A 57,671-nucleotide genomic window follows, 5' to 3' on the forward strand; every position below is an offset into this window, starting at 1 on the left:
GCAAAGAGGTCACACCCGTTCCCATACCGAACACGGAAGTTAAGCTCTTTAGCGCCGATGGTAGTTGGGGGCTTCCCCCTGTGAGAGTAGGACGTCGCTAGGCAAAATGTAAAAGTCGAGGATTTATTCCTCGACTTTTTTTGTTTTATAAATTATAAAAATTATATTTTACTTGAAATAGACGCTACAATATGTCGAATCATTATAAAGTTCTCTTACTGCTTTTACCATTCTAATCATAAAAATCTAAAGTATGAATAAATCTCATTTTATTGAGAGTGAATCAATGGTAACATGTCCATTTTGTGAGATTCTTTCAAAGGTAGAGAAAGCTTTTATTATTTATGCACATGATATTGTTGCTTTTTAGATATGTACCCGATAAATAAAGGACATGTATTAGTTGTTTTGAAAAAACACTAGCATGAATTCAGTGCGGTTGACTCTGATTAATATTATACGCCTGCTATAATTTTTTTTAAAAACTGAGCGCTTCTGTATCAATAGAAATCTTCATGTTTTCACCTTCTCCATAAATTTATTGCGTAATTAATAATTGTTACAAAATCGTGTATTCTTGAAATATCATATCAGGGTATAATGAATGTCAAGAAAGGAAGAATATTAAAAGACAAGAAATTGGAAGGAAGAGTACTTTGGGGAAAAAGCAAATTTGGTATGAAGTAGAAGAAAATGAGACGATTGACGAATGCTTGACGAGAATGCGTCACGACGGTTATCTAGCGGTAGGGCGGAAAGAGGAACCGATTTTTCATATAGTAGATGGAGAACCAACGTATTTACGTCAAAAAATACAATTTAAAGCGATGTTGTGTCAAGAATTTGAATAAATTTGACTTAAAACCGAACAATGCTAATTGTCGAAAATAAATCGTTCGCATTTTTGCATTGACGATAGTGTTTTCAATTGTTAAAATGTGATAAGGAAAAACAATTAAATCCCTCATATATGCTAGAGGATTGGCTCTAGTGTCTCTACCCAGCACCGTAAATGCTGGACTATGCGGGAAAGCAACTTTTGGCATGTTACGGGAAGGTGTGTGTACAGATGTGTAAATCTGCATATTCTTTTCATAATAAGTCCTCAAGTAAGCTGCTTTCACGTGTATTGTAGAGAGTAGTTTATTTGGGGATTTTCTATGTAGATAAAAGTAAAGAAATGCAGTGGCTATTGAATAATAGAGGCTAGCACAATAATCGATCATTTTTCTATCGTTTAAAAGGAGCGACAATTCATGAATCCGAAAATCGGTGTCATTATGGGTAGTTCAAGTGACTGGGAAACAATGAAGCATGCATGTGATATTTTAGATGAATTACAAGTACCGTACGAGAAAAAGGTAGTATCCGCACATCGTACCCCTGATTTAATGTTTGAATACGCAGAAGTAGCACGTGAGCGAGGTATTCAAGTAATTATTGCAGGTGCTGGCGGTGCGGCACATTTACCTGGAATGGTGGCAGCAAAAACGACGTTACCAGTTATTGGTGTACCTATACAGTCTCGTGCACTTAATGGGCTTGATTCGCTTTTATCTATTGTCCAAATGCCAGGTGGTGTTCCTGTAGCAACTGTTGCGATTGGTAAAGCTGGAGCGACGAACGCAGGCTTGCTGGCAGCGCAAATTTTGTCGACAACTGATGCAGAGCTTGCTAACAAACTAGATGCTAGACGCGAGGCGACAAAGCAACAGGTATTGGAAAGCACAGGTGACTTAGTGTGACAAAGATTATTTATCCCGGACAAACGATAGGTATAATCGGTGGGGGACAACTTGGTCGTATGATGGCACTTGCTGCAAAGGAAGCGGGCTATAAAATTGCCGTTTTAGAACCTTCAATGGATTCCCCTTGTGGACAGGTGGCAGATATTCGTATTGTGGCACCATACGATGATGAGTCAGCATTAGAGGAACTTGCAGAAGTAAGTGATGTAATAACGTATGAGTTCGAAAATATTGATTATGACGGCTTAAAGCGTTTAACTCAAATGGCTTACGTACCACAAGGAGCAGAATTAGTTCGCATTACACAAAACCGTGTAACCGAAAAGGCAGCGATAGTGAACGCAGGTTGTCCAGTAGCGCCCTATGTAGTGGCTGGAACATATGAAGAGCTAGTAGACAACATTGATACCATTGGATATCCGTGTATTGTGAAAACAGCACGAGGTGGTTACGACGGCAAAGGACAGCAACTTCTAAAGTCAGCAGTAGACCTCCCATTAGCGGAAGGGCTTTTCGCTCACTCACAATGCATAGCTGAGGGATTTGTCCCGTTCGTGAAAGAGGTATCTGTTATTGTACAACGGAATGGTGATGGGCAATCATATTGTCAGCCAGTTGGTGAAAATATTCATGTGCATCATATTTTACATGAAACAATTGTACCGGCACGTATCAAAGATGAAACAGCGTTAGCAGCTGAAAGTGAAGCTTTGAAAATTGCAGATTATCTAAATTTAGTAGGCACACTGGCGGTAGAAATGTTCGTTTTAGCAGATGGTGGCATTATTATTAATGAATTAGCACCAAGACCTCATAATTCAGGTCACTTTTCAATAGAAGCATGTAATGTATCACAATTCCATCAGCATATTCGTGCTGTTTGTGGTTGGCCACTGCGCAAACCACAACTATGGGCATCAACAATTATGGTGAATGTTTTAGGGCAACATGTAATGCCACTAAGTAACTCAATTGCAAAATATCCTGATTGGTCATTGCATCTTTATGGGAAAGCTGAAGCTAAGGTGAACCGAAAGATGGGCCACGTAACGATTATGACAAAAGATTTGGACCATACTTTAAAAGAAATCGAGCATTCTGGCATTTGGTCAGAATAGAAGGAGATACGCAATGATTGAACGTTACACAAGACCCGAGATGGGTGCAATTTGGACAGAACAAAATAAATACCAGGCTTGGTTAGAGGTTGAAATTCTAGCATGTGAGGCTTGGGCAGAAATTGGCGATATTCCTAAGGAAGATGTAGCAAAAATTCGTGACAATGCTTCCTTTGATGTAAATCGTATTTTAGACATTGAGAAAGAAACACGCCATGATGTTGTAGCCTTTACGCGTGCAGTTTCCGAAACGCTAGGTGAGGAACGTAAATGGGTGCACTATGGCTTAACTTCGACAGACGTAGTTGACACAGCACTTTCTTATATTATTAAACAAGCGAATGATATTTTACGACAAGATATTGTGAAATTTATCGATATTATTGCCGTAAAAGCAAAAGAGCATAAGCATACGGTTATGATGGGACGCACACATGGTGTTCATGCAGAACCAACAACTTTTGGCTTAAAGCTAGGCTTATGGTATGAAGAAATGAAACGTAACCTAGAACGTTTTGACGCAGCAACGCAAGTGATTGAAACTGGCAAAATGTCTGGAGCAGTTGGCACATATGCCAATATCGATCCACGTGTTGAACAATATGTATGTGACAAATTAGGCTTGGCTGCATCACCGATTTCAACACAAACACTACAGCGTGATCGTCATGCACAATATTTAGGTGCATTAGCATTAGTTGCAACATCAATTGAAAAATTCGCAACTGAGATTCGCGGCTTACAAAAATCCGAAACACGAGAAGTAGAAGAAGCTTTTGCAAAAGGACAAAAGGGCTCATCAGCAATGCCGCATAAACGCAATCCAATCGGTTCTGAAAACATGGTTGGTATGTCACGTTTAATGCGTGGTTATATGGTAACAGCTTATGAGAATGTAGCGTTATGGCATGAACGTGATATTTCACATTCATCGGCAGAGCGTGTGATTTTACCGGATGCAACAATTACATTGAACTATATGTTAAATCGCTTTGGTAACATCGTAAAAAATTTAACAGTATTCCCTGAAAACATGAAACGTAATATGGGCCGCACATATGGGCTGATTTACTCTCAACGCATTTTATTAGCACTAATCGATAAAGGCTTAGTGCGCGAGGAAGCCTATGATACAGTACAGCCATTAGCAATGCAGGCGTGGGACGAGCAAGTTCAATTCCGTACGTTAGTCGATGCAAGTGAAAAAGTTACATCGTATTTAACAAAGGAAGAATTGGATGAGTGCTTTGACTATAACTATCATTTACAGCATGTAGACATGATTTTTGAGCGTCTTGGACTAAACTAACTTTTATTCAATCATTCGACTAAATAAAGTTAGTGCCGTTGACAGATGTTACGGATTTTGAATTGCTTAAGTACAATTCAAAATCCGAACATCAATGCGTCTAAGCGTATTTCATAATAATCTGGGGGAATGACGAAATGAATAAAGATCAACTTTTGTATGAAGGTAAAGCAAAAAAATTGTATGCAACTGAGGAGTCTAATGTACTCCTAGTAGAATACAAGAATAGTGCAACAGCATTTAATGGTGAGAAAAAAGAAGAAATCGCAGGAAAAGGTGTATTAAACAATCGCATTACTTCATTAATTTTCAAAAAATTACAAGCAAACGGAATTGCGTCACATTTCGTAAAACAATTGTCTGATACAGAACAACTTGTGAAAAGGGTCGAAATTATTCCAATCGAAGTCGTAGTACGAAACATTGCGGCTGGCAGCTTAGCTAAACGCCTTGGCTTTGAGGAAGGCACACCATTAAAACGCCCAATCGTTGAATTTTATTATAAAGACGATGATCTAGGCGATCCGTTAATATCAACGGAGCATATTGATGTACTAGAACTTGCAACACCAAAAGAAGTGACAGCAATGTATGATGGCGCATTAGCTGTTAACAAAGTACTGCAACCAATATTCGCAGATGTGAACGTTACTTTAATTGATTTTAAATTAGAATTTGGACGTGATACAAATGGCGATGTGCTACTGGCAGATGAAATTTCACCAGATACGTGCAGATTGTGGGATGCAGAAACTAAACAAAAGTTGGACAAAGACGTCTTTCGTCGAGACCTTGGTGATTTAACTGAAGTATATACTATTATTCTTTCTAGACTCGGAGGCAAATAACAATGAAAAAAGTTAAAATTTTCGTAACATTACGTGAGAGTATTCTAGATCCACAAGGCTCAGCAGTACAAGGTTCTTTAGCAAAAATGGGTTACGGCGAAGTAGAGGAATTACGTATTGGTAAATATCTAGAGCTTACAATCAGTGATTCAGCGCGCGATATCGACACTCTAGTAAAAGAAATGTGTGAAAAAGTTTTAACGAATGTAGTAATTGAAGATTACCGTTACGAAGTCGAGGAGGCTAACTAATCATGAAATTCGCAGTACTCGTATTCCCTGGGTCAAACTGTGACATCGATATGTATCATGCGATTAAAGATGAACTAGGTGAAGAAGTAGAATATGTATGGCATACAGAAACGGATTTAAGTAGCTTTGACGGCATTTTAGTACCAGGAGGCTTCTCTTATGGTGACTATTTACGTTGTGGTGCAATGGCAAACCAATCTAACATTATGGCAGAGGTTAAAAAGGCAGCAGATGCTGGTAAACCTGTGTTAGGTGTATGTAATGGATTCCAGATTCTAACAGAGGCTGGCTTATTGCCTGGTGCATTACTACGTAACAAAAACTTAAAATTCATGTGCCGTACGATACAGCTTAAAGTTGAAAACAACAATACATTATTCACAAATCAATATGAGCAAGGTCAAGTAATCAATATTCCAATCGCTCACGGTGAAGGTAACTATTACTGTGACGAGGAAACATTACAAAAACTACAAGATAACAATCAAATCGTGTTCACATACTCAGGAGAAAATCCAAACGGTTCTTTAGCAGATATCGCAGGGATTATTAACGAGCGCGGCAATGTATTAGGTATGATGCCTCACCCAGAACGAGCTGTTGCTGCACTTGTGGGCGGAGCAGACGGTCTAGCAGTATTTAAATCAATTGTGAAGCAGTGGAGGGAAAATCATGTCAACAACTAAGTTTGAGCCAACAGCACAGCAAATTAAAGATGAAAAGCTATACGCTGGTATGGGGATGTCAGACGAAGAATTTGCAATGGTAGAAGGTATTTTAGGTCGTCTGCCTAACTGGACAGAGACAGGTCTTTTCTCAGTAATGTGGTCTGAGCACTGCTCATACAAAAATTCAAAACCAGTATTACGTAAATTCCCTACGAAAGGTCCTCAAGTATTACAAGGGCCTGGTGAAGGTGCGGGAATCGTAGACATTGGTGATGAACAAGCAGTTGTATTTAAAATGGAATCCCATAACCATCCATCTGCAATCGAGCCTTATCAAGGTGCAGCAACTGGTGTTGGTGGTATTATCCGTGACGTATTCTCAATGGGGGCTCGCCCGATTGCGATGTTGAACTCTTTACGTTTTGGTGAGTTGAAGTCAGCACGTGGTAAATATTTATTTGAAGAAGTCGTAGCTGGTATCGCTGGATACGGTAACTGTATCGGCATTCCAACTGTAGGTGGCGAAATTCAATTTGATCCTTGCTATGAAGGAAATCCACTTGTTAACGCGATGTGTGTTGGTTTAATCGACCATAAAGATATTCAGCGTGGTATTGCTGCTGGGGTCGGTAATACAGTCATGTACGTTGGTGCGAAAACGGGTCGTGATGGTATCCATGGAGCGACATTTGCATCCGAGGAATTGACGGAAGACTCAGAAGATAAACGCCCAGCAGTTCAAGTAGGGGATCCATTTATGGAGAAGCTTTTACTTGAAGCATGTTTAGAAGTTGTGAAATCTGATGCACTAGTGGGTATTCAAGATATGGGTGCGGCTGGTCTTACTTCATCATCGGCTGAAATGGCTTCGAAGGCTGGCTCAGGTGTAGAAATGAATTTAGACTTAGTGCCTCAACGCGAAACAGGCATGACAGCTTACGAAATGATGTTATCCGAGTCTCAAGAACGTATGTTATTAGTTGTGAAAAAAGGTCGCGAAGATGAAATTAAAGCGATTTTCGATAAATATGATTTAGATGCAGTAGCTATTGGTGTCGTTACAGATGACAAAATGCTTCGTCTACTTCACAACGGTGAAATAGTAGCGAATGTGCCGGCTGATGCCCTTGCAGAAGATGCACCAGTTTACCATAAACCATCTGCTGAGCCTGCTTACTATGCAGCGTTCCAAGCAATTGACAACGCTGAACCAGTGGTAAGTGATTACAAAGAAACGTTAAACGCATTGTTAAAAGCACCCACTGTTGCTTCTAAAGAATGGGTTTACGAGCAATATGATTATCAAGTACGTACGTCAACAGTTGTGGCACCAGGTTCAGATGCTGCAGTTATACGTGTACGAGGAACAAACAAAGGTCTTGCAATGACAACTGATTGTAATTCTCGTTACATTTACCTTGACCCAGAAGTGGGTGGTGCAATTGCAGTAGCAGAAGCGGCTCGTAATATCGTAGCAACTGGTGGAACACCACTTGCCATTACAGATTGCTTAAACTTCGGCAATCCAGAGAAACCAGAAATCTTCTGGCAAATTGAAAAATCAGCTGATGGTATCTCAGCAGCATGTACAGCACTGAATGCTCCAGTAATTGGTGGTAACGTATCTCTTTATAACGAGCGTTCTGGTGTAGCTGTTTATCCAACACCTACAATCGGTATGGTTGGTCTAATTGAAGACTTAGCACATGTGACTACACAAGAAGTGAAAGCTGCTGGCGATATTGTATTTGTGATCGGTGATACAAAAACGGAATTCGGTGGATCAGAGCTTCAAAAATTATTAAATAACGGTGTTATTTCAGGTAAAGCACCAACTATCGACTTAGCGGTTGAAGCAGCCCGTCAACAAGCATTACTAAAAGCAATTAAAACTGGGCTTGTACAATCTGCACATGATGTAGCAGAAGGCGGTCTTGCAGTAGCAATTGCTGAAACAACATTTGCCGCTAATGGTTTAGGTGTTGATGTGACACTAACTGGTTCTGCAACAACGGTATTATTCAGTGAAACACAATCTCGTTTTGTAGTAACTGTTAAAGAAGAAAATGCTGCTGTATTTGTTGAGACTGTAAAAGATGCACAAAAAATCGGTGTCGTAACAAACGATGCGCTTGTTAAAATCAACGGTGACAACGGTGTGCTTGTAGAAGGTACAGTGGAGGAATTCCGTTCTAATTGGAAAGGAGCAATCCCATGCTTGCTGAACTCAGAGGCTTAAACGAAGAATGTGGGGTGTTTGGTATTTGGGGGAACCCAAATCCAGCACACCTTAGTTATTACGGGCTACACGCTCTTCAACACCGTGGACAAGAAGGAGCTGGTATCGTCGTGTCTGATGGTCAGCACCTTCGCGCGGTGAAAGGCGAAGGACTAGTTAATGATGTATTCAATGAAGATAAATTAAAGGCAGTCAACGGGAAAGCGGCAATTGCCCATGTCCGTTACACAACTGCCGGTGGTGGCGGTATCGAAAATGTTCAGCCATTACTATTCCATTCATCAACTGGTAGCCTTTCAATTGCTCATAACGGAAATTTAGTCAATGCGACTCACTTAAAACAATATTTAGAGCGTCAAGGCAGTATTTTTCATTCCAGCTCTGATACAGAAGTGCTGGCGCATCTTATTAAGAAAAGCTCGCATTCGCCATTCCGTGCAAAGGTGAAAAATGCCCTGTCATTATTAAAGGGCGCGTACTCATTCCTAATAATGACTAAAGATGAAATGCTTGTTGCACGTGATCCACATGGTTTACGTCCTCTTTCTCTAGGAAAGCTTGGAGATGGATGGGTTGTTGCTTCTGAAACTTGCGCATTCGATTTAATCGGCGCAGAGTTTGTTCGTTCTATTGAACCTGGTGAATTGTTGATTATTAACGATGAGGGCGTGAAGTCTGATCGTTTCGCTGATATGGAAAACCGTGCAATGTGTGCAATGGAATATGTGTACTTAGCACGTCCTGATTCGGATATCGATGGCATTAATGTGCATATGGCACGTAAACGTATGGGAAAACAGCTCGCACGTGAATGTGCACATATCGAGGCTGATGTAGTGACAGGTGTGCCGGATTCTAGTATTTCTGCGGCAATTGGTTTTGCTGAAGAAAGTGGAATTCCATATGAGTTAGGTTTAATTAAAAACCGCTATGTAGGTCGTACATTTATTCAGCCAACTCAGGAATTACGTGAACGTGGTGTGAAAATGAAACTTTCACCTGTTGTGCAAGTCGTGAAAGGCAAACGAGTAGTAATGGTTGATGATTCTATCGTTCGAGGCACAACGTCGCGTCGTATTGTAAAAATGTTAAAGGATGCAGGTGCTGCTGAGGTGCATGTTGTGATTTCTTCGCCACCAATGACGGATCCTTGTTACTACGGTATTGACACTTCGACACATGAGGAATTAATCGCTTCCAGTCATAATGTCGATGAAATTCGTGAAGCGATTGGTGCAGATTCTCTTACATTCCTTTCTGTTGAAGGTATGGTGGAGAATATCGCACGACCATACGATGATGAAAACCGAGGCCTTTGCTTAGCATGCTTTACAAGCAAATATCCAACTGAAATTTTCCCTGATACAATCTTACCACATGAAAAAGAACTACTACATTAAGGTTATGTGTACAGGCAATCTTAACGAGCCTTTGGCAGATGTCACAGTTGACTTTTGCAGGAAAGTGATGCAACTAGGTACGATTGCTGAGCAAAGGCGTAATTGATTAAAAGGAGGATCTCTGCATGTCAAAAGCGTATGAACAAGCAGGTGTAAATATTGAAGCGGGCTATGAAGCTGTTAAACGAATGAAGTCTCACGTTGAGCGTACAAACCGTCTAGGTGTGATGGGTACGTTCGGTGGTTTTGGTGGAATGTTTGACTTGTCAGAACTAAAGCTAAAAGAACCTGTTCTTATTTCAGGTACTGATGGTGTAGGAACAAAATTAAAATTAGCATTTATGGTAGACAAGCACGATACAATTGGTGTGGACTGTGTCGCAATGTGCGTAAACGATATTGTAGCGCAAGGTGCTGAACCACTGTATTTTTTAGATTATGTGGCACTTGGTAAGGCAGAGCCAGCGAAAATCGAACAAATTGTTAAAGGCGTAGCAGATGGCTGTGTGCAATCTGGTGCTGCATTAATCGGTGGTGAGACTGCTGAGATGCCAGGCCTATACGAGGCGGACGAGTATGATTTAGCAGGATTTGCAGTAGGCGCTTGCGAAAAATCAGGCATTATCACAGGTGAAAAAATTGTAGAAGGTGACGTACTTGTAGGTCTTGCATCAAGTGGTGTGCATTCAAATGGTTATTCATTAGTTCGTAAAATTGTCTTTGCTGACAAAGGTTTTGCAGTTAATGAAGTTGTAGAAGGCTACGAAGACCTTGGCCCAATCGGTGAGGCGCTACTATTGCCAACAAAATTATATGCAAAACCAGTACTTGCTGCTCTAAAGGCAGCCGATGTACATGGTTGTGCGCATGTAACAGGTGGTGGCTTCTATGAAAATTTACCACGTATGATGCCAGAAGGTTTAGCAACTGAAATTGACCTAGGCTCTTGGCCAGTTCTTCGTATTTTTGAATTCTTAAAAGAAAAAGGCCAGCTAGAAGACAAAGATCTATATAATGTCTTCAACATGGGCATTGGTTTCGTTTTAGCAGTACCAGCAGAAGAGGCAGAGAAAGTAATGGCTACAGCACAAGCAAATGGTGAAAAAGCATACAAAATTGGTCGCGTTGTGAAAGGCGAGGGTGTTGTATTTAACGGCACGCATGATGGGAGTTTAGTGTAATGGCTGCACCTACTAAAATTGCCGTGTTTGCTTCAGGTAGCGGTAGTAATTTTCAAGCCATTCAAGAAGCTATTGAACATGGTGCACTAAATGCCAAGGTCGAGCTTGTTGTCACAGACAAGCCCACCGCATTTGTTGTAACACGTGCTAAAAACTTTGGTATTCCGGTTCTAGCATTAAATCCGAAAGAGTTTGCATCGAAGGCAGATTACGAGACTGCGATTATTGAAGCTTTACACGAATGCGGTGTCGATTGGATTGTGCTGGCAGGCTATATGCGTTTAATCAGTGAAGTGCTTCTGACGGCATACTCGCAGCGTATCGTCAATATTCACCCATCATTATTGCCTTCTTTCCCTGGAAAGGATGCAATTGGGCAAGCCATCGCGCATGGTGTCAAAATAACTGGTGTTACTGTGCATTTCGTAGATGAAGGCATGGATACAGGGCCTATAATTGCACAAGCGGCTGTGTCAGTGGTCGATGGTGACCGTCAGGCAACAGAAACCGCAATTCATAAAGAAGAGCACTTGTTATATACAAAGGCATTACAACAATTATTTACGTCATAAAACCGATTGATATAATTCGCGCAGGTAGATGCGGAGAAATGCTCGATTCTCCGCAAGCTTTACTGAAAATGGAGAGATTCCACCTGAAATGGTGTTGTTCAATATAGATTTAGTGCTCAATCAAGATAAGCGAGACATTTTCGTGGCTAACACGAGATAAAACTAGGAGGATTTCGTTGTGACAAAACGTGCATTAATCAGTGTTTCCAATAAAGATGGTATTTTAGAATTTGCTAAAGAATTAGTGGCATTAGGTTATGAAATTTTATCAACTGGTGGTACGAAAAAAATGTTACAAGACAATAATGTTGCTGTAACAGCAGTAGATGAAGTAACAAAATTCCCAGAAATATTAGATGGTCGTGTGAAAACTTTAAACCCAATGATTCACGGAGGTTTATTAGGGAAATTTGACGATGCTTCTCACCAAGCACAAATGAATGAGCATGGCATAGAACCTATTGACATTGTATGTGTCAATCTTTACCCGTTCGTTGAAACAATTTCAAAGCCTAATGTAACATGGGATGATGCCATCGAAAATATTGATATCGGTGGTCCAACAATGCTTCGTTCTGCAGCGAAAAACCATCAATATGTTACAGTAATTGTGGACAGCAATGACTATGCAACCGTATTAGAGGAACTACAAGCAAATAGCGCAACAACTATTGAAACACGTCGTAAGCTAGCTGCAAAAGTATTCCGACACACTGCTGCTTATGATTCATATATCTCGAATCATCTAACAGAAGAAGAATTCCCAGAAAGCTTAACGATGACATATGAGTTAAAACAAAATTTACGCTATGGTGAAAATCCTCATCAAAAAGCAGCATTCTATCAAAAGCGTCTTGGTTCTGACTTTTCTTTAGCTTATGCCACACAATTACATGGTAAGGAATTATCATACAATAATATTCAGGATGGCAATGCAGCGCTTCAAATTGTCAAAGAATTCAAAATGCCTGCGGCAGTAGCAGTCAAGCATATGAATCCTTGTGGTGTAGGAACTGGTGTAACTTTAGAAGAAGCTTTTGATAAAGCATACGAAGCAGATTCAACATCTATTTTCGGTGGCATTATTGCTTTAAACAGGGAAGTAGATGCACCGACTGCTGAAAAATTGAGTCATATTTTCTTAGAGATTATTATTGCACCATCATTTTCGCAAGAAGCGCTTGCTATTTTAACGCAAAAGAAAAATATCCGATTATTAACGATTCCATTCGAGCAAAGGAAGCAAGATAAATTGAATGTTGTATCTGTTGAAGGTGGCCTACTTGTACAAGAGCCAGATCGTTATGGCTTTGCCAACGCAAATATCAAAGTTGTCACAGATCGTGAACCAACTAATCAGGAATGGGAAGCTTTACAACTGGGTTGGGCGGTCGTGAAACATGTAAAATCCAATGCAATCGTTGTCACGGATGCACAAATGACATTAGGTGTCGGAGCAGGGCAAATGAATCGCGTTGGCGCAGCAAAAATTGCTTTTGAGCAAGCAGGTGAAAAAGCGCAAGGTGCAGCATTAGCATCCGATGCGTTCTTCCCAATGAGCGATACAGTAGAAGCAGCGGCAGCGGCAGGTATTACAGCGATTATTCAACCAGGTGGCTCCATTAAAGATCAGGATTCCATTGATAAAGCGAATGAGTTTGGCATAACAATGGTATTTACGGGAGTACGTCATTTCAAGCATTAATTAACAAGAAATGTCGAAGGCCTTAAATGCCTTAGAAAAGAATATACAGACATTAAGACCGAGATGTTGGTTCATCTCGGTCTTACTCACAAAAAGGAGGATTCTCTAATAATGAATGTATTAGTAATCGGAAGCGGTGGTCGTGAACATGCGATTGCCAAGCAGTTTAGTATTTCTCCATCTGTAAATAAAGTTTTTGTAGCTCCAGGTAATGACGGGATGCGTGGTGATGCCGAAGTCGTTGCAATTGACACAATGGATTTCGCGGGTCTTGCACAATTTGCAAAAGAAAATGCAGTAGATTTAACATTTGTAGGTCCTGAGCAGCCACTCGCTGTAGGGATCGTAGATTTCTTTACTGAGCGTGGCTTACGGGTATTTGGCCCGACAAAGGCTGCAGCACAAATTGAAAGTAGTAAATCATACGCGAAGGATATAATGAATAAATATAATATCCCAACGGCTGCACATGAAACATTTACAGCAGCAGAAAAGGCTATTGCATACATTAAAGAGCAAGGTGCACCAATCGTTATTAAGGCGGACGGTTTAGCTGCTGGTAAAGGTGTCGTTGTAGCCATGACTGAAGAAGAGGCAATTGAAGCAGTTCAGGACATGATTGGCAATCAGCGCTTTGGTGAGTCATCATCTCGCGTTGTTATCGAAGAATTCCTTGATGGGGAAGAATTTTCCTTTATGTCATTTGTCCATAAGGGACAAATATATCCAATGGTTATTGCTCAGGATCATAAACGTGCTTATGATGGTGATAAAGGGCCGAACACAGGTGGGATGGGTGCCTATTCACCAGTACCACAAATCTCACAAGAAGTAGTGGACGTAGCGTACAAAACAGTTGTTGAACCAACTGTTAAAGGAATGGATGCAGATGGCGTATCGTTCACAGGGATTTTATATGCGGGTCTTATTTTAACGCAAAACGGGCCAAAAGTGATCGAATTTAATGCGCGCTTTGGTGACCCAGAAACACAGGTCGTGCTACCACGAATGACTTCCGATTTTGGTGCGTTCATGACTGCGTTAATGGATGAAAGACCTTTTGATTTACAATGGTCAAATGATGCCATGTTAGGCGTTGTAATTGCAGCTGAGGGCTATCCTGGTGATGTAGAAAAAGGAAATGCGTTACCGGACTTAGAGTCATTAGCTGACTCGCACGCGATATACCACGCTGGCACGAAGCTAGTTGATGGAAAATTTGTTGGTAATGGCGGACGTGTATTACTTGTTAGTGCAAAGGCTCCTACTTTAAAAGAAGCACAAGAAAAAGTATATGCAGGAATCACAACAGAGGAATGGCATAATTTTATTTACCGTAAAGATATCGGTTGGCGTACTTTGAAATAAGTGTATTAATGGCGTTCACTAATCCCTATTGTATAGTGGAAACATGCCATACCAACCTTGAAAATTAAAACTGTGGCTAAGCTTGGTCGCTCGATAGGAAAAACCGTCTCAACAGTTAGTTGAGACGGTTTTTTTGACTAAGAAGGATTTTGAGCTTTATTTGTGGCGCTAGCACTGCCTGAGGAATTTGATTTTTGAGAAGCACTGTTGTCAGTGGACTTAGCAGCCGAATTTGTATCTGACGCATTACCAGAAATAGCCGAAGAGAAATCCTTCATAAGCTTATTGATTTGGTCAGAGGACATAGAACCTTGTCCATTGAGCATACTTTGCATAGAGGTGCTCATGGCACTTTGCATATTGGAGCTTAGCAAAGCTTTAGTCGGACAATATTTAAAGATCCCCTCAGCCATTTTCATGGCACCTAATGCAATCATCAATCGACCTTTTGTACAGTCAGGATTTCTAGACACTTTGGCAATGCCAAACGCCGTCATACTTGTACCAAGAACAAAGCGTGAAAAGGCATTTTTATCACTCAAATTAGCTTGCTGCATCATGTAAATTTCCTCCTTTAGTCATAGTGGAAAAAAAACGGGGTGCTACAAATTGAAACAAGATGATACACAAAGCATGCTTGTATGCGTTTATGCAATAGTAGTATGTGTACGAGATGAATAACTAAACCTGAATATAAATGCTCCGTATGGCAATAAAATCCTGTTCAAAACAGCAAGGTAATATGGCTTCGTTTTAACAGTCAGTGTTCGGAGTTTGCAAGAGCTACAATAGAAATTTGGTATAATCCATGTCCAATCTGTGAAGCATAGCTTGTTTAGTACGCGGTGTGCTATAGAAAAATATTGATAAATACAAACTCTTAGTTAAAAGGGGTGTATTATCTTGTTAAAATATAGTAAATTATTAAATAGAAAAAACTTGCTTTGGCAAAGTGAAATGTTACGATATAGATACAAAACTCTATAGGAGAGGAGTATAGAAAAATGGATTACCATTGGAAAATAAAAGACGTGAGAAATCATATTAATATTATTAATGGCGAAAATAATCCAGATATTGTTTTTCAAAATGCTCGCTATTTACATAGTATGCTTAAACAGTGGGTTAAAGGTAATATTTGGGTAAGTGGAGATAGAATTGTTTATACAGGGCAAGAGATGCCAAAAAATGTGGTTGGGACAGAAATAATTGATGTAGAGAATAAAGTAATAGTCCCGGGATATATCGAACCCCATGTGCATCCAACACAACTATATAATCCGCAATCTTTTGCTGACTATGCAGCCCAAGGAGGCACCACTACTTTTATTTCAGATAATTTAACACTTTTATTAATGTTAAAAGAAAAGAAAGCGTTTTCACTAATTGAGAAACTAAATACACTACCGTTCATATTTTATTGGTGGGCTCGCTTTGATGCACAAACAGAAATTTATAATGAAGAAGAAATTTTCACAACATCTTCTGTTCAGCAATGGCTGGATAGATCTGACGTATTATTAGGTGGGGAACTAACGGGATGGCCCCGTTTGCTACAAGGTGATAATCAAATGCTCCATTGGATTTTACAAGCAAAGCACATAAATAAAAAGATAGAAGGCCATTTCCCAGGTGCGTCTTCTAATACATTGGCGAAGATGAAGCTGATTGGTGCAGACGGTGATCACGAGGCGATGACTTTTGAAGATGTGGAAAAACGAATCTTACATGGATATGCAGTCACGTTGCGTCATTCTTCTATTAGGCAGGATTTAGAGAGCATATTAAAAGATGTAATAGATAAACAGCTTGCTATTTTTGATCACTTAATGATGACCACTGATGGCTCAACGCCGAGTTTTTATCGTAAGGGCGTTATGGACCAATGTATTCAGCTTGCTTTGGATGCAGGGGTATCACCAATCGATGCATACCAAATGGCTTCCTATAACATTGCTCGTTACTATGATTTAACTCATTACCAAGGAATCATTGCGACAGGCCGAGTGGCGACGTTCAATATTTTGAAAGATGAATTTACGCCAACGCCAGAAAGTGTGTTATCTAAAGGAGTTTGGCTGAAGCGTGATGGGATAAAGAGTTATACCTTCGATGCAGTCGATTGGCAGGAAGAGAAGAACTTTGAAGTGAGCTTTGATGTGGAAGAAAAAGATTTTCAATTCTCTACACCATTAGGCATAAAACTTGAGAATGATGTAATTACGAAGCCTTATAATGTGACTGCCCAAGTAGTGGACGGGCAAATTATTGGAGATTTAGATGAATGTTTTTTAATGCTTGTGGACCGCAACGGTAAATGGCGAGTCAATACTTTTATTAAGGGATTTGCGACAAATATTGACGGATTAATTTCTTCCTATTCTAATACAGGGGATTTTATTTTTATTGGTAAAAATTTACATTCTATGAAAAAAGCTTTTGTTGAATTCAAAAAGATGAAAGGTGGAATTGTCTTAGTTGACAAGGATGAGGTTATTGCTTCAATTCCGTTGGCCATCAACGGTTTATTGTCAGAAAGTAACTTTGAGGAATTAATGGACCAGGAGCTTGTTTTAAAACAAGCACTTATGGATCGAGGCTATCACCTAGGTGATGCTATTTATTCTCTATTATTTTTACAATCCACCCACTTACCTTATATTCGCATTACGCCAAAAGGTATTTTTGATGTGATGAAGAATAAATTATTATTACCAGCAGTGATGCGTTAATCGCGGAAGGGGAATGATTGTGTTTAAATCGAAGAAATTATTTATGGCATTAGCATTTAGCGCTTTGTTCATCGGAGGATGTTCAAAAGATGCATCAGAAGTGGAAGAAGATGTTGCGACAACTGAAAAGGAATCAGTTATTGAAGAGCCTGTTGAAGAAGTTGAAGTTGCGCCATTAACAGGAGAAGCTGTCGCTGAAGAAGTAACACAACGTCCAATTATTGTGACGATTAATAATCATCCTGCTGCTCGCCCGCAATCTGGTATCGCAGCAGCCGATATGATTTATGAAATGTTAGCAGAAGGTAATGTTACTCGTTTATTAGCAATCTATCAAAGTGAGTTACCACAAAATGTTGGACCAGTTCGTAGTGCACGTTCTTACTTTGTCGATATGGCGAAGGCCTTTGGTGCATTTTATGTAGCACATGGCTATAGTCCAGAGGCAAAATCAATGCTTAGTAATAATGTAGTAGACAATATTAATGGTATGAATTATGATGGAACACTTTTCAAACGTTCAAATGAGCGTGTGGCGCCACATAACTCATATATTACTTCAGAAAACATTTTAAAGGGTGCCGAAAAAGTAGGCGCTTCAATGAATTACAGTGAAAAAGTACGTCAGGCTTTTTATGAACCCGATGAACGTGGTAAAATAGGCGTTGAAACAAGTCAAGTTGACATTTACTATGGAAATAATGAGTATTTCCACAATTCGTATGTGTATGATCATCAAAACAATCGTTATGGACGACAATCGGCTGGCGTTGACACAAAGGATATGTTGACAGGCGAAGCACTAACAGTTGCGAATGTTTTATTCTTTGAGATGAAGCATCAAACAATTGATAATGTAGGTCGCCAAGATATTGATTTAACATCTGGTGGAAATGCGTATGTATTTCAAAATGGCTATATGAGAGAAGTCAAATGGGCTAATAGGGATGGACTACCAATGGCTGTTGAAGAGTCTGGCGAGTTAGTGAAGTTAGTACCAGGAAAGTCTTGGGTTCATTTCGTACCATCTTCACCAGGGTTACAAGCAATGGTGAAAACGCAGCCTTAAAAGGAGGAAATTGCATGCAAATCGAAAAAATTCGAGGGCATCAAACAGATCAGTTATTTAAAGCAGTGTTAGAGCTAAACGACATCGAAGAATGCTATAAATTTTTTGACGACTTATGTACGATTAGTGAAATTCAATCGCTAGCACAACGTTTTGAGGTTGCACATTTATTACGTTTAAAGAAAACCTACGAATCCATTAAAAAGGAAACGGGTGCAAGTACAGCAACCATTTCACGTGTACGTCGTTGCTTTGATTATGGGAATGATACATATGATGAAATGTTAGGTCGTTTGTATCCAGACGAAAAGCCATTCCAAGCACCAAAAGAATAATAAGTAAGAGGCTGAGTAGTGTTTCTGCTCAGTCTTTTTCATTTTTTTGTCGAGAATCATAAGCTATACTTGTAAACGAATAGATAGAAAATGATAGGTGGTAAAATAAATGGATTATTTAGAGTGGAGACATGTGTTCAAGCTAGATCCGGCTAAAGAAATATCGGATGAGGCACTCGAAAAAATTTGCGAATCAGGAACAGACGTAATTTTAGTTGGCGGCACAGATGGCGTAACTTTAGATGGTGTATTAGACTTGCTTGTACGTGTTCGTCGCTTTGAAGTACCTATAGCACTTGAAATTTCAACGATAGAATCGGTGACACCGGGTTATGACTATTATTTCATTCCGACGGTGTTAAATAGTGATGATCCAAAATGGATTAAAAATATACATCATGAGGCCATTAAAGAATACGGCGATATTATGGTTTGGGATGAACTCGTCGCTGAAGGATATTGTATTTTAAATCCAGATTGTAAAGTAGCTGAAGTAACAGGGGCGAAAACAGATTTATCAATAGATGATGTTGTTGCTTATGCACGAATGGCCGAAAACTTCTTTAAACTACCTGTATTTTATATAGAATATAGCGGGATGTATGGTGATATTGAACTTGTACGTGCTGTAAAAAGTGAATTGCAAAATACAAAGCTATTTTACGGCGGTGGCATTACTTCTACGAAGCAGGCGGCGGACATGGCAAAATATGCGGATACGGTTGTTGTTGGCAATATAATCTACGAAGATTTAAAAGCCGCACTTGCGACTGTTAAGGCTGTTAAAAATACGATATAATTAAGAACAAACGTTTGAGTAATTTTATTCAGTGGACATTGAAACACTATCTTAATGAAATTACAATCTCCGGCGAGTGCCTTAGATTTACTCGTGAAAATTTATAGAGTCATGTACATTTTGTAAAAGCTTACCCTACAAACTTCGTTTTAACGATAAGGCTAACAACACTGCATTGTTAAAGACGCTACGTTGTAAGGCTTTGTTGTACGACTTTGCATTATACAAGATTTTGCGAAAAGCTCGCCATGGGGAATTTGATTGGAGGTGCAATATGGAGCAGTTAACGAAAAACTTATTAGCAGGAATGAATCCTGAGCAAGAAAAAGCAGTGAAAACAACAGAAGGCCCACTGCTGATTATGGCAGGTGCAGGCTCTGGGAAAACAAGAGTATTGACGCATCGTATTGCGTATTTGGTAATCGAAAAGGAAGTATATCCATCAAAAATTTTAGCAATCACTTTCACAAATAAAGCTGCACGTGAAATGCGAGAACGTATTGATGGTATCCTCGGGAATGGCACTGGCGACAGCATGTGGGTATCGACGTTCCACTCAATGTGTGTACGCATTTTGCGTCGTAACATCGATCAGCTTGGTATGTCACGTAACTTCTCAATTTTAGATTCTACGGATCAGTTATCGGTCGTGAAAAATGTCATGAAGGATGAGAACATTGATCCTAAACGATTTGAGCCGCGTGCTATTTTAAATGCGATCAGCTCGGCCAAAAATGAGTGTATCACAGCCGATGAATATACAACCAATATGAATGAAAATAACCCGTATGAAAAAACGGTTGCGCAAGTATACAAAGGCTATGAAAAACGTCTACGTCGCAACCAATCACTCGATTTTGATGATTTAATCATGAAAACCATTACATTGTTTAAGCGTGTACCAGAAGTGCTTGAATACTATCAAAATAAATTTCAATATATTCATGTCGATGAATATCAAGATACAAATAAATCACAATATCTACTCGTACAGCTACTCGCAAAGAAATTTCAAAATATCTGTGTCGTAGGGGATTCTGACCAATCGATTTATCGTTGGCGTGGTGCAGATATCGGAAATATCCTTTCATTTGAAAAAGATTATCCAAATGCTAAGGCAATTATGCTAGAGCAAAATTATCGCTCCACGCAACGCATCCTGAGAGCGGCTAATGACGTCATTCAAAATAATACGACGCGTTATCCAAAAGAACTACGCACAGAAAACGTAGAGGGTGAAAAAATCGCTCTGTACAAAGCCTATAACGAACAAGAAGAAGCACAGTTCGTCATCCAAACGATCCAAGAGCTTATGAAAAAAGAAAATCGCTCATTTGATGATTTCGCCATTTTATATCGAACAAATGCACAATCTCGTGTAATGGAGGAAGTGCTTGTTAAATCTAATATGACCTATCAAATCGTAGGTGGCACAAAATTCTATGATCGAAAAGAGATTAAGGATTTACTGGCGTATTTACGGCTAATTGCCAACAATGATGACGATTTATCGCTCGCACGAATTATTAATGAACCAAAGCGTAGTATTGGCGCTACTTCATTTGAAAAGATGGCACGCTATGCGATAGATCAAGATCGTTCGATTTTTGATGCAATGAATGATCTTATATTTATGGGGTTAACGGGTAAAGCTGCAGCTTCAGCAGAGCACTTTTATGCACTAATTAAAGGCTTTACAGATATGCAAGAATTTTTATCTGTAACGGAGATTGTCGAGCAGGTCATAGAGAAATCTGGTTATCGTGCAATGCTACAAAACGAAAAGACCATTGAAGCAGAAAGCCGTTTAGAAAATATTGAAGAATTTTTATCTGTAACTAAAGCGTTTGAGGAACGTAGTGATGATAAGAGCTTAATCGCCTTCCTAACAGATTTAGCACTAATTGCGGACATTGATGCACTCGATAAAGAAGATACATCGAAGGGCAGCATTATTTTAATGACGATGCATGCTGCAAAAGGTTTAGAATTCCCTGTCGTCTTCATTATTGGGATGGAGGAAAATATTTTCCCGCACTCTCGTTCACTTGACGATCAGGATGAAATGGAAGAGGAACGACGTCTTGCTTACGTAGGTATTACACGTGCGGAGGAACGTTTGTATTTAACTTGTGCGCAATCTCGTACGATTTTTGGACGTTCGAGTTTCAATAATGCTTCTCGTTTCTTACGTGAAATTTCAGAGAATATTACGGAATCCATATCTAAAGCTGGTACCAAACCTGAGGTACCTTTTGCAACTGGTAATCGCTCTTCTGGCGGCTATCAAAAACGTACACTAGGCAGCGTACAGCAAACACAACCAGCTACTGCCCGTTTACAATCAACTGGCGGCGACCAGTTTGGATGGAAAGCTGGAGATAAGGCTGTTCACAAAAAATGGGGAACAGGTATGGTTGTAAGTGTAAAAGGCGAGGGTGATAGTACAGAGCTTGATATCGCATTCCCACAACCAATTGGTATTAAGCGATTACTTGCACAATTTGCACCTATTGAAAAAGCGTAAGCGGAGGAACTTAAATGAACGAAATTGAACAGCGCATCGCGGAGTTAAACAAGTTATTGCATGAATATGGGTATGCGTATTACGTACTGGATAATCCTATCATTGCAGATAGCGTATATGATCAACTATTACACGAACTCATTGCATTAGAAGAAGAGAATCCATCACTTATCTATCCCGATTCGCCGACACAGCGAGTTGGTGGTGTTGTCGTAGAGGGGTTTAAAAAAGTAACACACGATTATCCGATGTTAAGCCTATCAAACGCTTTTAATGAAGCAGACATACGTGAGTTTGACCGTAAAATCAGTCAAGCAATTGGTGACAAATTTTCATATGTATGCGAGCTGAAAATTGATGGTCTTGCCATTTCCTTAAAATATGACAATGGTGTTTTTGTTCAGGGAGCGACACGTGGTGACGGTATTATTGGTGAGGATATAACAGCAAATCTAAGAACGATTCGTGCGGTGCCACTTCGATTAAAAGAGCCACTTACCATTGAAGTACGTGGTGAGGCGTATATGCCGAAAAAATCATTCGAAAAGCTCAATTCCCAAAGAGCTGAGAATGGAGAAGAATTATTTGCAAACCCGCGTAATGCCGCTGCTGGCTCTTTACGTCAACTGGACCCTAAAATAGCAGCGAGCCGTCAATTATCCACCTTTATCTACTCAATTGGTGGAGACGGTGAAGCGTATGGTATTGATGGACACGGAGAGATGCTTGATTATTTAGAGGGGCTTGGTTTGCCATCAAATAAAGAGCGTCAACACTGTACATCAATCGATCAAGTATTAGCCTTTATCGAAAAATGGACTGAGAACCGTCCGAATTTAGCTTACGAAATTGACGGTATCGTCATTAAGGTGGATCGGTATGCACAGCAGGATGAACTTGGCTATACCGCTAAAAGTCCACGTTGGGCGATTGCCTATAAATTCCCTGCGGAAGAAGTCATCACAACTTTACTAGATATCGATTTAACTGTAGGGCGAACAGGCGTTGTCACACCCACTGCTATTTTAACGCCTGTACAGGTGGCTGGTACGACAGTGCAACGCGCTTCTTTACACAATGAAGATTTAATTCGTGACAAGGATATTCGCATTGGGGATACAGTCGTAATCCGAAAAGCTGGTGATATTATTCCACAAGTTGTCGGTGTATTAATGGAGCAACGACCAGAGAGTTCTGTCCCTTATGAAATGCCTGCAAATTGTCCTGTGTGCGATAGTGAACTGATTCGAATAGAGGGCGAAGTAGCACTGCGCTGTGTGAACCCAGCCTGTTTTGCACAAATTGCCGAGAGCATTAAATATTTTGTCTCACGTAACGCCATGAATATTGACGGTCTTGGTGAGAAGGTTGTTGAGCAATTACTGCGCGCAGATTTAATCCATGACGTATCCGATTTATATCACTTAACAATAGAGCAACTTGTTGAGCTGGAACGTATGGGTGAAAAATCAGCAACGAATTTAGTAAATGCCATTCAAACATCTAAGGATAATTCAATGGAGCGCCTACTAATCGGTTTAGGTATACGACACGTTGGTGAAAAAGCGGCAAAAATTGTCTCAGAGGAATTCGAAACGATGGAAGCGGTTATGGCAGCTACAGAGGAACAACTCGTGGCAATTCATGAAATTGGCGATAAAATGGCGTCATCACTCGTAGAGTATTTTGCCAACGAAGATGCACGTGCAGTCATTGCTCGCCTAGCTGAAGTTGGTGTAAATATGACATATAAAGGTAAAAAGGTAGAAGTCGCAATAGGGGACAATCCATTTGCGGGAAAAACGATTGTCTTAACTGGTAAACTTGAGCAATTGACACGGAATGAAGCAAAGGCGAAAATAGAAGAGTTAGGTGGTATTGTCACAGGAAGTGTCAGCAAAAAAACTGACCTTGTCATTGCTGGGACAGATGCAGGTTCTAAACTGACAAAAGCCGAACAATTAGGCATTGACGTTTGGAATGAAGACCGCCTAGTAGAACAACTTAGCTTTATTCAGTAATAAAAAAATTTCTATTTCCCCAAACAATTAGGAACTGAACAAAAAATCTGCCAATTAGTAAAGGAGTACTAAAATAATGAAGTCATTTCGACTCATTCCAGCAATAGTAGCTGCTGCAATGCTAGTCGGCTGTGTGCCTTCTAATAAGAAGGAGACAGAGCTTACACAGGAGACGCAACAGGAAAAAGCGGAAACAACGATTATTCCAAGCTTACAAATTGATGAATCTTTTTATAAAACACTAATTCCCTATAAAGAAAGTGCAAGTCGCGGGTTAGTCATTTCAAATATTTATACGAAATATGATATGAAGGAAGTAGAGACAGGATTAATGCGTCTTTCTCAAAATGAGTTTGATACTGAAAATTACTACTTCCAAGAAGGTCAATATTTAGCAGAAAGCACAGTAAAAGATTGGCTTGCGCGTAGTTCACAAAAAGAAGACGGTTTAAATCCGCCAACAACCGATACAATGACAGCTGAGGAACGTGCAACGAAGGCACCTGTTTATTTAGCCCATATTGTTGAGCAAAATTATTTAACTAAAACCGATGATAATAAAGTTAAGCTAGGCGGTATTTCCATAGGCCTTGCACTGAATTCTATTTATTATTACCAAAAAGAAAAATATGGTGAATATTATGAAGAACCAATTCCAGAAGCAGCACTTATTGAGCAAGGGAAAAAGATGGCTGCAGAAATTGTTTCTCGTATGCGTTCACGTGATGAGCTAAAGGATGTGCCAATTGTTGTTGGGTTGTTTAAACAACAGGCCCGCAATGAAATTATTCCAGGAGCCTATTTCACTTACGGTGTAGCAAAAGAAGGCCAAAGTGATTTAGGTGATTGGCAAGCCATTGATGAAGAATATGTAATGTTCCCAACAGATGAATCACTCGATGTTTATCGGGATGTTAGCAATAACTTCAAAAATTTTAAGCAAGACGTTGATAAATATTTCGCCAATTACACAAGTGTTATTGGAACAGGCTTCTATCAAAATAAGAAAATACAAAAACTAAAAATAGAAATTCCTATCCAATTTTTTGGCACAGCTGAAATTAGAGGATTTACACAATATTTGACGGGCGTACTGATCAATCAATTCGGTAATATAAACGTAGAAGTGAGTATTACATCGATAAATGGCCCAGAGGCGTTAATTATGAAAGAAGCTAATGAAAAAGACCCATTTGTCCATATTTATGACTAAAATATAGTCAGCCTTGTGCTGGCTATATTTTTATGAGCAAGCATGTTTTCGGGTCCAGACAAGCAAAGCTCGGGTTCAGGAGAGTATCGCTCAGGTAAAGTTGGCAATGCTCGGGTAGAGGGAAGTAACGCTCAGGTAAAGTTGGGCAACGCTCAGGTAGAGTTCAGTAACGCTCGGGTAGAGTTCAGCAACGCTCAGGTAGAGTCCAGCAACGCTCAGGTAGAGTCAAGCAACGCTCGGCTCCAGACAACCAAAGCTCAGCTTCACAACAGAATCGACCAAACTACATCTGGTAATGTTCAAATCTAGTTAATCGTTGCCTGAGGGGGCTAAAGTTTTGTTTTCACAGGGACTTTTTTCTTCAGTTCCAACAGACTGTGACATCTATAGACGACACTTTGTCACGGTAGTGAAAGTTTCTATATTTTTGGTGAAAGTTGTGATTTTTAATACGAAAAATGTTATGATAATTTGCATGGTTAACTTTATTCAGCCCTATTGTTATCAATAAAAACAATGAATCTGATTACTATTCGGAGGTGTGAAAAATGGCGAAATTAACAAAAGAAGAGGTTAAGCACGTTGCAAATTTAGCACGTCTTGCAATAACTGAAGAAGAGGCAGAAAAATTTGCTGAGCAACTTGGTAAAATCACAGACTTCGCAGAGCAATTAAACGAGCTAGACACAACAAATGTTGAACCAACAACACATGTATTACCACTAGTTAATGTAATGCGTGAAGACGTGGCAACAAAAGGTTTAGACCGTGAAGTGATGATGTTAAACGTAAAAGAACAAGAAGATGGTCAAGTCAAAGTACCAGCTATCATGTAATACTAAAACATAGGAGGATTCCTCATGACGTTATTTGAACGTTCAGCAAAGGAGCTACAAGCTGACATAAAAGCGGGTAACTTAACAATCGCTGACTTAACAAAAGAAGCATATGAACGTGTTGCAAAGCTGGATGGCGATGTACAAGCATTCCTAGCTTCAAACGAAGAAAAAGCAACTGCACAAGCAGCTGAAATGGACAAGGTTCCATTTGAAGAGCGTGGACCACTTTTTGGTCTTCCGATTGGTGTTAAAGATAACATCGTAACAGAAGGTTTAGAAACTACATGTGCTTCTAAAATTCTTGAAGGTTTCATGCCAATTTATGATGCAACAGTCGTTAAAAAATTGCGTGAAGCCGGTATGATTACAATCGGTAAATTAAACATGGACGAATTCGCTATGGGTTCTTCAAACGAAAACTCAGCTTATAAAACAACAAAAAATCCATGGAACTTAAATCATGTACCAGGTGGTTCTTCAGGTGCATCTGCCGCAGCAGTAGCAGCAGGCGAAGTGCCATTCTCCCTTGGTTCAGACACAGGTGGTTCAATCCGTCAACCAGCTGCTTATTGTGGCGTTGTAGGAATGAAACCTACATATGGCCGAGTATCTCGTTTTGGTCTTGTGGCATTTGCATCTTCTTTAGACCAAATTGGGCCAATTACTCGTAACGTTGAAGACAATGCACTTTTACTTGAAGCAATCTCAGGTTTAGATGCAAACGATTCAACTTCAGCAAACGTCGAAGTACCAAACTTTGCAGCAGCGCTTACAGGCGATGTAAAAGGCTTACGTATCGCTGTGCCGAAGGAATTCCTTGGTGAAGGTGTTGGTGAGGCAGCACGTCAATCTGTTCTGGATGCATTAGAAGTACTAAAAGGCTTAGGTGCAACAGTAGAAGAAGTTTCTCTTCCTCACTCAAAATATGCACTTGCTGCTTACTATATCTTATCTTCTTCTGAAGCGTCTTCTAACCTTTCACGTTTTGACGGTATCCGTTACGGCTTCCGTGCTGAAAATGTTGAAAACTTAATGGACCTTTACAAAGAAACTCGTGCACAAGGCTTTGGTGATGAAGTAAAACGTCGTATTATGCTTGGTACTTACTCTCTAAGTGCAGGTACTTACGATGCTTATTACAAAAAAGCACAGCAAGCACGTACACTGATCAAAGCAGACTACGACAAAGTTTTCGAAGATTTTGACGTAATTATTGGACCAACTTCACCTACACCAGCATTTAAAATTGGTGAAAATGTAGATGATCCAATGACAATGTACGCGAACGATATTTTAACAATTCCTATTAACTTAGCAGGTGTACCAGCGATTTCAATCCCTTGTGGCTCTGAAAATGGTCTACCTCTAGGCTTACAAATTATCGGTAAACACTTCGATGAAGCAACTATTTACCGTACAGCTCATGCTTTTGAACAAGCAACGGAGTTCCATAAACAAGTTCCTCAAATTTGGGAGGGAAAATAACATGAACTTTGAAACAGTAATAGGTTTAGAAATTCACGTTGAGTTGAAAACTGAATCGAAAATTTTCTCTGCTTCGCCAAACCATTTTGGTGCTGAGCCAAATACAAACACATCTGTAATCGACCTTGGTTACCCTGGGGTATTACCGGTGTTAAATAAAAATGTTGTTGACTATGCAATGCGCGCTGCACTAGCGTTAAACATGGAAATCGAACAAGAAACGAAGTTCGACCGTAAAAACTACTTCTATCCAGATAATCCGAAAGCTTACCAAATTTCACAGTTTGATAAGCCAATCGGTAAAAATGGTTGGGTTGATATTGAAGTAGACGGTTACACAAAACGTATCGGTATTACACGACTTCATATGGAAGAAGATGCTGGTAAGCTTTCTCACGCAGGTGATCATTCATTAGTTGACTTCAACCGTCAAGGTACACCACTTGTAGAAATCGTTTCTGAACCAGACATTCGTACACCAAATGAAGCCTATGCGTATCTTGAAAAAGTAAAATCAATCATTCAATATACAGGCGTTTCTGACGTACGTATGGAGGAAGGATCACTTCGTTGTGATGCCAACATTTCAATTCGTCCATACGGCCAAGAAGCGTTCGGTACAAAAACAGAGCTTAAAAACCTGAATTCCTTTAACTTTGTTCGTCGTGGTTTAGAGCACGAAGAATTACGCCAAGCAGACGTACTTCTTTCAGGTGGAGTTATTGAGCAAGAAACTCGCCGCTTTGATGAGAAAACAGGTAAAACAATTCTTATGCGTGTTAAAGAAGGAACAGATGATTACCGTTACTTCCCAGAACCAGACTTAGTACGTCTGTCAATCGACGATGAATGGTTAGAGCGCGTAAAATCAGAAATTCCTGAGCTTCCTGATGCTCGTAAAGCACGCTATGAATCAGAACTTGGCTTAACCGCTTATGATGCTGGTGTTCTTGTTATTTCAAAAGAAATCTCAGACTTCTTTGAAGCAATGATAGTGGATGGAGCAGATGCCAAGCTTTCTGCAAACTGGTTAATGGGTGATGTTTCTGCTTATTTAAACGCAGAACAAAAGGAGCTGAAAGATACAGCTCTAACACCAGAAAACCTTGCAGGTATGGTGAAATTAATCTCAGATGGCACGATTTCTTCTAAAATCGGTAAAAAAGTCTTTGCTGAATTAGTAGAAAACGGTGGCTCTGCACAAGAAATAGTTAAAGCAAAAGGTTTAGTGCAAATTTCTGATGAAGGTGCATTACTAGCTATCGTGTCAGAAGTGTTAGATAACAATGCACAATCAATCGAAGACTTTAAAAATGGTAAAGATCGTGCGATTGGTTTCTTAGTTGGTCAAATAATGAAAGCAACTAAAGGTCAAGCGAACCCACCAATGGTAAATAAATTATTACAACAAGAAATCGCAAAACGTTAATTGCGTATTGTTAAAATGAGCCAAGAGAGTGTCATAGCTTTCTTGGCTTTTTATATGTAAAAAATGTACATACTAATAAAATTAGCACTTAATAGTTGTCTAAAAAGAGTATTCATAGCAAAATATAGAATAGAAACATTACAATTATTAGGGGGAATTAACTCATGAAAACTGAACAACAATATTTCAATGAAGCATTAACAATACAACAATATATGGATAAGATGGAGACACTAAAAGAGGATAGCTTCCGTATTTATGATGGTTTTGAAGTGCCAACTAATGATGGATTTATCGAACTATTGAAGGACAAACAACCAAAAATTTTAACAATCACGGAAGATTGGTGCGGTGACGCTATGTTAAATAATCCAATTATTCGCCGTATAGCTGAGGCGGCAGGATTAGACATGCGTGCGGTATTACGTGATGCAGATACAGATTTAATTGACCGCTATTTAACAAATGGTGGACGTGCGATTCCAATGTATGTATTATTAAACGATGCTGGTCAAGTTATTGGCAAATGGGGGCCACGTGCTCCAGAATTACAGGAGTATGTTGTCAACAAACGCGCGAGCTTACCAGACAAAGAAGACCCTACATTTGAGGAAGCTCAAAAAGCGCTATATGCTGAAATTCGCGAAGAAAATATGACGAACAAGGCGTTTTGGACATTTGTTTACGAAGATTTCAAGAAACAGGTTACAGCGTTATTGCAATAAGGGGTAACTTTAAACGAAGCTTACACTATTGGCTGTAAGTGTTTCCGTAACCAATAATGCAAGTAGAAGCAATGCAACATTTCAACAGCTAATTCGTTGAGAGAAAATAGAATCTTATGAAGCAGGAAGGTATGTTATGAAACGAGCAAGAATCATTTATAATCCTACATCTGGACGTGAAGTGTTTAAAAAGCATCTACCAGAAGTATTAGAAAAACTTGAGGTAGCTGGCTATGAAACATCATGTCACGCAACAACATGCGAAGGTGATGCAACATATGCAGCAAAAAACGCAGTAGAACGCGGCTTTGATATTATCATAGCAGTTGGTGGAGATGGTACGCTAAATGAAGTTGTTTCAGGTGTGAGTACATTTGAAAAGCGACCGAAAGTGGGTCTTATTCCAATGGGTACAACCAATGATTTTGCGCGTGCTGTGCATATTCCAAGAAATATTGATGAAGCCGTAGAAATCATTATTAAAGGCGATACGTTACCAGTCGATGTTGGATTATTAAATGGAGAACGCTATTTCATCAATATTGCTGCTGGAGGGCGTATTACGGAGCTAACGTATGAAGTACCAAGCAAAATGAAAACAATGCTAGGGCAATTAGCTTATTATGTAAAAGCCGTTGAAATGATTCCATCTATTAAAGCATCTCATATGCGCATTGAATATGATGGTGAGGTATTTGATGGAGATGCAATGATGTTTTTATGCGGCTTAACCAATTCTGTTGGTGGCTTTGAAAAATTAGCACCTGATGCGAGCATTAATGATGGCTACTTCACATTACTTGTATTGAAAAAAGTGAGCCTTCCTGAGTTTATACAGCTTGCTGCAATGGCGTTAAGAGGCGAACATTTAAATGATGATCGTGTGATTTATAAAAAAGCAAGTGTCGTGAAGGTGACTACAGAAAATGAAGTCCATTTAAACCTAGATGGGGAATATGGTGGAGATGCACCAGCAACGTTTGAAAATTTAAAGCGCCATATTGAAATATTTGTACCAATAGAGGATATTCGCGAGGAAGACCGAATTTAATTTAATCAGTATTCATCTCTCCTTATCGTGAGATGAATACTGATTTTAGTTTTTATTTATAGAGTAAGTACAGCAAGGTATCATTAATTTCCTATAAATTGGGGATTGTGAACGAAATAAGAAAAATGTTTGGCGAATGTGCGTATATTACTTGAACAAAATTTGAAACCTTTATAATAGGCTGAAATTTCGGTCCATTATAAAGGTTTTTTTCGTTGCAATAGTGGAAAATGAGGGTATGGGAAAGGAAGTGTTGCCTTTGTATAAGTCACAAGAAAAAAAGCTTATGTGGTTAAGTTTTGGTGTTGCGATTATCATGCTACTTTCCATACTTGGAAAAGTATTCGGAAGTTAGGAGGGCAAAGAAATGGTGAATGAATCAGCAGTCTTTTGGAGTAGAGCATTAACGGAACTGACCCTATCTTTCCATATTATTTACGCGACGATAGGTGTAGGTGTACCGCTGATGATTATGATTGCACAATGGACTGGATATAAAAAGAATGATGAGCACTACATTTTATTGGCGAGACGGTGGGCGCGTGGCTTCGTAATTACGGTTGCAGTAGGAGTCGTAACAGGAACTGCGATTGGCTTGCAATTATCCCTACTCTGGCCGAACTTTATGCAACTAGCAGGTCAAACAATTGCTTTACCGTTATTTTTGGAAACGTTTGCATTTTTCTTTGAAGCTATTTTCTTAGGCATATACTTATACACTTGGGATCGCTTTGACAGTCAAAAAAAACATATGCTATTACTAATACCAGTAGCGGTGGGTGCTTCTATGTCCGCAGTATTTATAACGATTGTCAATGCGTTTATGAATGCACCCCAGGGCTTTGACATTGTTGATGGGCAGCTTGTTAATATAAAACCTTTAATAGCGATGTTGAACCCAGCGATGCCGACAAAGGTAGCCCATGTACTCGTTACAGCATATATGACAGCCGCATTTGTATTAGCAGCCATTGCAGGTTATCGTATGTTAAAAGGGTCGAATCATGTATATCATAAAAAAGCATTATTATTACTTATGAAGGTTGGTTTAGTCTTCTCCATTGCAGCAGCCATTATTGGTGACTTCTCTGGAAAGTATTTAGCAGAATATCAACCAGAAAAATTAGCGGCAGCTGAGTGGCATTTTGAAACGGAAGATAAAGCATCACTTATTTTACTAGGAATAATGCAAGATGGAGAAGTTAAATATGCCATTAAAGTACCTTATGCATTAAGTATTTTAGCGCATAATAATCCAATGGCGGAAGTAATCGGTTTAGATCAATTTGCAGAAGAGGATCGTCCTCCACTTTATATTCACTATTTATTCAATATCATGGTCTTTATTGGCATGTTCATGATGTTAGTATCGTTACTTTATGTGTTTGGGAAAGCACGTGGTTGGCAATTCATACATGCTCGCTGGTATCGCTGGATTATTGTTGCAGGCGGTCCACTGTCAATTATTGCAATTGAAGCAGGTTGGTGGCTCGCTGAGGTAGGGCGTCAGCCGTGGATTTTATATGGATTAATGCGTACACCAGAGGGCGCTACTACAAGCGATCATGTAGATTTAATGCTGATGTTATTTTCGGGCGTTTATGCAGTATTAGGAATTGGAAGTATTGTGGTATTAATTCGTATGTTTAAAAAGAACCCAATCGAACGTGAAATTGAAGATCGCCATTCTGAAAAAGGCGGTGATATCTTATGACATTAGAGATTCTAGGAATTTCGGTGTTGTGGATATTCCTATTTGGCTATGTGATTGTAGCATCAATAGATTTTGGCGCAGGTTTTTTTAATGCATATAGTTTACTGATCGGGAAAAATCATATTTTAACAAATATTATTAAACGCTATTTATCGCCAGTGTGGGAAGTTACAAACGTCTTTTTAGTATTTTTCTTTGTAGGGATAGTAGGTTTTTTCCCGCAAACAGCCTTTTACTATGGGACCATCTTACTTATACCAGTCAGCATTTCGGTCGTATTGCTGGCGATTCGAGGCTCGTACTATGCGTTTGAGGCATATGGTTCACGTGGACATATCGGTTACACGCTAACGTATGGTGTGGCAGGTTTACTCATTCCGGCATCGCTCTCTGTCGTATTCGCGATTGCAGGTGGTGGCTATGTGGATATTGTAAACGGGCAACCAGTGCTGAATTATTTTACATTGTACACAAGTACATTTGCTTGGAGTATTGTTGTCTTGAGCATTGCTGCAGTATTGTATATATCAGCCGTGTTTTTGACGTGGTACGCACATAAAGCAAATGATAAAGAAGCAACAAATTTAATGCGCAAATACGCCCTTATTTGGGCACTACCTTTGATAATTAGTGCACTGGGGATTATGTATGAAATGAAATCCATCAACCCAGAAAGTTATAGTCATATGGTGAACTTATGGTGGATGTTTGCTATTTCAGCGGTACTATTTATCATCACGGTGTTGCTATTATGGATGCGTAAAAACTACGGACTTGCAGTAGGTCTTTTAATCGCACAATTTGCAGTAGCATTCTTCGCTTATGGTATTGCACAATATCCATATTTACTGTATCCGTATCTAACGATATACGATGGCTTTACAAGTACTCAGATGGCGATCGCATTAATCATCGCGTTTGTTTTAGGATTATGTCTGCTCATTCCATCCTTGTATTTATTGTTGAAACTATTCTTGTTCAACAAAAATTATGTAACAGGAAAAGAAGACAATCACGCATAGGAGGTTTAGTAATGACTAGTTTTATCATTTTTTATGCACCATTTATAGTCGTCATTATTGGGATTATCATTGCATTTTGGTGGGCACCAAAAGATCACCATGCAACCAAAAACGAAGGAAAGAGCCGCGAATAGCGGCTCTTTTTTAGCTCTAGTTATGTGAATGAAGTCCACAGCTCGGGTAAGGCATATTATAGCTCAGGTAGAGGTTGGTACCGCTCGGGTAAGGCGTATTACCGCTCAGGTAAGTCGTATTATCGCTCAGGTCGAGCTGGGGAACGCTCAGGTAAGTCGTATTATCGCTCAGGTCGAGCTGGGGAACGCTCGGGTAAGGCATATTACCGCTCAGCTCTGTTCCATACTACTCAGCTCAAGTTCCACACTACTCGGTTCAGCCGAGCCACCATTCAGTTCGAGTTCCACACCGCCCCTGAAAGCCGAGTTACCATTCAGTTCGAGTTCCACACCGCCCCTGAAAGCCGGGTAACCGCTCAGCTCGAGCACGCATCGCTCCTATCAGCCAAGTCAACACTCCGCTCGCAACTTTTACTTTCCGGTAATACCTGAGAAATTCAAGCCTTGTTCTTTTTTCATCTGCCACTGCATGCTACAATAAGGAGATTGAAATGGAGGATGTTCGAATGTCAGCACCCGTAAAAAAGAATGATCGACTCACAGTTTATATAGAAGACTTAACGCATGACGGTAATGGCGTAGCTAAAGTCGATGGCTATCCGTTATTTATTCAAGGCGCACTCCCTCACGAAACAACAGAGGTGCATGTGCTAAAAACATTAAAAAACTACGGCTTTGCCAAAGTCATAGATATCATAAAGCCTTCATCAGAGCGTGTAGATGCACCTTGTGATTATTTCGTCCAATGTGGCGGCTGCCAATTACAGCACCTGTCCTATGAGGGGCAGTTAAAGTGGAAAGAAAACATGGTGCGAAATGTCATGCAGCGCATTGGCAAAATTGATGTACCAGTCCTACCTGTAAAGGGTATGGAAGAACCTTGGCATTATCGCAACAAGGCGCAAATTCCTTTTTCCATAAATGAAGCAGGACAAGCCATAGCAGGTTTCTACAAAACGAAAACACATAGCATAGTGGATATGGAGCGTTGCTTGATTCAGACAGGCGAAGCGGATGCTATACTTGCAGGCTTGAAACAGGAATTAGCTGCAGTCGATATTCGACCATACAATGAGCTAACACATGAAGGAATGCTGCGCCATGTAGTCATTCGTAAAGCACGAGCAACTGATGAAGTCATGGTTGTTCTCGTAACTAAAAAGAAAAAATTCCCGCAAAAAGAAGCTGCAGTTGCGGCAATAAAGAAGCTTGTTCCGAATGTCACATCGATTATGCAAAACATTAACAGTGACAAAACGAACGTCATTTTCGGTGATGAAACCGTAAACCTATGGGGCAAGGATGTTATTATTGATACAATTGGCGGTGTTCGCTTTGAAATTTCAGCGCGTTCATTTTATCAAGTAAACCCTGAGCAAACTGAAGTTCTATACAAACAAGCACTAGACTACGCTGACTTACAGGGTGATGAACGAGTAATTGATGCATACTGTGGAATAGGCACCATCTCCTTATTCCTAGCACAAAAAGCAAAAGCCGTTATGGGTGTTGAAATTGTACCGCAAGCTATTGAAGATGCAAAACGCAACGCAGCATTAAATGGCTTTACCAATACGTATTTCGAGGCTGGGCCAGCAGAGGAAGTTATCCCTCGCTGGTATAAGGAAGGTAAAGAAGCTGATGTACTAGTTGTTGACCCACCACGTAAAGGCTGTGATGAGGCCCTACTTAAGACGATTTTAGAACAACGTCCGCAGCGTGTTGTTTATGTGTCCTGTAACCCAGCTACATTAGCACGTGACCTCCGTATTTTAGAAGATGGGGGCTATAAAACACAGGAAGTTCAACCCGTTGATATGTTCCCGCATTCGACGCATTGTGAAGCGGTTGCTTGGTTGGCTTTAGTGTAGAAATAAACAGGAGTGAATTCCAAATAAAGGGATTCGCTCTTTTTGGTTGAAATTTATAAAGAATTACAAGTTTGAATTTCTTTAAAGGAAGGGTCCCCAACAAAAATCCTGTTTTTATTTGTGAATAAATTTGGAGGAAATATTACAAAACCAGTAAAAACTAATTCAACATTTGTAGTTTTTATGTTGAATGTTTACAACAACTGAGCCGATTGCTATATTAAGTGTTAATACCTAAAAATGGTAAATAAAGCATAGGGAAAAGGGGTTTGAAAATGGATGTAAGATACCCAATTGGAAAATTACAAGTTCCTGAAAAAGTAGCATTTGAAAATGTTCAAGAATGGTTAAAGCAAATCGAAACATACACAATTCGACTAAGAGAAACTGTTGATTCTTTAAGTGATGAGGAATTAAGCAAAACTTATCGTGAAGGTGCATGGACAGTTCGTCAACTTGTACATCACATTGCAGATTCTCAGTTGAATATGTATCAACGTTTGAAGCTGGCTTTAACAGATGGCAATCCAACAGTTCCAGCTTTTGAAGAAGAAAAATGGGCTGTTCAACCGGATACAGAGCTTCCTGTAGAAAGTTCTATTAAAATGTTAGAAGGCATAAATGAGCGTATCGTATCTTTAGGACAAAGTTTAACTGAAGAGCAATTAGATCGAGCTTTTACTCACCAAACAAACGGTAAAATAACAGTTTCAACAAAAGTTGCAAAATTAGCTTGGCACGAAGAGCATCACTTAGCTCATATAAAATTTGCATTATCAAATGAGTAAACTTTAATAGATAAAACTAGCATAGATTTATTTTATATAAGGTGAGTCTATTACAGCTTTATTTCATATACACCATCCTCAGTACTCAACACATTGTGAAGTAGTTGCGTGTTTGGAGTTTTCATAATGTACCTAGTACACACGTAATTCGCAAACGATTCCGAGAATTTAAAAGCTATACTATAACTTGAAAAAATAGACAATTTCAATCCCGACCCTGATTTTCTTGCAAATAACCTTTGCGAAATTGGGGTCTTTTATATGGAACTTAATTGGAAAATGTCTCATGTTCAGCATATATGATTAGTACACGGATTAATCCATCCGTTTCTTTTCTAGAAAAGGAATTGCTTGTATTGATTTTATATCATGAAGCCCTCCTATGCTTATCACCGGTAATCAAGTGGTTATTTATAGGGGCTTTCCAGAAGTTTCGTGACTTTTTGGAGGCCTTTATTTCATAGCTATTTCAAGGGGTGCCAGAGAATAAATCTTCATTTTACCTCATGATAAAATAAGTTGTCAATAATAAATTTGTGAATTTATTTAAAAAATGTTATAATAGTCTTACAATTGTTTTTTTGAAATCGTATTTCGAATTCCGCTGTCCTTTTTTGCAGATAGAATTTGGGTACGTTTTTTTATTTAAGCCGAAGAAAAAAATTAAAACAGTTATGTGAGCTTTAAAGGAAGTTAGTTGAATAAAATTATTAATTTACTATCTAATAGTAACCAAGTTTTTATTCCATAAGGAGGACTAGAATAATGAATCTAATCAATAAGAAAGTTACACACAAGCGTTTTGGCATGGGTAGTATAGTTAAACATAATGATTCTAGTATTGAAATACATTTCGCATCGGAAAATAAAATGTTTGTTTTCCCTGATGTATTTGGAAAGCACCTAACACTACATGATAAAAGTGATGCTAATTCACTTGAAAAAATAATACAAAAAAAAGAAATAAAACGAAAGGAGGAAGAATGGAAGAAGGAAGAGGAAAAAAAACTACAACGAAAAAACCAGGAACTTCGCTTAGAACACGAAAAACTTATGAAACATCATAAACTTCATCCAGAATCACAAATGGTTTTTAGGTGTGATACAGAAGAACAGAATAGTTCTTTTTCAGAGTGGAAGGTTTTTTCAGGCACAATAAAAAGTGGTAATAACAAGGGGAGGCCAAACAAACCAACCCGCTTGCACCAAAATAGCGCTGTCCTGTTAACAGCAATAGATTCCGGCATGCCTGAAAAAGACAGACGTATCTTAGGTGTCTATATGGTGAATGAAGATTTTATCGGTAAGCTTTGTGAAGATGGAATTATCCCTGCTCATTCAAAATACAGACTCCAACTTACAGAACAGGAATCGGATCAGCTACTTTTATGGAAATATTATGTAAATGAAAAATCCCCCGACAAAATGACATGGAATACAGGTAAATACCGTTATTTTAATAATTTATGGATGGCTCAAATTTTACTTGATATAGTTTCGTTGAGAAGTAACCCAGAGGAACGAGAGCTGGCACAACAATTTTTTAAACATTTTTGTAAAATGAACCAGATAACAGTTCAAGATTTAGCAAAGCCTAATGGCGCATTAATGCGTATTTAGACGATAGCCCAAAGGTCATTAAGAATGACAGCGGACTGACATATTTTCCTATCTATCACTAATGCTGAACAGTGCCTGGCTCTGTTTGCTAATAAACGTGTGGAGTTAATATAATCATTTATCAAGAACGAATTCTTATTAAAGGAATTCGTTCTTTCACCAACACCCATGTGTTGCCACATACACTCCGCACATTGTGAAGCTGTCGCATGGTTGGAGTTGGACTAATAGAAAAGCAGTTGATATAGAAAAAATCTATACCATTTGCTTTTTTGTTTATAAAAATACCATTCAGGACCGATTTTCGTTAAAATAAACAGTACCGATTTTCACAATAGTTTTTTCATAAATGTCCAAATGTATTTGTGTTTGATAATAAGTTATTAAGCATGATATAAGTGTAAAAGAAGTGGAACATTTGGCTTTATGTCTTTTGACCGAAAGTTTGAAGTTGTATCCATAGTGAGAGGATTTGAGTTTGAAATGATAGATAATTTTTGGCGTGATTTACCACGACCATTTTTTGTACTTGCACCAATGGAAGATGTGACAGATGTAGTTTTTCGTCACGTAGTAAGTGAAGCCGGTCGACCGGATGTATTTTTCACAGAGTTTACAAACTCGGATAGCTATTGTCATCCAGAGGGCATGAAAAGTGTGCGTGGCCGTTTGATTTTTACAGAAGATGAACAGCCAATGGTGGCACATATTTGGGGGGATAATCCCGAATTTTTCCGTCAAATGAGTATTGGTATGGCGGATATGGGATTTAAAGGCATCGATATTAATATGGGCTGCCCTGTACCGAATGTGGCATCAAGAGGGAAGGGTAGTGGCCTTATTCTGCGTCCAGACGTTGCGGCAGAGCTTATTCAAGCAGCTAAAGCGGGAGGGCTACCTGTCAGTGTAAAAACTCGACTTGGCTATAAGGACGTCGAAGAGTGGAAAGAGTGGCTAACACATATTTTAAAACAGGATATTGCGAACCTTACTGTTCATTTACGTACAAAAAAGGAAATGAGTCAGGTAGATGCGCATTGGGAGCTAATCCCGGACATTAAAAAATTACGTGATGAAATAGCACCAAATACGCTACTAACAATCAATGGAGACATTCCTGACCGTCAAACTGGGCTGCAGCTTGCTGAACAATATGGTATTGATGGCGTTATGATCGGGCGAGGAATTTTTAAAAATCCTTTTGCTTTTGAAAAAGAGCCAAAAGAGCATAGCAGTAAAGAGTATCTTGATCTTTTAAGACTGCAGCTTGATCTTCAAGATCAATATGCGGAAGCACTACCACGTACAATCACAGGGCTTCATCGCTTTTTCAAAATTTATGTTAAAGGATACCGTGGAGCTGGTGAATTAAGAAATCAATTGATGAACACAAAATCAACTGATGAAGTGCGTGCATTGCTCAATAACTTTGAATCAAACAATGTTGATTGATGATGGACCGTAGAATGATGTAACCGCAAAAAAGCTAGAGCCTATTAAGCAGTAAATTGGCAGGAATGAATGCGGTATTGAATCCAACAGCACCACATATGTTGCCACATACACTCTGCACATGTCGAGTGTGTAGCAAAGCTAAGTTTAAAAGGCTGAAAGTAATGAAAGCCTTTTAATTCGAGTAGCAGAACTTTAAAACATGATGAGCTGTAATGGTTATTGAATTTAATATTAGCTTAAAGAAGCGGTTGCTTTGGTTTTTTGATGGTACGGAAATATCTTCCGTGCCATTTTCTTTTGTAATTGGCTTAGTTATTTACCGTCCTCTGATTTTATCCCGCATTAACTGCCCGATTGGTGAAGACTAATAATCAGTGGGAATGAAGAAAACCCTAATTGACTAAAGTTCTACATTATTCCATATTAATGGGCAGTAAGACTCCTACCCAAAATTCAACGAAGCAAGGAACTGATCAAAGTTTCACATTATCCTGCATTAACTTGACCGTAAAATTAATATACCCCCCACTGAAAAAGTTTCACTTTATCCTTCTACCGCACTGTATATCTAACTACTAAAATTCTTATTTCTCCGACCTTCAGGGATACTTTTTGTCTATTCTGATTAATATTAAAGATTGATGTTGACTTTTTATCTATGGTTTATTAGCATATTTACAGATAAAAATAACCAATTAATGATGTGATTACCATATATGTAATCAGATTTGGGATATTATTACAAAAATAAAATAATGACAAAAAGCATCAATTAATTGCTGACGAGTGAGCGATGACAAAGCTAGGGAAGCAAGAAAATACTAGGTTGTGAGATAGAGCGAATAGATAGAAATGAATCGAAATAAAGGAGCGTGAACAAATGGATTTCATGGATGAAGAAGTTATCGAAATGACGAAACATGCAAGGCAAAAGAAACGAATGGAGAACATCGAAAAACAATTATTACATACTGATATTGGTAAAGCGATTAAAGATGGTCAGCTAATGATCGAAGATGAAACGATTGAGTTTACAGATATTAGTTTTTATGAGGATCAAATCCGGATGTGCATTCCTGCAACATTTGACGTGATGGAACCTGAATTAATGGATATTAAATATCCATCAAGTCGTAGACCAGATTATATCTATACAAGTGAAAGTACGTCAATCAACGTCACGATGAAAATCATGGAACAACAGATAAAAGCAGAAGAATTGGAAGATTTCACACAGACCATGATGAATATCCTTCAAAAAACGCAACCAACTGCAAAAATGTTGGATATCGACATGAATGAAGTTAACGGTGTACAAATTGGTTACTTTGATTTCATCATGCCAGCACTAGATAACAAGATTTATAATTTAATGTTTTTGTTTAGGGTAGGCGAGAATGTGACGATGAGCTCGATTAATTGTTTGCAGAAAGAGATGAATATTTGGAAACCCATTGCTTACGGCATGATGGAATCTATCTCGGTTGAAAACAAATTATTAGATGGAGAAGGTGTTGTTTGATGGATCGGATGAAAAAGGAAACAGCCTTAACGTATAAAGATATGATTGTGATGCCCTATAATATTCGCGTCAATCAAATCGAAATTACTCAACAAATGAATGAGCATGCTACATTGCATTTAACGGGTGTGATTCCAGATGAGCTCGAAGATTCTTATGTTTATATGACAGATGCAGAAACGGCTATTGAAGTATCGCAAATCGGCAGTGATGGACAAACTATTCCTATTTTTAATGGGCTAGCGTTAGATGTGCAAGTGAAATTAGTTATGGGCACATATTATTTGGAGGTTAAAGCCGTTTCGCATACGTATGTGTTAGATGTTAAGAAGAAAAACCAAACCTATCAAAATGCGAGTATGCCCTATAGTGAATTAATAGATGTATGTATTGCCGATCAAAAAGGTGCAGATTTCATGGATTATGTCACAAATGGCGCTAGTCTTGGTAGCTTCACGATGCAATATTTAGAGACAGATTGGGAGTTTCTTAAACGAATGGCATCACGATTTCATACAGGCTTGGTGCCAGACACTGTTCACTCGGCTGCAAAGTTTTACTTCGGTGTACCATTTCAAGCTGGGAACAAGCAGAAAATGGATGCCATTAATTATCGAGTCAAAAAAGCGATTGGCAACTTCCTTGTCTCCAGTAAAAATCACCTCGACAGTATTACCGATAGTGACTACATGTACTATGAAGTAGAATCGATTCAACTATTCAAAATAGGCAATGAAGTTACTTTCCAATCAAAAAAATTGTATGTCTATAAAATCTTCTCGACGCTAAAAGATGGTTTATTCAAGCATATCTATACATTAACACCTCAGAACGGTTTCAGTGTCCACACTACTTATAATCAAGCCATTATTGGTGCTTCCATTCAAGGAAAAGTAATTGATGTTGCAGGTGACAAAATTCGCATTCATGTCGATTTCGATGAGGGTCAAGAAAAGGATACGGCCTATTGGTTTCCATATTCAACGATCTATGCATCAGAAGATAATACGGGATGGTATTTTATGCCAGAGTTATCTGATAATGTTAGAATCTACTTCCCAAGCAATCGTGAGGATGCAGGGATTGCGATTAGTTCTGTATCAAAAGCGCCTCCACAATCTGGTGCGATGTTAGCAAAAAGTAATCCAGCCAGTCAAGGTGCCGGCGGTCAATCAAGTGCTGCACCATCGGAGGATGGTCGCCAAGATCCAGCGCGGATGGCCGATCCAGATGTAAAAACACTCAGAACCAAGCATGGTAAACAAATTCTACTTGCACCTGATCGGATTGTCATATCTGGTGGAGGGTTAATGATTTCACTGATGGATGATAATGGAATTTCAATAATAAGTGATAAAAATATTAACTTACAAGCAGCAGAGAAAGTCGTCATCAATGCAAAACAAATAATGATTAATGCGACTGAGAAAATTGAGATGACTTGTAAAGACAATTCAATCAAGATGGAAGACAAAATGGAGATTAAAGGAACAGAAGTACGAGCAAATTAGTGAGGATGTGGATGCATGAAACGAGAAGAAGCATTACAGCATTTTATGGATGAATGCGTGTCAGTTCATGTCAGCCGGTTGCAGGAGAAGGTTGATCGACAGTTTCGCCAAGAGAAGGAAAAATTGCTACAACCAATCATTGACGCACTTGAACAGCTGTTTGCGAATATTAGAGATCAGCAAGAACAGGAAAAGATAGCGCCAGTTGGCTTTATACACTTTTCATTATTGCGAACATCATTACTAGAAAACAAGTGTACATATTTGCTAGAAGCATATGGAGAAACATGGTACTACGATTGGGTAGAATGCACGGCACAGTATGAAGCAGAATGGCTTAGTGAGGCGATTATAGATTTACAAAAAACGCTTGAAAAAGAAAGAAAGCCATATCTCTCCATCCAAGCAGCTGATATTCGAGGGATCATTCAACAGACAGTGACCCTGTTTCATCAGTATATCATTCAATTGGTACGCTACCTTTTTCGCTATCAACAAGAATGCGTGCCCGAAATAGATTTTCAACGAACAGTGTGCTTACGATTTCGTGTCGGTGAATATAAAGGGTTTAGTGAAGATGTTGCGGTCATTGATGAACGGGAACGGGTGGAAAAAAATCTTCTCGCATGGTTAGAGAAAGAAGAGACGGACAAATCGTATACGTTTGAAAATTTCTCAAACCTTCAATTACAGCAGAAACATTTCAATCAAATAGACTTTTCCTATGCCAATTTCAATGGCAGTGATTTAGAAGGTGCTTCATTGAAACGAAGTGTTTGCATGGGTACTAGTTTTGTAGATTGTAGGTTAGTGCATGTTGATTTTTCTTATGCAGTCATTCAAGATGCTGATTTTCGAAATGCCAATTTAGCAGGCGCTGATTTTACCCATGCACAGGGAAAAACGCTGATGCTTTCCGATGATGAAGTTGCGTGTTACCTAGGTACTGATTTCAGTAATGCGAATTTGGAAAATGCAAGGTTTGAGTTTGCGCAGATCGCAGGTGCCAATTTTACAGGTGCCAATTTAAAAGGGGCCACCTTTTTTAAACGCGATCAAGAGAAATGTCTATTTAGCCCAGACCAGATAGAAGACATTCATTGGATTCATTAACTTTAATCTTATGTGCAAAAGTTATGAGATACAGCAATGATGGTTACAGGAGGAAAAGATGGAGTATTTTATTGTTCGACAAGATCAAAGTATTACAAATCCAATCATTCCTTTGAAGACAGACCTCGATGATAACTTTGTCTGTTCATCTGTATTCGGGGAAGTGGTAGAGAAAGAGAATGCGCTATATCTGGATTATTTGGACAAGCCTCGAAGAATTGTGTCGGATGATTTGAAAGCGTTGTTAGCGAAATACGAGGATAACTTAGATTTTACTGCCATAGTGTTTACGGATGTGAAGAAAGGGACACAGCGCGTATATTGGCTTATGGACATTGTGAAGAAGAACTGTATTTCCCATGAGACGACTTATTATCCAGACGGACAAATGAAGGAGCTCGTGATCGACCCTAAGAAAGTGGAACTGGATTGTATTTTTCAAGTCGATAGCAAAAAGGAATCTTTCACCATAGTCAATTTAGATGTGGCAGAAAGTATGTTGCGAAGACCCTTTCTCGGGATCCAGTTGCAGCGAGTAAGACTAGAAAGACGATAAATAATTCTAATAAATCATTCCAAAACACTGTTGCAGGTAGTTTTGGACAGTGTTGAAGCGATATTTAACCACAAACGAATACGAAAGGAAGTATGTCTAATGGCTCAAGTTGTGGAAAATTTGGAGACAGAAAGTACGGAACAGGAGCAATTTAGTTATGTGGTACATGGGGCAATTATTTCCTGTGAGCATGGTAGCCATCTTAATTATTTAAACTTACCGCAAGATCATGGCGTATATATCAAAGGGAAGGCCGTGATGAATGTAGGGGATCGAAACCCTGAAAATATCCCAACCTTTGGCGTGTGCTTACAGTTGAAAAAACCGTGTACGCCAGTATGTTCCATTGATTGGTTGGAAGGGATGGAAAATGTCAATGTCGAAGGCAAGCAAGCGTTATTAAACCGCTGTCATACTCAATGCTCAGCAGGTGGAGGCAAAATCGATATTGTTCATGACGGGCAAGAGGAATTAGAAATACCGATACAAGGTTTTTAAAAAGAAGTGGTTCATAGAAAGGAGGCAAGTAATGAAATCGCTAGAAGAAAATAAAGTACATATGATTAGTACGTATGAAGATCTTGTGCTCGAATGGCCTTATCCACTTATCCATTTAGATAAACTAACAATCAAACATAAGGGCAATGACCATGCGAAATTGTACTTTACAGGAATGATTGCTGAAGAGCAAGCGCAAAAATATATTCAGCGGGTCAGTCATACAGATGAAGTTGTAGTGAGATTTGGGCGAGCGAAAGACATATTATTCTCAGGAAGAATTGAAAATGCGGAGTTGCAGGCATCACAAGGCGTGCATTATGTCTCAGTTGAGGCTGTATCGTTTACGGCAAATATGGATATTGAGAAGCGCTCACGTTCTTTTCAAGATGCGAGCATGACGTATGTGCAGTTAATCAATAACATCGTGAGAGCCTATCCTAATGGGGATTACATCGACCAGGCTTCTAACGGTCAAGCCATTGGTCAAATTTCGATTCAATACATGGAAACAGATTGGGCATTTATTAAAAGAATGGCCTCCCGTTTGCACGCGATTGTTTTTCCTGATTTAAAAGGAAAGGGTGCCCGATTCTGGCTTGGTACACCTCAAAGTAGGAACAGCATTACCATCGACCATCTGCCTTCTGTCTTACGTATGGATGTCGATGCGTACCGGTTGATTACTGAAAACGATGGTACGGATGTGAGCGAAGCCGATTATACTTTTTGTGAGTTTGAAAGTACGGAAGCTCATGAAGTGGGCACGTTGGTGCAATTCAAGGGAAGATCCTATGTCGTAACGGCTAGGGAAACCCATCTTGATGGGGGTGTGTTGAAGTTTCAATATACTGCCCAACCAGAGAAAAGTATTCGTCAGCGATTGGTACGCAATTTAGACCTCATTGGTGCAGCATTTACAGGAAAGATCATTGATGTCACGCAGAATACAGTCAAAATTCATTTAGATATAGATAAAAATCAGGATAAAGAAAAAGCACATTGGTTTGCTTATTCAGCAGATGCCAATGGCGTTATGTATTTAATGCCCCAAATAGGTGCACGTGCTCAATTGCATTTTCCGAGTGCAGTTGAAGAAGAGGCCATCGTCATCAGCTCGGTGCGTGTTGATCCAGTCACACCAGAGGGTGGGCAAAAGGCAACGAAGAAAATGGCGGATTCTACCGTTAAGTCATTGGCAACCAATGCTGGGAAAGACATGACATTAGGTGTTGGAGATATTACCTTTAGTGCAGTAGATGGGGTATTGGATTTAAAAATGGATGATGGAGAAGGCGTAACATTTCTTAGCAACAGTACCATCATGCTAGCGGCAGATGAAACACTCGAAATTAGTGGAATGAAAGAGCTAGCTGTGGAGGCGGAAGAATGGATTGCTGTATCAGCGCAGGAGCAAAGTCATGTGATCCTTGCAGCTGACACACAGTTAATTAGTACGCTCATTGAGCAAGAAGGTACGGAGAAGCAAAGTCAACCACCGAAGTTAAATGAAGAAGCAATCGAAGCTACGTCGAAAGTCGACTTAATTTTCCCGCAAAAGGCAGAAGAGAAGAAAGAGAAGAAAGGCTGGTTTAGTAGTTTAGTAGATGGCGTAAGTTTAGCACTGGATGTCGCTGGGTTTATTCCTGTCATCGGTACATTTGCAGATATTGCGAATGCAGGAATTAGTTTGGCAAGAGGAGATTACATGGGGGCAGCTATGAACATAGTAGGTGCAGTCCCAGTAGTTGGAGATGCAGCAAAAACAGCCTATAAGGCCGGTAAAGCGGCAAAAGTTGGAGATGCAGCCATTACAACCGCAAAAGCTGCGGATAAGGCAGTGGATGCATCAAAAGCAGTAAAAGGGATGAAAGCAGCTTATACGAAAGTTTCTAAAACGTTAGATACAGTAACGGGGTTAGCCAACAAAGGGTCTAAGAGCATGAAAACAGCAGCAGATAAAGTCATCTCCTCGATGGATGAAGTGCTAGCTGTTTCGAAGGCAGTAGACGGAATGAAGGCTATGGCGAAAACGGAGCTAACGAAATTTAATCATGGGGTATTAAAGAAATTTAATTGTACAAAAGGGTTAAGTGATAAATTCTGTAAAAAAGGTTTTGAACCCGTTGATTTAATCACAGGGCGTATGATATATGAAGGTGTCGACTTCGAACTACCTGGACCGATCCCCCTATCATGGGAACGTGCTTGGTACAGTGATAGTAGTCGGGTTGGCTTGTCAGGTCATGGTATGCACTTTACATACGATCTAGCCTTAGAGATATTTGAAGAAGAAGACCTGATTGGGATTGTGGTGACAGATGGTCGCGCAGTTGGCTTTCCAATTTTACCAATAAATTTGTCATATTTTAATAAAAAAGATAGAATGACCCTGACAAATACAGGTGAGGAGTATCATTTGTTTGAGCATGATACACGATTGATTTATGTATTTGAACAAACAACAGAGACGAAATACCGTTTAAAAGAAGTAAGAAATGAGCAAGACCATCATATTCAATTTGCGTATAACCTTAAAGGCTTCTTATCCCAAGTAACAGACAGTGTGGGTAGAGTGCTCGAGGTTACGACCAATGAGGCAGGCAGAATGACAGAAGTCGCCTTACGCAACCAGATGAATCGTGAAGTCTTAGTTCGCTATGTTTATAATGATGGTCAAGATTTAGTTGAAATCCAAGATGCATTAGGGCAAAGTACGCATATAAAATATAACAATCACTTAATGATGCAAAAAACGGATCGAAATAAAAATACCTTCTTCTGGCGCTATGATGGGCCCACTACAGGTGCACGAGTAATCAAAACATGGGGAGATGGCAATGTCCTTGCAGGTGAGCTTTCGTATCATGAAGGCTATAACGAAATTACGAATAGCTTAGGCCATAAGAGTACTTACTATTTTAACGAAGATAACCTCTGTACGAAAATCGTTCATCCAGATGGTAGTGAAGTCAGCTATGAATATAATGAGGACTTTGAATTACTCCAAGCAGTAGATGAAGATGGTCGTGTGACGACATTTAGCTATGATGAGTGGGCAAATCCAGTGACGATTACGCGTGCAGATGGCAGTACCTTATCCTCACAGTATGATGAGAAGGATAGGCTGATTCAAGCTGTTAGCGCAGAGGGTGGAAGTAATCAGTGGATTTATAATGAAGATGGGACATTACAGGCAAATATTTTAGAAGATGGCACGAAAACGGAATTCTCGTATAATGAGCATCATTTAATTGAAACGGTAACGAATGCGCAAGGCCATATGGTAAGCTTAGCTTATGATGCTGATCTGAACCTGAGTCAAGTGACATTGCCAGACGGGACCAGTTCGACATGGGCGTATGACCGTCGTGGTAATTGTACAACCACGACAAATCCGCTAGGGGCCACAGAGAAATTCCGTTATGATAACTTGAATCGCCTTGTACGGGCCAATCTTTCAGATGGTAACGACGTTCAATTAAAGTATAATGCCTATGACGATATTGTTTTTGCGAAAGATAACCATACGCAAGTAGCCTTTGATTACACCATTCTCGGCAGTTTGAAGGTTCGAGAACAAGGTGGCAAGAAAGTCAAATTCACCTATGATACAGAAGAGCAGTTAACCGCTGTTATCAATGAGAAAGGCGAAACGTATCAGTTTGAACGTGATACGAAAGGCAATATCATCAAGGAAATCGGCTTTGATGAGATGGAAAGAACGTATGGGCGAAGTCTAGCAGGATTGGTTCAGAGAATTCAACGTCCAGATGATCGTTGGACAGCGTATCAACATGACGGTCTAGGAAATGTCATTCGCTCAGATTATTATGATGATACCTGGGAGACGTTTGGCTATGACAAAAATGGTTCGTTAATAGAGACTGCCAATGAGCATGTAACCGTAAAGCTGGAGCGAGATCCATCTGGACAAGTAATCAAAGAGTGGCAGAATGACCATTGGATTGCGAGTAGCTATGATGAATTAGGCAATCGTTCACAGATTACGAGTAGCTTAGGTGCAAAAATCGATGTCGCTCGTAATGTGATGGGAAATGTATCGCAAATCACAGCTTCTCGTTCAGAGCAAGCCCAGTGGATAGCCTCCATGCAGTACAATGAACTCGGACAAGAAATCGAGAGAATTTTACCCGGAGATGTCATTAGCAAATGGCAATATGACGTGACCGGTAGACCGACACACCATCGAATAAGTAGTCAAAATCGTCATACACGAAGACGCGTCTATAATTGGGATGTTAATCACCAATTACGAAGCATGGTAAACGAGTTAACAGGTGTAAAAGTTACCTATGGTTACGATGAATTTAGTAACCTTGTTTGGTCCAATCAAGGCGGTCAATTTGACTTCTTACACCGCAGTGTCGATGATGTCGGGAACTTGTATGAAACGAAAGAAAAGACAGATCGTGTCTATGGTGCCGGCAGCAGATTACTTGAAACGAAAGAGGCAACATTCTCTTATGATGATGAAGGTAATCTTGTTCAGAAGATTGAGAAGAATGGTGGTACATGGAATTACGAGTATTATGGCAATGGGATGATGTCAAAGGTCATCAAACCAGACAAGACAGAAGTAACTTTCAAGTATGACTCACTAGGTAGACGAATAGAGAAGTGTTCTGACGAGAGAACTATGAGATTCGTATGGGATGGGAATACTATCCTGCATGAGTATTTCTCGAAGGATAATTCAGATAAAATTGAAGATCTAGAGGAATATTCTTCACAGAACAAATCTGAAATACCAGATAATCTAGTCACTTGGGTATTTAATGATAGGTTTGTACCTTCAGCAAAAATTACGAATAAAGGTAATTACAGCATTATTAGTGACTATCTTGGGACGCCTGTCGAGGCCTATGATGAACAAGGTAATAGGGTTTGGTCAGCTGAGCTTGATATATATGGACGAGTGGTGGAGTTCACTGGTGAGCAGGATTTCATTCCGTTTAGGTATCAGGGTCAGTATGAAGACATGGAAATCGGATTATATTATAACAGATTCCGTTACTATTCTCCTGTGGAGGGAATGTATACTCAACAGGATCCGATTGGTCTTGAAGGCAAGAATCCATCTTTATATGGGTATGTTCGGGATACGAATAAGAATATAGATAAATTTGGATTATACTCAGATTTATTAGATACTGGTATGGGCCATCATTTGATGCCGAGATCAATAGCTAAGGCTTTAGACATTCTAGAATTAAGTCAAAATAATTCGATTTCATGGTATCCAAATAAGGGGGCTGGAACAGCAGAACTTCACAAAAAATTGCATAAAAAACTTATAGAAGCTGGAATACCTTATCACGGTTCAAAGTTTACTGGTACAGTAGATGAATTTTTTGAAAAAGGTGCTAAAGCATACGAAAAAATTGACGTTAAAGGTTATTTAAAAATCCCTTACACTGACGAAAGATTATTCAAAAATTTAACCCCTGCAGAAGCTTTAGAGAAATTAAAAGAATTACATTCTGAGGGAAAAATCCCTTGTAAATAGAAGAAAAGGAGATGTTATGATGGAAAGAATTTTAGATGTCTCAAGTTACGGAATTTGTTTATTTTCATTAGACGTATTAGAAGATTTTTTAAAAAATGAAAAAGTTAGGTCAAAAAAACTTTTAAAAAATTTTCAGGATAATCATAAGCGATATTTAACTTCACTTGCTGAGGGTATTTGGATTCCTTTTTTACCAATAGACTCTATAGAATATGTAATCAAACTTGATAATTTTAATCAGTCGTTTGACGATGAATGGGAAGAGAAAATAGTATATCATGACTTCAATATTGATGTTAAAGATACATTATGGATTGCTAGTATTGGTTCATTTTATGATTTCGATAGAAATAAATTTATAGGAAATGATGAAGTATCATATCAAACATTAGATGGAGAGACACTATATTCCGGATTTGGATATAATGTTTCTTCTGGTAAATATTTGGTATCTATAAAGGGCTATGCACGTAAGAAGAAATTAGATTATCCTAATGCAAATTTTGGATTTTTGTTTTCTCTTGTTAAAGTAAATGAATTTAAAGGTTTTAATGATCCACGCGAAGATGAAAAATATAACTTTAATGTGGCAGATGTGAAATAAATCTTATAGACTAAGAAAATGAAAATGCATATACGAAACGACTTTAGAATTATCACAGATAAAAGAAATACTACAGGGTATTATTTCGAAGTTAAATTTAAAAAGGGCAATAAATCCATTTAAAAGGATTTTATTGCCCTTTTGATCTTTTATAATAAAGATCTAAACTTTCAAAAAACTGTTGATTTATATCTAACCAAAGCTTAGCTTATGATACTGATCTGAACTTGTGTCAAGTGACGTTAGATGGTAACGACGTTCAATTGCAGTACAATGCCTATGACGATATTGTTTTTGCGAAAGATAACCATACGCAAGTAGCCTTTGATTACACCATTCTTGGCAGCTTGAAGGCTCGAGAACAAGGTGGCAAGAACGTCAAATTCAACTATGATACAGAAGAGCAGTTAACAGCTGTCATCAATGAAAAAGGCGAAACGTATCAGTTTGAACGTGATACGAAAGGAAATATCATCAAGGAAATCGGCTTTGATGAGATGGAAAAAACGTATGAGCGAAGTCTAGCAGGATTGATGCAGAGGATTCAACGGCCGGGTAATCGCTGGACAGCGTTTCAACATGATGGTCTAGGGAATGTCATTCGCTCAGATTATTATGATGACACTTGGGAAACGTTTGACTATGACAAAAATGGTTCGTTAATAGAGGCTGCCAATGAGCATGTAACCGTAAAGCTGGAGCGAGATCCATCTGGACAAGTAATCAAAGAGTGGCAGAATGACCATTGGATTGCGAGTAGCTATGATGAATTAGGCCAATCGTTCACAGATTACGAGTAGCTTAGGTGCAAAAATCGATGTCGCTCGTAATGTGATGGGCAATGTGGCGCAAATTACAGCTTCTCGCTTAGAACAAGACAATTGGACAGCAGCGATGCAGTACAATGAAATTGGTCAAGAGATTGAGAGAATCCTGCCAGGAGATGTTATCAGCAAATGGCAATATGATGTGACCGGTAGACCAACACAGCATCGAGTAAGTAGTCAAAACCGCGATACACGAAGACGCGTCTATAATTGGGATGTTAATCACCAATTACGAAGCATGGTCAACGAGTTAACAGGTGTTCGAGTGACCTATGGCTACGACGAATTCAGTAACCTCGTGTGGGCCAATCAAGACAGTCGTCAATTTAATTTCTTATATCGCAGTGTGGACGATGTCGGGAATTTGTATGAAACAAAAGACAAAAAAGATCGTGTCTATGGCGCTGGAAGTACGAATACTTTGGCAACGGCATGATGTCGAAGGTCATTAGACCAGATAAGACAGAAGTTACTTTCAAGTATGACTCACTAGGTAGACGAATAGAGAAGAGTTCTGACGAGAAAATAACAAGTTTCGTGTGGGATGGGAATACTATTCTACATGAGTATTTCACGCAGAATGATTCAGTTGAACTAGAAAATGATAATCTAGTCACATGGGTATTTAATGATGGGTTTGTACCTTCAGCTAAAATTACGAGTGAACGTAACTACAGTATTATTAGTGATTATCTTGGAACGCCTGTAGAAGCCTATGATGGGGAAGGTAATAAGGTTTGGTCAGCTGAGCTTGATGTTTATGGCAGAGTAAAAGAATTTACAGGTGAACAAGATTTCATTCCATTCCGTTATCAAGGACAGTATGAAGATGTAGAAATAGGACTGTATTATAATCGATTCCGATACTACGACCCAGAACAAGGGAATTATACTCAAATAGACCCGATTGGACTTGCTGGTGGGAATCCTACACTTTATGGGTATGTGCACGATCCAAACATGGAAATTGATTCATTCGGTTTAGCGAGAGCACCAAGCCAAGTTCTTGCTGGAAACCGAAAAAAGACTGGAGATAAAATATCAGGATTTCAAGCTCACCATGTTATTACAACTAATACATGGAAAACACATCAATCCTTCTTTAACTCTATAGGTATGGGGGGATTAAGAGATGAAGCATTTAATGGTATTATGATGCCTGGCAACCCTAACACATTAAAAGGAAGTTCTTTTAGCATGATTCATAATACTCAGCATCCTATGTATAGTGATTACGTCATGAGTAGGGTGACGGATATTTCCGATCAATACTCTCTTGGTTTAATAAATGAAAAAGAGGCTAGGACAGATATTCGCAAATTGCAAATAGAATTAAAAAACAAAATACAGAAAGGGCACTTTGATACTGTGCAATCTAGGAAATATCCTAAGTGTCAAAGATTAGGGTGATATAATGAGTTACTACATGATTGTTAAGGATAATGTAAAGTCACCTATTTTTTTGAAAGGTGTTATTCACGAATCTTTTGATGAAAAAAAATATAATGAGGGAATGGGATACGATTGGAACAAGATCTTTTTCGTAAAACAAGATATTCCAAAAGATTTATGGTTAATTACTAATAATAAAATTGAATTTGACTATTATGAGGGTTTTAATGGTCATATCATCAGTGGTGATTTTCTCACTTTGATGAATCAAGTAAATACTTTGCAAAAGTATGTTACATCGAATCTCCAAGTTGTTAGTTCAAAAGGAAAATCTAAGGTAAAGAAACCCTATTATTTTATTAAGTACTATACTAGAGAAGATTTCGTTGATTACGAGAAGTCGGAATTTACAAAAAGAAGAGTTCCGGAAAATAAGATTCTTGACTTAAATTATTTGGTTGAAAAATTTCAAAAAATTGTACTAAAAGAAAATGATAGAGACGTTTTTTGTTTGAATGACTTAAAATTAGCAAGATATCTATTTTGTTCAGAAAGGTTTAAGCAACTTTGTGAAGAAAGGTATATGAAAGGAATTCGATTTATAGAATTGGAAGATATTCCGCAATACTTTTCTTCATATGATCGGTAATATAGGTTCCTGTTTTTGTCTGTGAAAAATTTTTAATTCAAATGATTCAAAACACATGTTAAAAGGATACTAATCCTTTCAACATGTGTTTTCTTTTAAAAATGAAACTGCTTCATCTCGTGTATTTACTTCCTAACTTCGTCCGAAATAAGGTGTTAAATAGTAATATTCATAAATAAATCATAAAACCCCTTGTATTTCCACAAGCTAAATTAGTTAATTAAAATGTGAGCCTAAATTGCAATATTAAATGTAACAAAGGATCTAAGAGCGTGAAGACGGCAGCAGATAAAGTCATCTCCTCGATGGATGAAGTGCTAGCTGTTTCGAAGGCAGTAGAAGGTATGAAAGCTATGGCAAAAACCGAACTAACGAAATTTACTCATAAAGTATTAAAGAAATTTGAATGTACAAAAGGATTAAGTGATAAACTTTGTAAAAAAAGTTTTGAACCCGTTGATTTAATCACAGGGCCAGCAATAACATCATGTCGTTAAAGGAGATTTTTATGAATAAGAATGAAGCTTTAAATATAGTTTATAAAAATATTCTAGGAGAGGATTCAATTTTATTACAATTAAGAAGAGGAGAAGGGTTGAATGAGGATAGATTTAATGAATTAGTCACAGCAATGCAATTATTAATAGTCGAATATAAGAATTTAGACGTTGTTCCAAAAAAACTTGCATTATCGTTTGTAGATATAAGTAATTACTTTTATTTTAACGAAGATAAATACTCCTTGGATGAACAAAATCTTATCGAAGATGCTGTTCAAAAAATTTCTCAACTGGCTAATGAATTATTTGACTATTAAAAAATGTTAGAGTATATGTAAAAAATTTGAGTCAATTCTTTGTATTTTTTCTGTCAGAAAAGGAATTGTCTTATTCCGTATATTTACTGCCCTGCTTCATTTGAGGCAGGGGTTTTTTAAATACTAGCAACACTCCCACTAGAATCTGATATAACGTTTTTAACTATTAGAATTGAGATAATTAAGTCACATGAAGTCACATGAAGTCACCTACACACAGTAGAAGGGTATTTATGGATAATTATAATGATTCATAAACTTTTACATATTAGCGCGGTGGGTATTTATGTTTGGTAACTGCCAGTAATGTTATGACGGTACTTTTTCTTCGATAAATACTTATGAATATGGGGATAGAGCGAGGTGAATGCGCATATCTTCAAGCTATTCCATTAAAAACCTACTTTTTGCTCAACACAGCAAGTACGAAGGGTCTAGGGGGGATTTTACCTATTGGAAAAGGTAACTACTTGGGCCACAGAGAGGTTTCGTTATGACAACTTGAATCGCCTTGTACGGGCCAATCTTTCAGATGGTAACGACGTTCAATTGCAGTACAATGCCTATGACGATATTGTTTTTGCGAAAGATATCCATACGCAAGTAACCTTTGATTACACCATTCTTGGCAGCTTAAAGGCTCGAGAACAAGGTGGAAAGAAATTTAAATTCGCCTATGGTACAGAAGAGCAGTTAACCGCCGTCATCAATGAAAAAGGCGAAGCGTACCAGTTTGAACGTGATACGAAAGGCAATATCATCAAGGAAATCAGCTTTGATGAGCTAACCAAAACGTATGAACGAAGTCAGGCAGGATTAGTGCAGAGGATTGTTCGTCCAGATAATCGTTGGACAGCGTATCAACATGACGGTATAGGGAATGTCATTCGCTCAGATTATTATGATGACACCTGGGAGAGGTTTGGCTATGACAAAAATGGTTCGTTAATAGAGACTGCCAATGAACATGTAACCGTTAAACTGGAGCGAGATCCATCTGGACAAATAACCAAATAGCGGCAAAATGACCATTGGATTGCGAGTAGCTATGATGAATCAGGCAACCGTTCACAAATTACAAGTAGCTTAGGTGCAAAAATCGATGTCGCTCGTAATGTGATGGGAAATGTGGCGCAAATCACTGCCTCTCGCTTAGAGCAAGAACAGTGGACAGCAGCGATGCAATACAATGAACTTGGTCAAGAGATTGAGCGAATCCTGCCAGGAGATGTCATCAGCAAATGGCAATATGATGTAACAGGTAGACCGACGCACCATCGAATAAGTAGTCAAAACCGCGATACACGAAGACGCGTCTATAATTGGGATGTTAATCACCAATTACGAAGCACGGTCAACGAGTTAACAGGTGTTCGAGTTACCTATGGTTACGATGAATTCAGTAACCTCGTGTGGGCCAATCAAGACAGTCGTCAATTTGACTTCTTATATCGCAGTGTTGATGACGTCGGGAATTTGTATGAAACGAAAGAAAAGACAGATCGTATTTACGGTGCCGGCAGTAGATTGCTTGAAACGAGAGAGGCAACATTCTCTTATGATGAGGAAGGGAATCTCGTTAAAAAGGTCGAAAAGAATGGTGATACGTGGAAGTACGAGTACTATGGTAATGGCATGATGTCGAAGGTCATCAAACCAGATAAGACAGAAGTTCATTTTATGTACGACCCACTTGGGCGACGAGTAGCCAAAGTCAGTGAAAGCAAAGCAACAAAATTCATATGGGATGGAAACACCATTTTACACGAATGGAACGTCACCAAAGAAAACCACCTATCCCAACCGGAAAACGAAGCCTTGACAACATGGTTATTCGATGCAGACACATTCATCCCAACAGCCAAACTTAAGGATGAAGGCAACTACAGCATCATAACCGATCATCTAGGCACACCGGTAAGTGCCTACGATGAATCGGGAAAAGAAATCTGGCTAAGGGAACTGGACATCTATGGCAAAGAAAAGCCAGAACTAGACGATTACAAACAAGAAAAAGACTGCACAGGTGAAACAGACTTTATTCCGTTTAGATATCAAGGACAGTACCACGATATTGAGACAGGATTATTTTACAATCGATTCAGGTACTACTCACCAGAAGAGGGCATGTATACACAACCCGACCCGATTGGGCTTGCGGGGAATAATCCAACGCTGTATGGGTATGTAAGTGATCCGAATAGTTGGATTGATCCGTTTGGATTGACAAAACAAAGTTGTGGAAATTGGAAACAAAGAAGAACATTCCAGGATGGTGATTCTGGATTAAAGGATCATGCAAGTCGACACTCAAATTTGTCTTCTGAGGATTATTTAAAACGTGGTCAAAAAAATATATCTGATGGTGCTCTTGTTAAAGGTGGAGGCAAACGTCAGGATGCTGATTACTATATTAGGAAGTTAGGGGAAAACGAATATAGTATTACAATTACTAATAAAAAAGGAGAGATTTTATCCATAGATACATGGTCAAATGAAGGTTCCCCAATTACTGCAAAAAAAATTGGAGACATGCTAAGTAAGGGTGGAAATACTTTGAAAAAAAATTTCTGGGATCAATTTTAGAAGGTGAACTATGTCAATTAAACATTTAGAAATGTTAGAGAATCAGCTAATTCAAAAAGGCTGGACGGTTTCAAATGCCTATTCGGATCAATTGTATTATGTGACAAATGATTTTACAGTTTATTGGAAAATTACGAGAGATATAAACAAAGAAGCTATTACTTTAATATTCCCTATTCATGGTGAATTCGGTAGAAGGAGTACTGATTTGAAAGATATTTTCTACTGTGAAGAAAGTCGGAATGGCAAGATACTTTACTTTAAAAAAGTTAAGAGTAAAGAGTGGACTGAAAATCTTAAAGAATGGGTAAGTAGTCTTATGCAGTAGTTAAGTATATTTATTTTGTTATTGCCTCAGTTCAATGATGTGAGTTTCTAAATGGAGTTAAAGTCTAAAAAAACATGTTGATTGGAATACCAATCAATACATTAGTATCGATAATTTAAAAGGGCAATAAAATCCATTAAAAGGATTATATTGCCCTTTTTTTGCTTTCTAAATAGTAATCTAAACTTTTAAAAACTATTTAATTAATACCTACCTATATTTTCAGTCAAGTAATTTATAAGTAGCATGAAAATGGAATTCTCCTATGAGAAAAGGCTGGCAGGATTCCTGGGAAACATTTGGCTATGACAAAATGGTTCGTTAATAGAGACTGAGAATGAGCATATGATCATAAAGCTGGAGCAAGAGCCATCTGGACAAGTAATCAAGGAGTGGCAAAATGACCATTGAATCGCGAGTAGCTATGGTTCATTAGGCAATCGTTCACAGATTACGAGTAGCTTAGGTGCAAAAATCGATGTCGCTCGTAATGTGATGGGAA

50 protein-coding genes, 1 rRNA gene and 1 riboswitch are annotated in these 57,671 nt (G+C 38.9%); of the genes, 50 read left to right on the forward strand and 1 reads right to left on the reverse strand.

The annotated features are described in order from the left end of the window. The 14 genes from rrf to purD all read left to right on the forward strand — a co-directional run bounded on the left by rrf (position 1) and on the right by purD (position 14,407). Positions 1–93, forward strand: a 5S ribosomal RNA gene (gene rrf / locus H131_RS00785). A 563-nt stretch (positions 94–656) separates the two neighbouring features. Further along, positions 657–851 carry an NETI motif-containing protein gene (locus H131_RS00790; protein ID WP_010857131.1) on the forward strand — a complete coding sequence of 65 codons (195 nt, stop codon included), beginning with the start codon at positions 657–659 and terminating at the stop codon, positions 849–851. A gap of 93 nt (positions 852–944) precedes the next feature. Then, a riboswitch (purine riboswitch) is annotated at positions 945–1,043 on the forward strand. Between the two features lie 213 nt (positions 1,044–1,256). Beyond that, entirely contained in the window at positions 1,257–1,745 is a 489-nt protein-coding gene (gene purE, locus H131_RS00795) for a 5-(carboxyamino)imidazole ribonucleotide mutase (RefSeq protein WP_010857132.1), read from the forward strand. Further along, a complete protein-coding gene (purK, locus tag H131_RS00800) occupies positions 1,742–2,866 on the forward strand; it encodes a 5-(carboxyamino)imidazole ribonucleotide synthase (RefSeq protein ID WP_010857133.1) in 1,125 nt (374 codons plus the stop codon). Before purE ends, purK begins: the two co-directional genes overlap by 4 nt. A 13-nt stretch (positions 2,867–2,879) precedes the next feature. Beyond that, on the forward strand, positions 2,880–4,175 hold the full coding sequence (gene purB, locus H131_RS00805; RefSeq protein ID WP_010857134.1) for an adenylosuccinate lyase: 1,296 nt from the start codon (positions 2,880–2,882) through the stop codon (positions 4,173–4,175). Positions 4,176–4,312: 137 nt separating this feature from the next. Next, positions 4,313–5,023 (forward strand): phosphoribosylaminoimidazolesuccinocarboxamide synthase, encoded by a 711-nt coding sequence (purC, locus tag H131_RS00810; protein WP_010857135.1) that lies wholly within the window; start codon positions 4,313–4,315, stop codon positions 5,021–5,023. Positions 5,024–5,025: 2 nt separating this feature from the next. After that, a complete protein-coding gene (gene purS, locus H131_RS00815; RefSeq protein WP_010857136.1) occupies positions 5,026–5,274 on the forward strand; it encodes a phosphoribosylformylglycinamidine synthase subunit PurS in 249 nt (82 codons plus the stop codon). A gap of 2 nt (positions 5,275–5,276) precedes the next feature. Beyond that, positions 5,277–5,960: a phosphoribosylformylglycinamidine synthase subunit PurQ gene (gene purQ / locus H131_RS00820; protein ID WP_010857137.1), complete on the forward strand. Its 684-nt coding sequence runs from the start codon at positions 5,277–5,279 to the stop codon at positions 5,958–5,960. Continuing rightward, positions 5,947–8,181, forward strand: a complete 2,235-nt coding sequence (purL, locus tag H131_RS00825; protein WP_010857138.1) for a phosphoribosylformylglycinamidine synthase subunit PurL — start codon at positions 5,947–5,949, stop codon at positions 8,179–8,181. The genes purQ and purL overlap by 14 nt, the downstream gene beginning before the upstream one ends. Further along, positions 8,157–9,581: an amidophosphoribosyltransferase gene (gene purF, locus H131_RS00830; RefSeq protein WP_010857139.1), complete on the forward strand. Its 1,425-nt coding sequence runs from the start codon at positions 8,157–8,159 to the stop codon at positions 9,579–9,581. Before purL ends, purF begins: the two co-directional genes overlap by 25 nt. A 125-nt stretch (positions 9,582–9,706) precedes the next feature. Beyond that, positions 9,707–10,762, forward strand: coding sequence for a phosphoribosylformylglycinamidine cyclo-ligase (gene purM, locus H131_RS00835; RefSeq protein ID WP_010857140.1), 1,056 nt, complete (start codon positions 9,707–9,709; stop codon positions 10,760–10,762). Next, complete coding sequence (gene purN, locus H131_RS00840; protein ID WP_010857141.1) at positions 10,762–11,334, forward strand: phosphoribosylglycinamide formyltransferase; 573 nt, start codon at positions 10,762–10,764, stop codon at positions 11,332–11,334. The genes purM and purN overlap by 1 nt, the downstream gene beginning before the upstream one ends. Before the next feature lie 178 nt (positions 11,335–11,512). Beyond that, on the forward strand, positions 11,513–13,039 hold the full coding sequence (purH, locus tag H131_RS00845) for a bifunctional phosphoribosylaminoimidazolecarboxamide formyltransferase/IMP cyclohydrolase (protein ID WP_010857142.1): 1,527 nt from the start codon (positions 11,513–11,515) through the stop codon (positions 13,037–13,039). Between the two features lie 111 nt (positions 13,040–13,150). Next, a complete protein-coding gene (gene purD / locus H131_RS00850; protein ID WP_010857143.1) occupies positions 13,151–14,407 on the forward strand; it encodes a phosphoribosylamine--glycine ligase in 1,257 nt (418 codons plus the stop codon). A gap of 137 nt (positions 14,408–14,544) precedes the next feature. Here the strand turns inward: purD and H131_RS00855 are convergent, their stop codons facing one another. Then, complete coding sequence (locus H131_RS00855) at positions 14,545–14,967, reverse strand: DUF2892 domain-containing protein (protein WP_010857144.1); 423 nt, start codon at positions 14,965–14,967, stop codon at positions 14,545–14,547. A 444-nt stretch (positions 14,968–15,411) separates the two neighbouring features. Between H131_RS00855 and H131_RS00860 the strand changes: the two genes are divergently transcribed. From H131_RS00860 to H131_RS01025, 36 genes are all read left to right on the forward strand, one after another. Further along, positions 15,412–17,139 (forward strand): adenine deaminase C-terminal domain-containing protein, encoded by a 1,728-nt coding sequence (locus H131_RS00860; protein WP_010857145.1) that lies wholly within the window; start codon positions 15,412–15,414, stop codon positions 17,137–17,139. Between the two features lie 19 nt (positions 17,140–17,158). Then, a complete protein-coding gene (locus tag H131_RS00865) occupies positions 17,159–18,208 on the forward strand; it encodes a DUF3048 domain-containing protein (RefSeq protein WP_010857146.1) in 1,050 nt (349 codons plus the stop codon). Between the two features lie 14 nt (positions 18,209–18,222). Next, positions 18,223–18,543, forward strand: coding sequence for a YerC/YecD family TrpR-related protein (locus H131_RS00870; RefSeq protein WP_010857147.1), 321 nt, complete (start codon positions 18,223–18,225; stop codon positions 18,541–18,543). A gap of 109 nt (positions 18,544–18,652) precedes the next feature. Next, positions 18,653–19,342, forward strand: a complete 690-nt coding sequence (pcrB, locus tag H131_RS00875) for a heptaprenylglyceryl phosphate synthase (protein WP_010857148.1) — start codon at positions 18,653–18,655, stop codon at positions 19,340–19,342. A gap of 274 nt (positions 19,343–19,616) precedes the next feature. Then, complete coding sequence (gene pcrA, locus H131_RS00880) at positions 19,617–21,869, forward strand: DNA helicase PcrA (RefSeq protein WP_010857149.1); 2,253 nt, start codon at positions 19,617–19,619, stop codon at positions 21,867–21,869. 14 nt (positions 21,870–21,883) lie between these two features. Continuing rightward, the gene (ligA, locus tag H131_RS00885) at positions 21,884–23,890 is read left to right on the forward strand and encodes an NAD-dependent DNA ligase LigA (RefSeq protein ID WP_010857150.1); all 2,007 of its coding nucleotides are present in this window, start codon (positions 21,884–21,886) and stop codon (positions 23,888–23,890) included. A 76-nt stretch (positions 23,891–23,966) separates the two neighbouring features. After that, the gene (locus H131_RS00890; RefSeq protein WP_010857151.1) at positions 23,967–25,103 is read left to right on the forward strand and encodes a CamS family sex pheromone protein; all 1,137 of its coding nucleotides are present in this window, start codon (positions 23,967–23,969) and stop codon (positions 25,101–25,103) included. 548 nt (positions 25,104–25,651) lie between these two features. After that, complete coding sequence (gene gatC, locus H131_RS00900; RefSeq protein ID WP_010857153.1) at positions 25,652–25,939, forward strand: Asp-tRNA(Asn)/Glu-tRNA(Gln) amidotransferase subunit GatC; 288 nt, start codon at positions 25,652–25,654, stop codon at positions 25,937–25,939. 24 nt (positions 25,940–25,963) lie between these two features. Continuing rightward, a complete protein-coding gene (gene gatA / locus H131_RS00905; protein WP_010857154.1) occupies positions 25,964–27,427 on the forward strand; it encodes an Asp-tRNA(Asn)/Glu-tRNA(Gln) amidotransferase subunit GatA in 1,464 nt (487 codons plus the stop codon). Between the two features lies 1 nt (position 27,428). Beyond that, a complete protein-coding gene (gatB, locus tag H131_RS00910; RefSeq protein ID WP_010857155.1) occupies positions 27,429–28,856 on the forward strand; it encodes an Asp-tRNA(Asn)/Glu-tRNA(Gln) amidotransferase subunit GatB in 1,428 nt (475 codons plus the stop codon). A 164-nt stretch (positions 28,857–29,020) separates the two neighbouring features. Continuing rightward, on the forward strand, positions 29,021–29,581 hold the full coding sequence (locus tag H131_RS00915; RefSeq protein ID WP_010857156.1) for a thioredoxin family protein: 561 nt from the start codon (positions 29,021–29,023) through the stop codon (positions 29,579–29,581). Positions 29,582–29,717: 136 nt separating this feature from the next. Continuing rightward, on the forward strand, positions 29,718–30,632 hold the full coding sequence (locus H131_RS00920; RefSeq protein WP_010857157.1) for a diacylglycerol kinase: 915 nt from the start codon (positions 29,718–29,720) through the stop codon (positions 30,630–30,632). Positions 30,633–30,999: 367 nt separating this feature from the next. Then, positions 31,000–32,346: a cytochrome ubiquinol oxidase subunit I gene (locus H131_RS00925; protein WP_010857159.1), complete on the forward strand. Its 1,347-nt coding sequence runs from the start codon at positions 31,000–31,002 to the stop codon at positions 32,344–32,346. Beyond that, entirely contained in the window at positions 32,343–33,368 is a 1,026-nt protein-coding gene (locus H131_RS00930; RefSeq protein ID WP_010857160.1) for a cytochrome d ubiquinol oxidase subunit II, read from the forward strand. The genes H131_RS00925 and H131_RS00930 overlap by 4 nt, the downstream gene beginning before the upstream one ends. 11 nt (positions 33,369–33,379) lie before the next feature. Further along, positions 33,380–33,502 carry a cytochrome bd oxidase small subunit CydS family protein gene (cydS, locus tag H131_RS25785; RefSeq protein ID WP_010857161.1) on the forward strand — a complete coding sequence of 41 codons (123 nt, stop codon included), beginning with the start codon at positions 33,380–33,382 and terminating at the stop codon, positions 33,500–33,502. 506 nt (positions 33,503–34,008) lie between these two features. Further along, on the forward strand, positions 34,009–35,373 hold the full coding sequence (gene rlmD / locus H131_RS00935; protein WP_010857162.1) for a 23S rRNA (uracil(1939)-C(5))-methyltransferase RlmD: 1,365 nt from the start codon (positions 34,009–34,011) through the stop codon (positions 35,371–35,373). A gap of 275 nt (positions 35,374–35,648) precedes the next feature. Then, positions 35,649–36,161 (forward strand): YfiT family bacillithiol transferase, encoded by a 513-nt coding sequence (locus H131_RS00940; RefSeq protein WP_010857163.1) that lies wholly within the window; start codon positions 35,649–35,651, stop codon positions 36,159–36,161. Positions 36,162–36,926: 765 nt separating this feature from the next. Next, positions 36,927–37,781, forward strand: coding sequence for a hypothetical protein (locus H131_RS00945; RefSeq protein ID WP_010857164.1), 855 nt, complete (start codon positions 36,927–36,929; stop codon positions 37,779–37,781). A 483-nt stretch (positions 37,782–38,264) separates the two neighbouring features. After that, positions 38,265–39,233: a tRNA dihydrouridine synthase gene (locus H131_RS00950; RefSeq protein ID WP_010857165.1), complete on the forward strand. Its 969-nt coding sequence runs from the start codon at positions 38,265–38,267 to the stop codon at positions 39,231–39,233. Between the two features lie 215 nt (positions 39,234–39,448). After that, positions 39,449–39,604 (forward strand): hypothetical protein, encoded by a 156-nt coding sequence (locus H131_RS24165; RefSeq protein ID WP_155242358.1) that lies wholly within the window; start codon positions 39,449–39,451, stop codon positions 39,602–39,604. Between the two features lie 512 nt (positions 39,605–40,116). Next, positions 40,117–40,758 (forward strand): hypothetical protein, encoded by a 642-nt coding sequence (locus tag H131_RS00955; protein WP_010857166.1) that lies wholly within the window; start codon positions 40,117–40,119, stop codon positions 40,756–40,758. Continuing rightward, a complete protein-coding gene (locus H131_RS00960) occupies positions 40,758–42,269 on the forward strand; it encodes a phage baseplate assembly protein V (protein WP_010857167.1) in 1,512 nt (503 codons plus the stop codon). The genes H131_RS00955 and H131_RS00960 overlap by 1 nt, the downstream gene beginning before the upstream one ends. Before the next feature lie 15 nt (positions 42,270–42,284). After that, positions 42,285–43,382, forward strand: coding sequence for a pentapeptide repeat-containing protein (locus H131_RS00965; protein ID WP_010857168.1), 1,098 nt, complete (start codon positions 42,285–42,287; stop codon positions 43,380–43,382). Between the two features lie 58 nt (positions 43,383–43,440). Then, positions 43,441–43,938: a hypothetical protein gene (locus tag H131_RS00970; RefSeq protein WP_010857169.1), complete on the forward strand. Its 498-nt coding sequence runs from the start codon at positions 43,441–43,443 to the stop codon at positions 43,936–43,938. Positions 43,939–44,037: 99 nt separating this feature from the next. Continuing rightward, a complete protein-coding gene (locus H131_RS00975; RefSeq protein ID WP_010857170.1) occupies positions 44,038–44,436 on the forward strand; it encodes a DUF4280 domain-containing protein in 399 nt (132 codons plus the stop codon). A 31-nt stretch (positions 44,437–44,467) separates the two neighbouring features. Beyond that, complete coding sequence (locus tag H131_RS00980) at positions 44,468–49,966, forward strand: DUF6531 domain-containing protein (RefSeq protein ID WP_010857171.1); 5,499 nt, start codon at positions 44,468–44,470, stop codon at positions 49,964–49,966. A gap of 19 nt (positions 49,967–49,985) precedes the next feature. Then, on the forward strand, positions 49,986–50,570 hold the full coding sequence (locus H131_RS00985; protein WP_010857172.1) for a hypothetical protein: 585 nt from the start codon (positions 49,986–49,988) through the stop codon (positions 50,568–50,570). A gap of 236 nt (positions 50,571–50,806) precedes the next feature. Then, complete coding sequence (locus H131_RS00990; protein ID WP_196228849.1) at positions 50,807–51,370, forward strand: hypothetical protein; 564 nt, start codon at positions 50,807–50,809, stop codon at positions 51,368–51,370. Between the two features lie 43 nt (positions 51,371–51,413). Then, entirely contained in the window at positions 51,414–51,833 is a 420-nt protein-coding gene (locus H131_RS00995) for a hypothetical protein (protein WP_196228850.1), read from the forward strand. Continuing rightward, a complete protein-coding gene (locus H131_RS25930; protein WP_329600429.1) occupies positions 51,833–52,807 on the forward strand; it encodes an RHS repeat-associated core domain-containing protein in 975 nt (324 codons plus the stop codon). The genes H131_RS00995 and H131_RS25930 overlap by 1 nt, the downstream gene beginning before the upstream one ends. Before the next feature lie 4 nt (positions 52,808–52,811). Further along, entirely contained in the window at positions 52,812–53,438 is a 627-nt protein-coding gene (locus H131_RS01005) for an Imm43 family immunity protein (protein ID WP_010857174.1), read from the forward strand. A 272-nt stretch (positions 53,439–53,710) separates the two neighbouring features. Beyond that, positions 53,711–53,935, forward strand: coding sequence for a hypothetical protein (locus H131_RS01010; RefSeq protein WP_010857175.1), 225 nt, complete (start codon positions 53,711–53,713; stop codon positions 53,933–53,935). An 11-nt stretch (positions 53,936–53,946) separates the two neighbouring features. Beyond that, a complete protein-coding gene (locus H131_RS24880; RefSeq protein WP_010857176.1) occupies positions 53,947–54,255 on the forward strand; it encodes a hypothetical protein in 309 nt (102 codons plus the stop codon). Between the two features lie 453 nt (positions 54,256–54,708). Next, positions 54,709–55,272: a hypothetical protein gene (locus tag H131_RS22945; protein ID WP_051112129.1), complete on the forward strand. Its 564-nt coding sequence runs from the start codon at positions 54,709–54,711 to the stop codon at positions 55,270–55,272. Between the two features lie 111 nt (positions 55,273–55,383). Continuing rightward, positions 55,384–56,841 carry an RHS repeat domain-containing protein gene (locus tag H131_RS25935; protein WP_329600430.1) on the forward strand — a complete coding sequence of 486 codons (1,458 nt, stop codon included), beginning with the start codon at positions 55,384–55,386 and terminating at the stop codon, positions 56,839–56,841. A gap of 10 nt (positions 56,842–56,851) precedes the next feature. Beyond that, positions 56,852–57,169 (forward strand): hypothetical protein, encoded by a 318-nt coding sequence (locus H131_RS01025; protein WP_010857177.1) that lies wholly within the window; start codon positions 56,852–56,854, stop codon positions 57,167–57,169. The last annotated feature ends 502 nt before the right edge of the window (positions 57,170–57,671 follow it).

Source organism: Lysinibacillus sphaericus OT4b.31 (assembly GCF_000392615.1).
GTDB lineage: Bacteria > Bacillota > Bacilli > Bacillales_A > Planococcaceae > Lysinibacillus > Lysinibacillus sphaericus_B.

What these genes read in the sequence shown, in the direction of transcription:
- H131_RS00915 (WP_010857156.1), top strand. Translation starts at nt 29,021, where the DNA reads ATGAAAACTGAACAACAATATTTCAATGAAGCATTAACAATACAACAA.
- H131_RS00955 (WP_010857166.1), top strand. Translation starts at nt 40,117, where the DNA reads ATGGATTTCATGGATGAAGAAGTTATCGAAATGACGAAACATGCAAGG.
- H131_RS00860 (WP_010857145.1), top strand. Translation starts at nt 15,412, where the DNA reads ATGGATTACCATTGGAAAATAAAAGACGTGAGAAATCATATTAATATT.
- gatB (WP_010857155.1), top strand. Translation starts at nt 27,429, where the DNA reads ATGAACTTTGAAACAGTAATAGGTTTAGAAATTCACGTTGAGTTGAAA.
- gatC (WP_010857153.1), top strand. Translation starts at nt 25,652, where the DNA reads ATGGCGAAATTAACAAAAGAAGAGGTTAAGCACGTTGCAAATTTAGCA.
- purD (WP_010857143.1), top strand. Translation starts at nt 13,151, where the DNA reads ATGAATGTATTAGTAATCGGAAGCGGTGGTCGTGAACATGCGATTGCC.
- H131_RS00940 (WP_010857163.1), top strand. Translation starts at nt 35,649, where the DNA reads ATGGATGTAAGATACCCAATTGGAAAATTACAAGTTCCTGAAAAAGTA.
- H131_RS00985 (WP_010857172.1), top strand. Translation starts at nt 49,986, where the DNA reads ATGGAAAGAATTTTAGATGTCTCAAGTTACGGAATTTGTTTATTTTCA.
- purL (WP_010857138.1), top strand. Translation starts at nt 5,947, where the DNA reads ATGTCAACAACTAAGTTTGAGCCAACAGCACAGCAAATTAAAGATGAA.
- H131_RS00855 (WP_010857144.1), bottom strand. Translation starts at nt 14,967, where the DNA reads ATGATGCAGCAAGCTAATTTGAGTGATAAAAATGCCTTTTCACGCTTT.
- H131_RS00980 (WP_010857171.1), top strand. Translation starts at nt 44,468, where the DNA reads ATGAAATCGCTAGAAGAAAATAAAGTACATATGATTAGTACGTATGAA.
- purS (WP_010857136.1), top strand. Translation starts at nt 5,026, where the DNA reads ATGAAAAAAGTTAAAATTTTCGTAACATTACGTGAGAGTATTCTAGAT.
- H131_RS00950 (WP_010857165.1), top strand. Translation starts at nt 38,265, where the DNA reads ATGATAGATAATTTTTGGCGTGATTTACCACGACCATTTTTTGTACTT.
- pcrA (WP_010857149.1), top strand. Translation starts at nt 19,617, where the DNA reads ATGGAGCAGTTAACGAAAAACTTATTAGCAGGAATGAATCCTGAGCAA.
- cydS (WP_010857161.1), top strand. Translation starts at nt 33,380, where the DNA reads ATGACTAGTTTTATCATTTTTTATGCACCATTTATAGTCGTCATTATT.
- purM (WP_010857140.1), top strand. Translation starts at nt 9,707, where the DNA reads ATGTCAAAAGCGTATGAACAAGCAGGTGTAAATATTGAAGCGGGCTAT.
- H131_RS00965 (WP_010857168.1), top strand. Translation starts at nt 42,285, where the DNA reads ATGAAACGAGAAGAAGCATTACAGCATTTTATGGATGAATGCGTGTCA.
- H131_RS00945 (WP_010857164.1), top strand. Translation starts at nt 36,927, where the DNA reads ATGAATCTAATCAATAAGAAAGTTACACACAAGCGTTTTGGCATGGGT.
- pcrB (WP_010857148.1), top strand. Translation starts at nt 18,653, where the DNA reads ATGGATTATTTAGAGTGGAGACATGTGTTCAAGCTAGATCCGGCTAAA.
- H131_RS00960 (WP_010857167.1), top strand. Translation starts at nt 40,758, where the DNA reads ATGGATCGGATGAAAAAGGAAACAGCCTTAACGTATAAAGATATGATT.
- purQ (WP_010857137.1), top strand. Translation starts at nt 5,277, where the DNA reads ATGAAATTCGCAGTACTCGTATTCCCTGGGTCAAACTGTGACATCGAT.
- H131_RS00920 (WP_010857157.1), top strand. Translation starts at nt 29,718, where the DNA reads ATGAAACGAGCAAGAATCATTTATAATCCTACATCTGGACGTGAAGTG.
- H131_RS00970 (WP_010857169.1), top strand. Translation starts at nt 43,441, where the DNA reads ATGGAGTATTTTATTGTTCGACAAGATCAAAGTATTACAAATCCAATC.
- H131_RS01005 (WP_010857174.1), top strand. Translation starts at nt 52,812, where the DNA reads ATGAGTTACTACATGATTGTTAAGGATAATGTAAAGTCACCTATTTTT.
- H131_RS01025 (WP_010857177.1), top strand. Translation starts at nt 56,852, where the DNA reads ATGTCAATTAAACATTTAGAAATGTTAGAGAATCAGCTAATTCAAAAA.
- H131_RS25930 (WP_329600429.1), top strand. Translation starts at nt 51,833, where the DNA reads ATGTCGAAGGTCATTAGACCAGATAAGACAGAAGTTACTTTCAAGTAT.
- H131_RS00870 (WP_010857147.1), top strand. Translation starts at nt 18,223, where the DNA reads ATGCAAATCGAAAAAATTCGAGGGCATCAAACAGATCAGTTATTTAAA.
- H131_RS24165 (WP_155242358.1), top strand. Translation starts at nt 39,449, where the DNA reads ATGGTTATTGAATTTAATATTAGCTTAAAGAAGCGGTTGCTTTGGTTT.
- H131_RS00930 (WP_010857160.1), top strand. Translation starts at nt 32,343, where the DNA reads ATGACATTAGAGATTCTAGGAATTTCGGTGTTGTGGATATTCCTATTT.
- H131_RS00890 (WP_010857151.1), top strand. Translation starts at nt 23,967, where the DNA reads ATGAAGTCATTTCGACTCATTCCAGCAATAGTAGCTGCTGCAATGCTA.
- purB (WP_010857134.1), top strand. Translation starts at nt 2,880, where the DNA reads ATGATTGAACGTTACACAAGACCCGAGATGGGTGCAATTTGGACAGAA.
- purN (WP_010857141.1), top strand. Translation starts at nt 10,762, where the DNA reads ATGGCTGCACCTACTAAAATTGCCGTGTTTGCTTCAGGTAGCGGTAGT.
- H131_RS00925 (WP_010857159.1), top strand. Translation starts at nt 31,000, where the DNA reads ATGGTGAATGAATCAGCAGTCTTTTGGAGTAGAGCATTAACGGAACTG.
- H131_RS00975 (WP_010857170.1), top strand. Translation starts at nt 44,038, where the DNA reads ATGGCTCAAGTTGTGGAAAATTTGGAGACAGAAAGTACGGAACAGGAG.
- ligA (WP_010857150.1), top strand. Translation starts at nt 21,884, where the DNA reads ATGAACGAAATTGAACAGCGCATCGCGGAGTTAAACAAGTTATTGCAT.
- purF (WP_010857139.1), top strand. Translation starts at nt 8,157, where the DNA reads ATGCTTGCTGAACTCAGAGGCTTAAACGAAGAATGTGGGGTGTTTGGT.
- H131_RS24880 (WP_010857176.1), top strand. Translation starts at nt 53,947, where the DNA reads ATGAATAAGAATGAAGCTTTAAATATAGTTTATAAAAATATTCTAGGA.
- rlmD (WP_010857162.1), top strand. Translation starts at nt 34,009, where the DNA reads ATGTCAGCACCCGTAAAAAAGAATGATCGACTCACAGTTTATATAGAA.
- purE (WP_010857132.1), top strand. Translation starts at nt 1,257, where the DNA reads ATGAATCCGAAAATCGGTGTCATTATGGGTAGTTCAAGTGACTGGGAA.
- gatA (WP_010857154.1), top strand. Translation starts at nt 25,964, where the DNA reads ATGACGTTATTTGAACGTTCAGCAAAGGAGCTACAAGCTGACATAAAA.
- purC (WP_010857135.1), top strand. Translation starts at nt 4,313, where the DNA reads ATGAATAAAGATCAACTTTTGTATGAAGGTAAAGCAAAAAAATTGTAT.